We start from the raw sequence: 56228 nt of genomic DNA, 5'->3' as shown, positions 1-56228 counted from the left end.
GTGTGCGCACCGCTTCGGGCAGCCAGTCGCTGGCCGATGGCCGTCCGCCGAGGCGTTCGAGCAGTTGAGCGGGTGTGGGCCGGTCCGCCGGGTCGCGGCGCAGGCAGGCGGCCACCAATTCGCGCAGGCTCTCCGGCAGGTCGGCCAGGTCCGGTTCGTTGTGCAGCGCGCGGTAGAGCAGGGCGCCGGTGTCGCCCTCGCCGAACGGGCCGTGGCCGGTGGCGGCGTAGGTCAGCACGGCGCCGAGCGCGAACACGTCCGCGGCCGGGCTGACGGGCGCCCCGGAGATTTGTTCGGGGGACAGGAAACCCGGGGTTCCCATGAGCATTCCGGTGGCGGTCAGTGCGGTGCCCTCGGCGGCCCGCGCGATGCCGAAGTCGATCACCCGCGGCCCGTCGGCGGCGAGCAACACGTTGCCGGGCTTGAGATCCCGGTGCACCAGACCCGCCGCCCGCACCGCGGCGAGCGCCTCGGCCAGACCCGCCGCCAGTCGGCACACAGCGGGTTCGGGCAGCGGCCCGTGCGCGACGACGGCCTCGCGCAATGTCGGTCCGGGCACGTACTCGGTGGCCAGCCAGGGCGGCGTCGCGTCCGCGTCGGCGTCCACCACCGCGGCCGTCCAGAACCCGCCCACGCGCCGGGCGAGGTCCACCTCGCGGCGGAACCGTTCGCGAAAGCCGGGATCCTCGGCCAGATCGCCGCGAATCACCTTGACCGCCACCAGCCTGCCGCCTCTGGACCGGCCCAGATACACCGTGCCCATCGCCCCGCGGCCGAGGTGGCCGATCAGCTGGTAGTCCCCGGCCGTCCGTGGTTCCTCGGCCTGCAACGTCCGCACCAGTCCTCCAGATGGCTAGGCTGACCGGCCCAGCTTAGCTACTCGATCCTGGAAAACGGTGGGGTCTGGTCTTGACACGAGGGCTGTCGTGCGGGTCGCATTCCACCGAGCTAGCCAGCGCAGCTTGATCACCAGACCGACTGGTCGCCGTGTCAACTGCACTACGCTGACGGTATCCCTCTTCGCCGAGAGTGGAAGGTCGCACCGTGCACAACCAGCCTCAGCTGGAGCCTGCCGAAATCGGGCAGCGCGTCCGCATCATCCGCCGTCGACGCGGCATGAGCCTCGACACCGCGGCAGGACTGGCCGGCATTTCGAAGTCATACCTGTCAATGCTGGAGAACGGCGAACGCCGATTCGAACGCCGCGGACTACTCGAAGACCTTGCCAACGCGCTCGGCTGCTCCATCGTCGATCTCACCGGCCAGCCCTATCTACCCGGCGACCAGGTCAGTGCTGAAGCCCTGTCCACGCTGCCACCGATCTCGGTTGCCCTGTTCGACGCCACCTTGGATGACGTTCCCGACCAGCCCGCCCGATCGGTCGATGACCTGGCGAACCTGGCACGCAAGGCGAACGAGTACTCGGCGAACTCTCGCTATTCGCTCGCCGGACGCGACCTCGGGGCACTGCTCACCGAACTGCATATTCATGCCGTGGCCGGCGATGGCGACACCCGCCGATCGGCCCTCATCGCGCTCGTCGAGGCGTGCTTTGTCGCTGCCGGTAATGCCCGCACCTTGGGCAACTACGACCTCGCCGTCCTCGCCGCGAAGCGTGGGCAGGAAGCCGCACAGCGCCTTGACGGCCTGGCACTGCCTGCTTTCGCCGCGATGACTGTGACAACAGCCCTCAGCCGGATGGGTGCCCGTCACCGCGCCCAACGGGTAGCTGCCGAGGCACTCGCCACCGTTGAGCATGCTGACCCGAACGCGGACGACACGGCACCCGCTGAAGCTGCGGGCATGCTGCACCTGTCCTCGGCGCAGATGGCCGCGAAGGATCACAACGCCGACTTGGCAGCCGATCATCTGGCGATGGCTGCGGAGATCGCCGAGCACACGGGGGAACGAAACGCGCTGCAGTTCACCTTCGGACCGGCGAACGTTCGCGCCTGGTCACTGTCGATCGCGGTGGAGCTTGGCGAGGGTCCTGTCCGTGCCGAGCAGATCACTGCCATCTCCGGCTTCGACGCGGCCTTGACCACAGCCGATCGGCGGGCCGCGTTGCATTTTGACCTTGCTCGCGCTTATGCGCAGGCGGACGGCACACGTGATGGGGACGCGGTGCGTCACCTCGACGTTGCCGATCGGATCGCGCCTCAACGCATCCGCCACGACCCGGTTGCCCGTGAGCTTGTCGCCGAACTTGATACGCGTGTCAAGCGTCGCGCGTGGGAACTCGACAGCCTGAAACGTCGGCTCGCCGTGGGTTCACAGATTGTGAACGACTAGCCACGGGCCACACGTAGCGTCACCACTGCAAAGCGAGAGGTGACGTCGTTGAGGAGCCAACCAGGCGGCCGCTTCCCTGCAGCACGTTGACCTTGAATCCGCGAGAAAGGAAATCGTCTGATGACGACCGTCGAATCCGACCGGTTCGCCGGCGATCCGCTGGTTTCGGACAGTGCGCAGTTCCCGCTGTCGCGCGGCTCCCTTCCCACTGTGGCGGAGGAGCGGCCCTCAAGGACGGGGATTCGTCCATGGGGCCTGCGCAGGATGGCCCCGGTCACTTTCCACGGCAAGCCCCAGCAGGCCGGCACCTACGACCATGGCCGGCAGGTGCAGGTCGACGAGGAGGGCCGTCCGCTGATCGAGATGGGGCCGCCGACCGCGCCGACCACGGGCAGCACGGACGGTTCCGACGGGGATCCGTCCGAGGACTACGTCAACGACTGATCGATATGTCGGTACTCATCTTGGCTGAAGAACGGGACTCGAGCGCTGACGCGATGGTGCCGGCACTCGAAAGCCGCGGAGTCGACGTGCACCGGCTGAGTACCGAGTGGTTTCCCACGGAGCTGAGCCTGTCCGCTCGGCTGTGTGGGGGCCGCTGGACCGGTCACTTGCGTACCGAACATCGGACATTCGATCTTGAGGAGATCCAGTCGGTCTGGTATCGCTCGCCGAAGGCATACCGCTTCCCTGACGGCCTGAACACGGTCGAGCGTGAGCACGCGAAGGTTGAGGCCAAGTACGGGCTGGGTGGGGTGTTGATGTCTCTTCCCGTGCTGTGGGTCAACCATCCGGCCAGGCTGGCTGACTCCGCCTACAAGCCGGCGCAGCTTGTTGCGGCCGCGCGTTGTGGCCTGAACGTGCCAGCCACTCTGATCACGAATGATCCCTGGGCGATGCGTGACTTCGCGTCCGAGGGCAGGTCGGTGACGAAGATGTTGGGCGCAGTCTCGATCGTGGAGGGAGGTGTGCGGAAGTTCGCGTACACGCATCTCCTGGACGACGCCGATCTCGCCGACCTGCGCGGTATCGAGCACACGGCGCACCAGTTTCAGCGGTGGGCCCCCAAGAAACACGAGGCACGCATGATTGTCATCGGTGGCGATGTCACGACTGCGGCCATCCACGCGGGTAGCTCAGCCGCCTACATCGACTGGCGCACCGACTACGACCGGCTCACGTATGAACTGGTAGAACCACCGGCCGAGGTACTCGAAGGTGTGCGCCGGCTGATGGCAGAGATGAGCCTGGTCTATGGCGCACTCGATTTCGTCATCGGCCCCGATGACTCCTGGACGTTCTTGGAGGTCAACGCTGGCGGGCAGTACGGCTGGATCGAGGACGCGACCGGTGCCCCGCTCACCGATCAGCTGGCCGACCTCCTGATGAAAGGCATTCAGTGACTGCCACCGATCTGGACTGGACCAGCCGTGCCCGTGGTCTTGCCGATCTGCTGCGAGACCACGGCGACATCCGCTCACCCCGATGGCATGCGGCGGTTGCCGAGGTTCCGCGGCACGTGTTCGTGCCCTGCGTCTATGAGCAGGACGGCACTGGGGCGTGGGTCGGGTGGGAGACCAGCGGGAAATTGGACCGCGTCTACGCGCCGCAAACTCTGGTCACTGTCTTGGAAGACCGTGGCGGCTATCGGGAACCAGTGTCGTCGAGTACGAATCCAGAGCTCATGGTGCGGATGCTGGAAACCCTCGACATTCGCGACGGTCACCGTGTCCTGGAGATCGGCACGGGCACCGGATACAACGCTGGCTTGCTGTCGCACCGGCTCGGCGACGGCCGGGTGTTCTCCGTCGATGTTGATGCCGGACTCGTCGAACTCGCCCGGGAGCGCCTGGCCAGAGTGGGTTACCGGCCGGCGCTTGCCGCCGTTGACGGGGAGCAGGGGCTGCCTGAACACGCGCCCTACGATCGGATCATCGCGACCTGCTCGGTTCCCGTCATCCCGGACGCCTGGGTGAAACAACTCACCCGTGGTGGCGGTCTTCTCGCCGATCTCAAGCTGGCCATCAGCGCTGGGAACCTCGTCCACCTCCACACCGCCAGCGGCGGCGGGTTGGAGGGCCGATTCGTGGCTCGGCAGGCGTCGTTCATGGCTATGCGGCATCACCGCGACGACCCGATACCCCTCACCGGTAGCGACGTCGAGCCTGAACGGTTCCGTTCCACCGAGGCACCAGTCCCGCCGTGGAGTCAGCCCGTCGTCTGGTTCCTCGCCCAACTCTCGGGCCTTCCCCGTGGCATCGTGTTCGGCACATTGCTCGACCCGGAGACTCGCCAACCCACCACCGCCACGCTGACTGCTCCTGACGGTTCGTGGGCCCGAGCCAGTTTCACCGACCGCAGGGTGGCTGAGAGGGGCGAGGTGGCACTGTGGGAACCGGTCGAACGTGCCCATGCGCGCTGGGTCGAGGCTGGCCGACCCGCCTGGGACCGACTGGGCCTTACCGTCGGGCCCGATGGGGACCAGTGGGTTTGGATTGACGAGCCCGGCGGCCAGTATCGATGGAAGCTCCCGACCGGTAGGGGCTGACAGCGCGTCGAGAGTGCTTCAGCTGCCTTGATGCCGCGCCGCGACCAGGATCGGTCCGCCGGGGACGGTGGGGAAACGCTGGACGTCGGACAGGCCGGCGGAGGTGAGTGTGGCCGCCATCCGGTCGGTGTCGAAGGTGTTGCCGCCGTTGCGCAGGGCCGTCCACCGGCTGACGGCGATCTGCAGCGGGTCGGCCGATGTGGCGTTGGTGCCGATGACCAGCCAACCGCCGGGCACGAGGGCGTCCACCACACGGGGCAGGGCCTTGGTCAGGCTCGTCTCGGACAGGAACGGCGCGGGCAGCCAGACCAGTTCGTACGTGCCGCGCTCGTCCAGGTCCGCGACATCCTGCAGCCGCACGGACACCCGGGACGCCACGTCGGAAGCGGCGGCGATCTCCCGGCGAGCGAGGTCGAGCACGTGCTCGAGGACGTCGATTCCGGTCACTTCGACCTGCGGCAGGTTCCGGGCGAGTGCCACGGCGAGCGCGCCGACGCCGGTGCCGACGTCGAGGATCCGGCTGCCGGGAACGGCCAGGCGGTCGGTCAATCCGGCCAGCTCGGGCACGATCCGGGTGGCCAGCGCGGCGCCGGTGCCCGCCGACGCGCGGCCCTGGTTCAGCACGACCTCGTCGCTGTGACCGGACCACCCGTCCGCCACACCGGCCTCCCCGGCCGCGGCCGCGACGGCCTGCCGCAGTGAACTGAGCTTCGCCGCGGCGGAGTTTTCGGCTTGTGGCCCCGAAAACGCGACGAGTGCCGGATGGGGCACGAGGTCGTCGCCGTCACGCTGGAGCAGTCCCGCGGCTTCCAGCACGGCGGTCCGTTCGGGCGCGGAATTGAGCACATCGGACAGGGGTGTCCTGGCCGCTTCGGTCTGGGTGGCGATCAGCGCGGCCAGTGCCCACGCCGTCTGTTCCAATGCGGTCGCCGGATCCAGTGCGGCGGGCTGCTGCTGTGCCATCGGGCCCCCAAATCGTTGGTGTAGCGCCCAATGTACGCAGCTTATCCGGCCGGGAGCCCCAGGCGGCGTCCTTCGAGGTCTGAGCGCAGGGTGTCGAGGGTCTGGGCGAGGGCCGCCAGCTCATCAGTGGTGACGGCGCCGCCGAGAATTTCCTGGATCGCTGCCTGCCAGGCGGGTTCTGCCCGGGACAGGACCGACTGGCCCGTGCGGGTCAGCGCGAGCAGGGACGAGCGCCGGTTCGCCGGATTCGGGTGGCGCCGCATCCAGCCCTGCTTCTCCAGGCGGTCAACGATCTTACTGGTTGTTCCGACGCCGATCGCGAAGGCGGAGGCGAGGTCCGCGACGCGGGTGTCCGGGTGGTCGCGAACGTAGCGCAGCAGTTCGAAGTGCCCGGCTCCGACGCCGGCCTCCGCCTTCACGCGCTCGGCGACCGCGTTGTAGAGCCGCGTCTCCACGCGGACGAGGTCGGTGAAGACCGTGTCGAAGGCAACAGGACCTTCCATCGAAGTATCTGCCACGGCATATACTGTAATCGCAGCAACCCGGGAACGGAAGGAAAGATGATGTCGACCGTCCAGCGTGAACGCCTTGACGCGCAGCTGCGCGGCACCGGTGCGGAGTCGGAACAGTCCGTCGGCGAGCTACGGGACAACTTCGCGAAGATGATGACCGCGCTGCCCGTACCCGACGGCATCCGCGTGCGGGAGACGTCGCTGGGCGGACGCCCCGCACTGCGGATCGACCCCGCCGCCGCGGCCGGTTCTGGAACCCTGCTCTACCTTCACGGCGGGTCGCATGTGGTCGGCTCACCCCGCACGGCGCTCGGCGTCACCGCGGGCCTGGTGGTCAGAGCCGGGATTCCCGGCATCTCCCTGGACTACCGGCTGGCGCCGGAACACCCGTTCCCGGCCGACGTCGAGGATGTGGTCGCGGCCTACCGGGAGCTCCTCGATCAGGGGCACCCACCCGAGTCCATCGCCTTTGCCGGGGACTCCGCCGGCGGCGGGCTGACGATCGCGGGCGCGCTCGCGGCGCGCGACGCGGGGCTCCCGATGCCGGCGGCGATCGTCGCGTTCTCGCCGGGCGTGGACGCGACGCGAACCGGCGAGAGCATGACGACCAAGGCGGACGCCGATCCCTTGCTCGACCGCGCGTCCCTCGACCGCATGAGCGGCTTCTACATCGTCGATCAAGACCGCCGGGACCCACTGCTCAGCCCGGCGGTGACCGCAGACCTCACCGGCCTGCCGCCCATGCTGGTGCAGGTAGGTACGAACGAGATGCTCCTGGACGACGCCCGCCGGCTCGCTGTGCGCGCGTCGGACGCGGAGGTCGACGTCGTCCTCGACATCACCGCGAAGGTGCCGCACGTGTTCCAGTCCTTCGTCGGCGTACTCGACGAGGCCGGCGAGGCGCTCGACCGGGCCGCGCTCTTCCTGCGCCAGCGCGTCCGCCCCTGACCGGGAGGGTGCTCAGGAGGGAACACTCACGGCATCTCGCGCAGCTGCCTCTCCGGTCCGCTTCGCTCGCCTGCGGCGGAGGACGAGAACCACGACGATCGCGAGTATCACGAGGAGCAGCAGCGCCAAAACCCATGACACGACCCAGGAATGCGTCGTGTCTGCGACGGCGGGCAGCGGTGCGATCGAGCCCGACGCGTCGGTGAGCAGCGGTGTGAGGGTCACGGTCCCGGCCAGTTCCATCGCGGGCACCACGCCGTGCGCGGGCACCGAGACCCGCCACGTCTCGCCCGGCAGGAGCTGGGGCGAGTCGGCGATCGGGTCGGTGGCGACGCGCCAGCTGCCGAACGCGCCGGACACCGTCGCCGACTGACGGGCGGCGACCAAGGCGTTGCCGGAATTGCGGATCGTGTAAGTGAGAGTGGCGTCGCCCGAGCCGAACGGCGAGCCCGAATAGGCCACGTCCATGCCCTCGACCGACAGGCGCGGCGCCAGCTCACCGCCGACGCGCAACTGGATCCGGATGCCGACCCGCCGCTCCACATCGCCCTGCAGCACGGAAGTGACGATGCCGCCCAGATGGTCACCGGGCGCGGCATCGCCGGGCACGGCGACAGTGAACGGCACGGTCGCGGACTGTCCGGGTTGGACGGTCACGCGGTCCTGGCCGGGGCGCACCCAGACACCCACCCCGGTCGGCTTCGCGTCCCTGGCGACGAGGTCGAGCTGGCCCTGGCCGGTGGTGAACGCGTCCGCGCTGTACACGGCCAGGTCGAGCGGTGTCGTGCCGTTGTTCGTGACCACCAGGCCGTCGTCGAGGTGATCGCCGGGATCCACCGTATAGGTGTAGTTGTCGCGATCGGAGCCGAAGTCGTTGGCGGCCGTGCTCACCGTCCACGGCACGTTGTCCTGGGCGCCGGCAACGGCTCCCGTGCTGGCGAAACCGGCAATGGCGAACAGGACGAGCAGAACGGCGCGCATCGGCAGATCCTCGGAAAGTCTGGAATGGACGGTGGGGTGGGCGCCCCGAAGGACGCCCACCCCGGTCGGGAAAACGCGCTCAGCTCAGCGCGGTGGCGGTGGCGTGCCCGCCACCCTTGCCCGGCTGCAGCACCCAGCAGGGCTCACCCGGGAAGGGCCCGTGACCGTGCCCGTGACCGTGGTCGCGGTACGGGTAGATGACCACCTTGTCCACAGTGGACCCGACCGGTTGCGCCGGGGAGGCGCCGCTGTCCGGGCCACACCACGAAACCTTGCCCAGCTCCACCGCGGCGTTCGGCGCGGCGCAGGTGCCGCTGCGGAGGTTCTGCACGACCAGCTTGTCGTCGTGCACCTGGACCTTCACGTAGGTGCGGACATGCTCCTGGTTCTCCACCGAGTTGGCCCAGTGGTTGTCCGGGTTGAGCGGGTCCGGCCCGTAGTTCGGGTCCTGCGTGACGTCCGGGTCCGTCAGGTCGTAGTACTTCGACCCCGACGCGGAGTTCGCCGTCACGTAGATGACCCCGCCCGGACCCTGCGCCACCTGGGTGGCACCGGGCTGCTCGTCCGGGTTCGCCTTCTGCCCGTTCTTGATCTCGTAGCTGCGGGAATAGCTGTGGTCGTGGCCCTGCAGGACCAGGTCCACCCCGAGGTTCGAGAACGCGGTCGGGAAGTCCTGACGGCGCAGCTGGTTGTCGCCGTCGTTCGCGTGGTCGGCCGGCGAGTAGATCGAGTGGTGGTACACGAGGACCGTGTACTTGGCCTTGTCGCCGTGCTTCTTGACGACGTCGCTCACGTAGTCGATGTGCGCCTCGTCCGCGCCGCTGGCGTAGGCGTTGCTGTTCAGGTCGATGAACAGCACATCCTTGTAGGTGAACCAGTAGTCACCGCCGGACCGGGTGGCCGGGTCGCCGTTGTAGAACGGCGCGGACCGGTCGGTGTTCGGGGTCCACAGGTGCTGCTCGTAGGCCTTGCCACCGACGTCGTGGTTGCCGATGGTGGCGGCCCACGGGTACTGGCGCAGCTTGTCGGGAGCCAGGAACGCGTCCCACTGCGTCTCGGTGTTCGCGGTCTCGACCTGGTCGCCACCGGAGACCAGCAGTTCCGCGTCCGGGTTCGCGGCCAGGCTGACGTTCAGCGTGTCCAGCCAGCCCGCGCCGTCCTTCGCCACGTTGCCGGACGAGCCGATCTGCGGGTCGCCGAAGAACAGGAAATCGAAGTCGCCCTTGAAGTCCTGCGTCTTGAAGGTGTACGTCGGGGACCAGCTGCCGCCGGAGCCGACGCGGTAGGAGTAGCTGGTGTTCTGGCGGAGGCCGTCGAGCGTGGTGTGGCCGTTGTAGCCGCCGTTGACGGTGTTCGCGGCAACTGTCGCCGGGAACGTCTGCGCGTTGCGCGGGAACTTGCCGTGGTCGACCTTGGAGGTCGGCGCCAGCTGCACGACCTGGGCCGCGTCGGTCGAGGTGTACCAGCTCACCACACGCTGGGACTCCTTCGCACCGACACCGAGGACGATCCCGGACAGCGTCGCGGATTCGTCGGCGCCCGCGGCGGCCAGCGGGCCGCTGCCGAACGCCACCGCGAGGCCCAGAACCGCCACGGTGGCACCGCGAGCGATGGATCTGGAGTACTTCATCGGATTCATGTCCGTTTCAGGTCAGAAGGGTGGGAAGACCGAATGAGAGCGTTTCGTCTTTTCGTGTGGATCAGGTGAACACGGACGGGCTGTCTGGTTTCGGAGGTACTAAGAACTCGCGGAGTCACAGCGCGAAAACCCGCTCCACGAACCACGTCAGGCCCATCACCGAGACACCGGCCGCGATCGCTCCGCTGGACCAGCGCGGCGCGGCCGGGGAACTGCGCCGCACCAGCATGAGCAGCGGGAACACGACCGCGATGATCGCCAGCTGCACGACCTCGATGCCCACGTTGAACACGAGCAGCGACCACAGGAGCGTCCACGACCACGCTGTGTCGATGCCCAGGGCCGACGCGAAGCCGAGTCCGTGTGCGAGGCCGAAGCAGAACACGACGCCGAGCCGGATCCAGCCCGCGCGGTCCAGGCTGAAATGCCCTTCCGTCTCGAGCTCCATGCCGTGGCCCTTGCCCCGCCACAGTTGCCAGAGCGGCCAGGCCGCGACGATCGCGATCGACAGCGCGATCAGCGGCTCGACGATCGACGCGGGCACGTGCACGAGGCCGAGCGCGGCGAGGATGAACGTCACCGAGTGCGCGAGCGTGAACGTCGTCGCCGCGAGCACGATCTCGCGCAGCCGCCGGGAACCCGCGATGAGCGCGAGCAGGAACAGGATGTGGTCGAGCCCGGTGAGCAGGTGTTCCGCGCCGAGCCGGAAGAACTCCCAGAACCGTTCCGTCCAGGGCTGCTGTGTGGAGAACGACGGTTTCGACGCGTCGAGCGCGGCGCTGCCGGAGGTCAGGTCCAGGTCGTAGGTGACGATCGTCTTGGTGTCGCGGACGTAGCTCTCGGTGTCCGGGAACAGCGCGCTGTGCACCTCGTGCGATTCCGCGGCCGGGCACTGGTAATCCAGCACCAGCCGGGCGTACGGCACGCCCTCGCGCTGTTCGATCCCGAAGCCGCCGTCCTGCGTCGGCGTGCAGGCGGCATCCGGTGTGGTGACGCGGAAGCGCTCGCTCACGTACTTCATGACCGACGCGGCGTGGGCGTCGAGCGCGGCCGCCTGCTTCGCCGGATCCTGGTCCGAGAATGCCGCGGTGCCTTGCCGGAACAGCGGATCGTCCTTCTCGTAGTCCGCGGCCGAGACGACCAGCAGGTCGTATTCGAGGCCCAGTTCGGTGCGCACGTGTCCGGTCTCGGGGGCGGTGACGTTCGCGTAGACGGTGGACGAGAAGCCGTGCGCCAGGGCGGGTGCGGCGCCCAGCAGGACGGCCAGTGCGGCGCCGGTGAGGACCACGAGCGCGCGGGAGACGGACGACATGCACCGCAGACTGCTGGGGTCAGGCGAACGAAGGGAAGATCACAGGCGAACGGTGGGCAACCGGACTCCGACGGAGATAAGCCGCGCATCGGAAACCGCCGACGATCGGGTAGGAAGGAGGCGACCCGCCCGTCACCCCTGGAGGATGATCCGCTTGCGCTCGCGACTTCGAGCCGCCGCCGCGCTGGCCGCGATCGCCCTGCTGGCAGGCGGATGTGGCGGCGCCGACGACTGGTCCGCCCCGCGCGGCGAGCCCCGTGTGATCGGCACGCTCGCCCCCGGGTTCGTCACCGCCGCGCCCACTCCGGAGGCGACGATCACGCCGAGTCCCGGTTCGTGGGACGGCGTCCGCCCGTCACCGGGTTACCGCGTGGTGCTGCTGACCAAGGGTGACGACGCCCAGACCAGGACGCTGGTGAACGCGGTGACGGACTGGGCGGGGCAGGAGCAGGTCAGCCTCAAGACGGTCACGGCCACCGGGCACGACCAGATCATCCCGAGTATCACCCAGGCCATCGACCTGCGACCCGACCTGATCATCAGTGCCGGTAACGACCTCGTCGACGCGCTGGCGCTGGTCACGGCCAACCATCTGGACCGGCAGTTCCTCGTGATCGGCGCCGAACTGGCCGAGCCGACGGTGAACGTGACGGCCGCGGACTGGACCGGTGCGGCCTTCCGCGGCGAGGGATTGGGCATGTCCTCGGCCTACGATCCGGCCTCGTTCACCCCCGAGCGGTCGGCGGCCGCGGTCCGCGCCGGGGTCGCCAGCGTGCTGACCGGGCACACCGGGATCGTGGTCTGGCTGCCCTAGATCGACCGTTTGGGGAGCGTGGCGGCGGCTTGTTACATATGCTCTGGTTCTTGTCACAAGAACTGGGGGGCGATCGACGGTGCTCGCGGGACTGGTGTCGCAGGCGGCGGCTGAGGCTTACGAGCGACTGCGCGCGGCCGGAGAGATCCAGGCCGGTGCCGGGCCGGGACAGTTCGATGTGGACAGTCCCGCCGGACGGGAACTGGAAGAGGCCGGCCTGCTGTCCTTCGCCGGGGCCGGTGACCAGCGGCTCGTACGCGTCGTGCATCCCGCGATCGCCCTGCGGCGGCTACTCGACCGGCAGCATCGGCACCTGTCGGAACTACAGGCGGGCCTGTCCGATTCGTGGGAGCGGTTCGCCGCATTGGTGGCGCCGACCGCCGGGCTGGCCGAGGGCGCATTGGAGGGCGAGGACGTCCGTGCCGTGCGCGATCCGGCCGAGATGGCCCGGCTGGCGGCCGGCCTCTACCGGTCGCCGCGCCGCCTGCTCCGCGCCACCTTCAATGCCCGGTCCGGGCACCGGCCGACCACCGAGGGCCTCCTGCTCCCGCCGCCGGACGCGATCGCGGCGGGCGTGGAGTTCCGGATGCTCTACGACGCCGAACACGTGACCGGCGAATGGGGTTCCTACAGCGTCGAGCAGTCGGTGCTGGCCGGGGAGCAGGCCCGGATCCGCCAGTCCGTCCCGGTGAAGATGATGCACGTCGACGACAGCGTCGCCCTGGTCACCATCGACCGCACGGGCGCCAGGGGCGCGCTGCACATCCAGTCGCCGGCGCTGTTGCGGCTGCTCGCCGACTGGTTCGACGTGCTGTGGCAGGCGCCGGACACGACGGTGATCGGCGAGGCGGCACCGGCCGAGCTCACCGCCACCCGGCACAAGGTGCTCAGCCTGCTCGCGGCCGGGCTCACCGACGAGACGATCGCCCGCCAGACCGGCACCGCCGTCCGGACCATTCGCCGCCACGTCGGCGCGATCATGGAGATCCTGCAGGTGGACAGCCGGTTCGCGGCCGGGGTCGCGGCGGTGAAACGGGGCTGGCTGTAGGTGGCCAGAACCGGACATTGGCCGAAAAAGCACTCGTTCCCGCCCAGTCGGACCTGCAAAGGTGCCCTGACGGACGAAACGGGCGCGAGGGGCACGGGTATGGGCAGCGGCTTCACGGTGGATCTCAGTGGCCTGGCGGCCGCGGGGAAGGCGTTGACCGAGGGGGGAGCCGACGCCGCCGGGAACGCCGGTTCGGTGCACGCGTGCCGGACGAACATCGAGTTCACCGACGGCTGCACCCTCGACGAGCTGCTCCAGGGCGCAGCGGCGCAGCTTCCGTTGCGCAAGCTGGAGACCACCATCGCCACGCTGGCCGATTCGGTGGAGCGCCGTCAGAAGCACCTCGCCGACGAGCTCGACTACGCGGGCACGGCGCTGCTGAACATCAGGACGATGTACGCCCGTGCCGACGGACAGGACGACTGAACGGGCATGGGCAACTACGAGGAGTACCAGCAACAGCTGTTCGCCGAGTTCCTGCGGCTGTGCGACGTCATCGACCAGTGCGCCCGGATCCTCACCCAGCAGTCGCCGCCGCCGGTCATCCCGGGGCTGGGGGGTGCCGCCGCGGAGAACACCGAGGAATACGTCCGGAACCTGTCGATCGACGCGGCGAAGAAGAAGGACGTCGTCTGGGAGACCTACACGCTCCTGGGACAACTCCACGGGTACGGCAGTAACGTGCCCGAGGCGATCGTGCAGGCGCGCGCCAAGCTGGCCACGGTGGTCGTGCACGTGGACGACGTGCTGGGCAAGTTCGACACCGCCGATCAGGGTCTGTCCGATTGGGAGGGTGCGGGCGCGCTCGGCGTCAAGGCGCGGCTGTCGGACCTGAAGACCTTTGTGGGCAACCAAACCACGTATGTCGCTTATCTGGACGGCGTGCTCGAAGAGTACGAAAAGCTCGTGCGCACCGGTGAGGCGAACGCCGAGGAACTGGCGAAGAACATCACCACGGCGTTGACCGACGCCAAGGAGAACAGGCGGACCGCCAAGGTCGAATTCGTGCTCAAGATGTTCGACGGGGTCACCGGCACGGCCGAGGCGGTGCACTCGAAGGACCCGCTCGCGGTGATCAACGGCCTGCGGGCCATCGTCGGCGCCATCCAGGAACGGCAGAAGGTCATGGAGGCCACCGATCCCGAGCGGATCATGGACGTGTTCCGGCCGCTGGTGCGGGAAGCACGGGACAACCTCGCCGCGGCGGGGGACCGGCTCGCGAACCACTTCACCGACCTGCTCGAGGACATGGCGAAGGAGAACACCAAGGCGTTCTTCAAGGACGCGAAGCTGAACCTCGACATCCTGAGCCCCGGCTTCAAATCCGCCGAATTCCGGCTCAAGGACGCGGCCGACTGGGACGACTTCGCCCGCGCCGTCGACAAGCTGCCGAAGACCGGCGGCCCGGAAACCCAGCCGCTCGGCCCGATCGCGAAGCGGCTGGAGGCGGACCGGGCGGCCTGACCGCCGGTCGTCGCGCCGCCTGGGGGTCGGCACGATCCGCGCGTTTCACCGATCGGCGGTGAGATACCCGGTGATCATCGCGACCAGCTCGTTCTCCAGCCGGACGACGTCGATCGAGCCGGGCGCGGCGATGAGCTGGTGCACGCTCAGCTCCACAGTGGACACGACGAGCCGGGCGGCGGTGTCCTTGTCGTGCACCCGGGCGTCCGGATGCCGGTCGAGCAGGTCCCGCAGCTGACCGATCATCGCCCACTCCTGCCGGGTGATCCGCCCGAGTAGCTCGTCGGAGCGGGGCGCCTGCTCGATGAAGATCCGGAGCAGCTCCGGGTCGCCGAGATGGTTGTCGATCACCGTGTGCACGAACAGGCGGATGACGTCTTCGAGCGACTCCGGCAGGTCTTCGCGCCGGCGGAGCGTGTCGGTGGCCTTGTCGGCGTCGAGGTGGCGGGTCAGCAGTTCGGCCAGGATCGCGTCCTTGTTCGGGTAGTACTGGTACAGCGAGCCGATCGAGATCCGGGCCCGTTCGGCGATCCGGTTGGTGGTGCCCGCCGCGTACCCGTGCTCGGCGAAAACGTGAGCAGCGGCGGTGAGGATGCGCTGCCGGGTGAGCTCCGCGCGGACCTGGCGTGGCTGTTTACGTGGCTGAAGCCGGCGGGTCTCCGACGTCATGGCACCCCCTGTGCACCGGCGCGAAAGCGAGTAGCGCGCAAACCGAATGATTGCTCATCTGTGCCGTTCGTTACCAATCCGACGGCAGCCACGGCGGAACAGGGTGTCTACGAGCAGGTCGGCTGCGGACCGTGTCCGCCTACTTTCGGTCGGATTGGTAACTGTGCCATGACCAGCAGCAATGTGGCGATCCGTCCGCGCCGGGTCGCGCCGGGCGAGGTCCGCGCCCGGCTCGGCGAGCCCGACGCCATGATCAAGAAGAAGAAGCTCGGCCACATCGACCGGCACTCCCGCCGGTTCATCGCGCACGCCCCGTTCCTGGCGATGGCCACGTGCGACGCGACCGGGTTCCCCGACTGCACACCGCGCGGCGACTATCCGGGGTTCGTGAAGGTGCTCGACGAGCGCACGCTCGCGATCCCCGACCGGCCCGGCAACAAGCTCGCCGACTCGTTCCGCAACCTCGCCGAGAACGACGGGATCGGCCTGATGTTCATGATCCCCGGCGTGCGGGAAGTGTTGCGTGTCAACGGTCACGCCTATCCGACCGACGAACCCGAGGTGCTCGCCCGGATGCGCACCGAGGCCAAGGAGGCCGAACTGGCGATCGTGGTCGACGTGGTGGAGGCGTTCTTCCACTGTGGACGCGCGCTCATCCGGTCCCGGCTTTGGGATCCCGCGAGCCAGGCGCTGGCCGAAGAGATCCCGTCGGCGGGCGAGGTCGCCGCCGAGCAGATGGGCGTCGACGTCGACCCGAAGGTGCTCGAAAACATGCTCGAAGCCGGCTACCGGCAACTGTACTGAGGTGGTTTCCCTATGCAGCAGACGGTTCTCGACCGGGTGGACCAGGTCGCGGAAGACGTCGTGTCCCTCGTCCTTCGTGGCGCCGACGGCCCGCTGGCACCCTGGGCGCCGGGCGCGCACGTCGATCTGGCGTTGCCCAACTGGCTGACCCGGCAGTACTCGCTGTGCGGCAACCCGGCCGATCACGACAGCTACCGCGTCGCCGTCCGCCACGACAGGCTCAGCCGCGGTGGTTCGGAGTACATCCACCTGTTCCTGCGTACCGGTCACACCCTGGACGTTTCGGTGCCACGGAACAACTTCCCGCTGCTGCCCGCGCCGGAGTACCTGTTCTTGGCGGGCGGGATCGGCATCACCCCCATCGTGCCGATGCTGGCCGCCGCGGTCGAGGCGGGAGCCGTTGTGACGTTGGTGTACACGGGAAAATCGGTCGCCACCATGCCTTTTGCCGACGAACTCCGTTCCCGCTACGGCGATCGCGTGCGGATCTTCGCCACCGGGAAGCAGGGCAGGCCGGACTTTTCGGTGTTGGCGGCAGCGCTGAACCCGCACGCACTCGTCTACTGCTGCGGTCCCGCGTCGATGCTCGACGCGGCCGAGGCGGTCTTTCCGGCCGGGCGGCTGCACGTCGAGCGTTTCCGCCCGACGGTCAAGGAGTTCGCGCCCGCCAAGCCGTTCGAGGTGGACTGTGTCCGATCAGGACAGACGGTGCACGTCGGCCCGGAAGAGTCGATGCTGGACGCATTGAACCACGCCGGACTTCGCGTACCGTTCGGGTGCCGCGAAGGGGTTTGCGGCAGCTGTGAGCTCCTCGTCACCGATGGCGAAGTCGAGCACCGCGACGATCTTGGCGCGGCGCCCGGTCGCATGTATTGTTGTGTTTCCCGAGCCCTGTCCTCCCGCCTCGTCGTGGACCTCTGACCGAAAACGAGGAGCGACATGGTGCCCAAGGTCCGCCTGCCCGACGCGCGGAAGATGATCACACTCGAGGTGGTCGCGAACACGAGGCTGAGCCCCAGTTTCGCGAACATCACCCTCGGTGGCCCCGAACTGGAACACTTCAAACCGGCCGGTGACGACCAGGCCGTGCGGCTGTTCTTCCCTCGCGAGGGGCAGGAGAAGCTGCGCATGCCGAGAGTCAACAGCGAAGCGTGGATCGCCGAACTGCTCGTGATGTCCAAGGCCAGCCGCCCGTGGGTGCGGAACTTCACGATCCGCCGTGCCCGGCCGGAACTGAACGAAGTCGACATCGAGATCGTGCTGCACGCCGACACCCCGGCTTCGGCCTGGGTGCGGCGCGCGCGGCCGGGAGACCCCGCCGGCATCTTCGACATCGGGCTGACCTACCTGCCGCCCGCGCGGGCGGAGTGGCAGATGCTGGTCGGGGACGAGAGCGCGCTGCCGGCGATCCTCGCCATCCTCGACGACGCACCCGAGTCGCTGGCCGCCCAGGTGTACCTGGAAGTGCCGGAGACGGCCGACATCCGACCGGACATCGTTGTGCCGGAAGGAGTTCACGTGCACTGGCTCGCCCGCGACGGTGCGGACGGCCTGCCCGGAACGCTCGCGCTCGACGCGATCCGGCAGGCCACGCTGCCGCCGGGCAGGTTCTACACCTGGGTGGCGGGGGAGTCCCGGATGGCCACCGGTCTCCGCCGCCACCTGGTGAACGACCGCGACGTGCCGAAGCCGGACATCGCGTTCATCGGCTACTGGAAGCACGGTCGCTCGAGCCCCGGCTGAGGTCCGCTCAGTAGCGGACGTCGCTCTCCAGCAACGGTGGGTACACAGTGGACTGTTCACCGTCCACTGTGGTGCCCGCGAACTGGAGCATCGCCCGCGGCGCGCCGTGCATCGGCGCCGGATAGTTCAGGTCCGGCGCGGAGATCTCGTCCAGTGCCCGCAAATGCGCCACGCTGAGCTGTACGTCCAGACCGGCGAGGTTGCTCTCCAGGTGTTCCAGACGCCGGGCGCCGACGATCGGCACCACAGTGCCTTCTCGGACACGCAGCCAGGCCAGTGACACCGCGGCGGAGGTGGTCCCCAGTTCGGCGGCGATCCCCGCGACGGCCTCGATCACGCGGTACTGGTCGTCGTCCGGGCCGCCGACGTGTGCCGTGCGCGCGGAGTCGGTGACCTCGGCGCCGCGGCGGTACTTGCCGGACAGGAAGCCGTTCTTCAACGGGCTCCACGGCGTCAGCGCCATGCCCTGGTCGCGGGCGAGCGGCGCGACCTCCCCCTCGACGGTGCGGGCGAGCAGCGAGTACTCGACCTGCAGCGCGATCAGCGGGGTCCAGCCTCTCAGCAGCGCGAGGGTCTGCGCCTGCGCGGTGACCCACGCGGGCGTGTTGGAGAACCCGAGGTAGCGGATCTTCCCGGCACGCACCAGATCGTCGAGGGTCCGCATGGTTTCCTCGATCGGGGTGGTGCGGTCCCAGTTGTGCATCCAGTAGAGGTCGAGGTAATCGGTCCGCATCCGGCGCAGGGTCTCGTCGAGCTGGTTGATGATCGACGTGCGGCCGGCGCCGCCGCCGTTGGGATCGCCGGGGAAGAGGTTGAAGAAGAACTTCGACGCCAGCACAACGTGTTCGCGGCGGCCGGGGCGTGCGGCGAAGAAGTCGCCGAGGATCTTCTCCGAGTGCGTGTTGGTGTAGAAGTTCGCGGTGTCGATGAAGTTCCCGCCGAGATCCAGATAGGTCGACAGGATCTTCTCGGACTCCTCGACACTGCACCCCGCGCCCGGGGGATCCTCGCCGAAGTTCATCGCGCCGAGTGCGAACGGGCTCACCCGCAGCCCGGACCGGCCGAGGGTGATGTAGTGATCGAGTGGCATGGGAATTCCTTTTCGGAGGTCTGGGAATTGTCCCTTCCATGGAATCGCGCGGCACCCGTCCTGCGGTAGACCGATCCCGCCCAGCTCTTGCACGATCCTGCTCGATCCGGTCCGATCGGGTTTGTCTCGCCGGGGCCGGCGTGCTTTCCTTGAGGCATGCACCCCCTGGCGGAGATCCGGCGCAGTGTGCTCCGGCACGCGCGGCCGGACCTGGGCACCCCGATCCCGGGCCTGTTGCTGTCCAATGTGGACAAGGCCCCGCCGGACTACTCGCTCACCGAGCCGCTGCTGGTCGTGATGGCGCAGGGCGGGAAGAGCCTGCTGCTCGGCGACCAGGTGTACGAGTACCGCGCCGGGCAGTGTCTGGTGGTGACCACGGATCTGCCGGTCACCGGCTATTACCTGGACACGCCTTCGCTGTCGATGGGCCTGGTCCTGCGCCCGGCCGCCATCGCCCCGCTGCTGGTGAAGGCGCCGGCCGAGCGCCCGTCCCGCGACCTGCCCGCGATGGCGACCGGCGACGCGACCCCCGAACTGCTCGACGCGGTGGCCAGGATGCTGCGGCTGCTGGACCGTCCCGAGGATGCCGAGGTGCTCGCGCCGCTGATCGAGCAGGAGATCCTCTGGCGGCTGCTGACCGGTCCGCTCGGGGGCCTGGTGCGGCAGATCGGTCTTGCCGAAAGCAACCTGTCCTACGTCAATCGGGCAATCCACTGGATCCGCGACCACTACGCCGAACCGATGCGCATAGACGAGCTCGCGCGGTTGACCGGAATGAGCCCGTCCGCGTTTCACCGGCATTTCCGGGCGGTCACCCTGATGAGCCCATTACAGTTCCAGAAACGAATCCGGCTGCAGGAAGCGCGGAGCCTGCTGCTCGGGCGCCCCGGCGACATCGCCGGTGTCGGCCATCTCGTCGGCTACGACAGCCCGTCACAGTTCACTCGCGAGTACCGCCGCCTGTTTGGCGCCCCGCCGGGCGAGGACGCCGCGCGCCTCCGCGCCGAGGTGTCGCGAGATCTCCAGCAGCTCCCCTGAAAACTCGGCGGCGCTGAACGGGGGCCGACATCTCCGTGAAGGTTCGTCAATTCCCCACCCAAAATGGGCCGGGACTGTCATCCTCACACCCGTGATCCGAGCCAAGAACCTGCTGCCCTGCGCGGCCGCCGTGCTGCTGACCGTGCTCGCCACGCCCGCTGCCAGGGCCGACACGCCGTTCGCGTCCGCGCTGTTCTCCTCGACGCACAACAGCTACTCCGGAAACGTCGACGGCGCCAAGGGATCCATCACCCAGCAGCTCGACGGCGGGGTCCGGTTCCTCGAGTTCGACATCCACGACAACGACTACGGCACCACCCACGACTACGCCGTGGGCCACGATTCGCCCGGAAACCTGGTCGACCACACGGGAAACCCGGCGTCCAATGCGCTGCGAGACTGGCTGCGCGTCGTCGACACCTGGTCCGACGCGCACCCGTCGCACGCGCCGATCGTGGTCATGCTGGACATCAAGGACAATCTGACGGACAACACGTCTTTCGCGGCCGGCAATCTCGCGGCGCTGAACCAGGAACTCACCGACGTGTTCGGCACCAGCCTCGCCACCGCGGCGAACTACGCGAGCCTGCCGTCGGTCGACAGCCTGCGCGGCCGGATCCTGCCGCTGCTGTCCGGTGACGCCACCACCCGCGCGGCGTACCGGCGCGACACCGGCTCGAACCCCGCCATCGCGATGAACAACCGTGGCCAGATCGTCGAGGTGCACGACTCCGGCAGCGGCACGCTCTGGTACTGGACCGGCACGTACACCGCCGACGGGCACGTCACCTGGAACCGCCACGGCCAGTACGACACCGGCAAGACACCCGCGATCGCGTTGAACGACAACGGCCAGATCGTCGAGGTGCACCAGTCGCAGAGCGCCAGCACGCTCTGGTACCACACCGGTCAGCTGGGCGCGGACGGCGAGATCACCTGGTCGGCGAGCACCAAGTACGACAACGGTGTGCAGCCCACGGTCGCGTTCACGGACTCGTCCGGCACGAAGCTGCGCGAGATCCACCAGAGCCAGAGCAGCAGCCAGAACTGGCAGTGGTCCGGTGTGCTCAACGGTTCGACCGTCGCCTGGAGCGGGAACTCGACGACCTCCGACAGCCGCTACCCGAAGGCCACGGCCACCGCGGGCGGGCACACGGTTTCGGTCTGGACCGGTGCGGACGGCGCGACCCCGGCGCAAACCCTGCGCTACACCACGGGTTCCGTGACCGGCGGCCGGATCGCCTACCAGCAGACGGCGTTCGACGAGTATCAGGACGGCGACAGCACGGAACTCCAGCAGGGCGCGCTGTTCTACGCCGCCCCCGCGACGGACTCGTCGTTCATCACCTCGGCCCGCAACGCCGGCCACGTCGTCCGCGGCTGGGACTTCGACTCGGCGAGCCTCGCGACCAACCCGCTCGCCAACTACCCGGCCACCAATCACCCGTGGGACGCGTGGTATCAGAACCTGGTGAGCCAAGCCGTCGAATGAGTGGACATGACCGCCGCCGCGCCGAACACTGAGTGGTGCATCGCGGCCCACGGATAATCCACTTCGGACGCAACGGAACCGGGCCGCCCGAGCCGGGGACCGACCGTGGACGATTCCGTGCTGGCGCACACGCCGACCGGCCGCAAGCTGCAGCTGGCCGCGCTCGTGCGGTACCTGCGGGAGCGCAAGCAGGTCACCCAGCACGACGCCGGCCACGCGGTGTGGGCGCGGGCCAGCGCGGCGAGCGTCCAGAACAAGATCGCCCGGCTGGAGAGCGCCGACACCGGTATCACGCCGGCGGATCTGGACTCGCTGCTGCGTGCCTACGGCGCCGACGACGGTCACCGTCAGCTCGCCGCCCTGCTCAACAGCGAGCTCTCCCAGCGCGGGCGCTGGCACGGCTATCGGTCGATCTACTCCGAGTCCTACCGGCGCTACGTCGACCTGGAGGAGGACGCCGTCCTGATCCGGTACGTCGCCAGCGAACGCCTTCCCGAGCTGCTGCAATGCGAGGAGTATGTGCGGGCGGGCCTGCTCGACCCGTCCGGCGACGTGGACCTGGCCGTGCGGGCGCAGCAGGCCAGGTAGCACGGCGTGCTGTCCCGCGACCGGCCGCCGAACGTCTACACCGTGCTCAGCGAGTCCGCGGTGCGCGGGGTCCAGGGCGATGAACGCGTGATGATCCGGCAGCTCGAGCACCTGATCACGCTGTCGCGGCGGCCGAACATCATCCTGCAGCTGGTGCCGTTCAAGGCCGCCGCCGGGCCGCGGGTCATCTCGCGCAAGGGGATCCTGGAACGGTTCGCGCTGCTGCGGCTCGCCTCACCCGGCGTGATCGGGGAGTTGCCGCGGCATCTGGACTACGCGTTCACCACGATCGGCGATGAGCTGCAGTGGAGCGACGACGTGCGGCATTATGAGGAGCTGTGGAACAGGGCGAGCAGCGCCGCCTTGTCGCCACACGAGACCAGAGCGTTCCTGTGGCGCGTTCTCGAGGATTTCCGTTGAGCACGAGGAGAGGCATGCAGGATCCGGGGCCCGCGGCCGAGCGCACGACGGCGACCGCGGCGGGGGTGTGGGACTGGCTGCTCGGCGGGCGGCATCACGTGGCCGCCGACCGGGAGGCGGCGATCAACAGCCAGCGGTCGTTCCCGCTGGCGTCGCGGGTCGCGAAGTACAACCGTGAGTTCCTGCACCGCGCCGTCCGGTACCTCACCGGGGTGGGGGTCGACCAGTTCCTCGACATCGGGTCCGGCTATCCGGTCGCGGCGAGCGTGCACGAGGTCGCGCCCGGCAGCCGCGTCGTGTACGTCGATTACGAGCAGGACACCGTCGACGTCAGCCGCCGCATCCTCGCGGGGAACCCGCACGCGACGTCGGTGCACGGCGATCTCCGTGCGCCCGAAGGCATCCTGGCGAACCCCGAGGTGACCGGGATGCTCGACTTCGGCCGGCCGGTCGCGCTGCTGTTGCTGTCGGTGCTGCACTTCATCCCGGACGAGCTGGAGCCCGCGCGGCTCGTCCGGAGCTACCTGGAGCCGCTTGCGCCGGGCAGCCACCTGGTCATCAGCCACGGCGCCGAACCGGCCGACGAGCGCAGCCGCCGCCTGCAGAACGAGTGGACGAGGGTCTACAACCACTCGGTCACAGAGCAGTTCCATCGGCGGACCGCCGCCGAGGTGGGGGAGTTCTTCGCCGGGACCACGCTGGTGCCGCCCGGGCTGGTGCTCGCGCAGGACTGGCATCCGGCCGACCCGGCCTACATCCCGGACGAAGAGGACGAGTCGCGCCAAGTCCTGCTCGGCGGCGTCGGACGGGTCGGCTGAGCGTCGGTTTCCCTGCTCCCGCAAGGGAAAGACCCCGAGTTGCCGCTCTCGAACGCCTGTTCTAAGGTGGGTGGCGAGGGTTGGAGTCGCAGGGGAGACAAGATGGCATACAAGATCACTCATCGTTCGCGCGCGCAGGAGATCCGGTTCCCGACGCAGGCGGCGGCCGAGCGGTACGCCGAGCAACTGGCCGGCGGCCTGGGCAACTGGACCGTGGTGGAAGCGGGCCAGGCCGAGGCAGGCGCCGAGCCACGGGACGAGGAGGTTCGCTGAGCGGTGTTGGTCACCAGCCCGACCGACAGTAGGCGGACACCGTCTGCAGGTGACTGCTCGTGGCTGCCGTCGCTGCCGTCGGATTGGTAGTACGCGGCGCGGGTTGCTTGCCGTGGGCTAGCGACTCGCGCCGCTGCCGGTTCTGGCGTGGTTCCTGGCAAGGCGGTCGGAGCGCCAGGGCCGCGTCAGGTTCCGCCGCCCGCGCCGCCGCGATGGCTTCATGGCACCACCGTCACCGGCCAGAGGCCGGCGCGTACCAGGCGGTTCGCGACCGAGCCGACCAGGCGGTGGCCGGCGCTGTCCGACGCGCCGACCACCACCAGGTCGGCCTGCCGGTCGATCGCGACCCGCTTCAGTTCCGTGTAGGCGTCGCCGCGGCGGATCTCGAACGTGACGTTGATGTTCGACTCCTCGGCCAGGTTCTCGATGGGCCGGCGCAGCTCGGTGATCATGTCGTCGTGCGCCTCCTCCTGCGCGGCGGCGAGCAGGCTGGGCGACATCCCGGTCCACACCGACGGCGCGAGCACGTAGACGATGACGAGCCGCGAGCGCTGGCGCCGGGCGAGTCCTGCCGCGTAGGCGCCCGCCCGCAGCGCGCTGGGCGAACCGTCGACACCGGCCAGGATCAGGTGTGGACCATCGGTACCCCGCTCGAACGGGCCGGGTTGCCAGGCGGGACCGTACTCCTCGACCAGCGGCAGGGACCGGGTGTCATCGGCGCTCACCCGCCCATTATCGCCGCCGCGCGGCCTCCTGCCTACCCGCCACCCGCAGTCCACAATAGACACTTCAGGCCCACTTCACCCCGTACGCGAAACCCGGCGTGAGCTGCTGGAACCGGACGTGGACCTCGCCCGCCCGATCCAACGGAACCCGTGGCCCCGCGGCGACACTCTCGTCCGGGACCTTCTCGATCAGCGCGACGTCACGCGGGCGGTCCGCGCCGAACCGCAGGTGTAGGTCGAACACGTCGCATGGCTGGCGCGGCACGCAGACACATTGCGGCGACGGCAGTTCGGCCCGCAGCCGCAGCGCGATCTCGTGACGCTCGCCACGGCGCAACGTGTCCGGCAGCTCCAGTGCCCGGCCCGCGAGCGTGCCACCGTGGAACACCTCGATGTCCGCGAAATGGTCCGCCGCGATGATGTCCACTTCGGACACTCCATCCACGTCGGCGATGATCCGGCGCAGCATAAAGGTTTCCGGCACCGGTCGGTCCAGGGCGAGGGTGACCCGCAGCTCCTCGGTGTGCCACCGCTGGTCTTCCGCGGCGCCACTGTGCGGGCCGGCGACCGCGAGCTCGGCCAGCCGCGCGATCCCTTCGTCGATGCGACGGCGGATGGTGCGGTCGTGCCGTTCGAGCGCCTGCGCGAGCCAGCGCACCCGCTCCTGGTAGAAGGGATGCTGCGCGTCCTTGTGCAGCGCGAACGCGGCCAGCACGACGGTACACAGATCCCGCGGCAGTTTCCCGGCCAGTTCGCCGAGCCATTCCGAAAGCTTTCGGCGTAATTCCGCCACGTCGTCCTCCGGTGAAATCCGGCACGCCGTCCGTAATGCGGAACCGGTCCGTTCGCCGAGCCGCATCGCGGCGATACCGCGGCCTTTCCGCAGTACCTTCAGCTCACCGGCCAGATCCGCGGCGCTGAGGTCCTCCACACGTTCCCCTTCGTGATGCCCCGGACAGCCCATCATTCTGAACCCTTCGGGCGGGTGTCCAGGCTCCATACCGGTGATCGTGCGAACGGTGCGTGATGTTTCCTGTTCCGGCGCACCAAGGAAACGGGAAACTTCTTGCCGGGCGTTTCCCCGGCTCGTCATTCTGGTTCCGGTAACCCGGATCCCCGCTGAGGAGTACGAAATGAAGATCTTCTGTTCTTTTTCGACCGTCCTGCGATTCGCCTGCTGGGTGGCGGTGCTGTGCCTCGTCGCCGGAGTCGCGTTGGGACACGCCGCGAACCCCGCGCCGGCGAGCCCGGCCGCGGTCACGACGTCCCAGTGAGGAGAGAAACGCTAGGGCTTGCGCCCGACACCCACCCAGATCACGGATTCCTCGGGGCGCTCGAACTCGAGCGCCGGCGAGTTCGGGCTGCTCTCTTCGGGATGCCACAACGGAGTCCACGTCATCCCCGGCGGCAGCAGCTCGAAATCGCCCAGCAGCGCGGCGATCTCGCCCTGCTTGCGCCACACCACGGGGTTCGACGACGCGTCGTAGAGCGCCTTCAGCTCGACGAGTTTCTGGTCGAGCTCCGGGGGCACGCCCTCGTCGGTCAGGTGCGAGATCACCAGGTACGAACCGGACTTCAGCAGTTCGCGATAGCGCGCCACCGCTTGCGGCCCGACGTCGGTGCCGTCCCGGCCGGGCTGCTGGATGTGCAGGACCGCCACCAGGAGCACGGCGACCGGCTGGTCGAAGTCGATCACGCCGGTCTCGGCGACGCGCTCCCACAGGCCGTCCGGGTCGCGCATGTCGCCGTGGATCACCGCGTGCCGCGCGGGATCACCCTGCTTGTCCAGCAGGTAACGCGAATGGGCGACGGCGACCGGTTCGTTGTCGATGTAGACGACCTTCGAGTCCGGCGCGACCTCGTCCGCGATCTGGTGCGTGTTGCCCATCGTCGGGATGCCGGAGCCGATGTCGATGAACTGCCGCACACCCAGGCGCAGCAGCTGCCGCACCGCGCGGTGCAGGTACAGCCGGTTGGCGATCGCGACCGATTTGAGCAGCGGGAACCGGTTCACGACCTGTTCGCCGAAGGCGCGGTCGATCGCCCAGTTGGCTGAACCACCGAGGAGGAAGTCGTACACCCTGGCCACGCTCGGGTGGTCCAGGTCGACGCCCTCGGGCGGGAAGGGATCCGGTCCGCGATCGTTCACCGTGGTGCCTTCCCGTGCTGCTGCCTCACGCAACCAGTATGTCGGATTCTTCCCATCACCCGGCGAGTGGTCCCCGTTCGCCCGAGTTCGTGACAGCGTTCGCGCTGCGTGATCACCGTTCCGCCCGATCGAGAGTGGTCAGCGTCGCGCGTTTTCGGGCGACAAGTGGAAAAATTCCAGATGCATCCGACAAACCCCCGGTCCCCACCGAACCAGTCGTCCCCCGGCGGATGAGGAGAGACCGGCCTTGTGCCCCGACAAGGCCGGCCTCTCCCGTTTCCCACTCGGCCGTTTCAGTGGATCCGCGAAAACGCTTTCACCACGGGTTGTTCTCGTCTTCGTCACTGCTGTCGGCGGACGGGCGCCGCGGCTCGTCGGCCGGGGTTTCCGGGGCGCTGTCCTCGTCGTCCTCGTCGGCTTCCGGGTTGGGGAAGCGGCTGCGCAGGTTGTCGACCATCAGCGACTGGGTCTGCGGGTCCTCGTCGCCGATCTCGTCGGTCATCACCTCGGCGACGCGTTCCGCGATCCCGGACTGCGCCTTGCGCATGGTCGTGAGGATCTGCGCGGACAGCTCCTCCAGCGGCATGCTGCGGGCCCGGCCCGCCAGGTCGAGGTCGGTGACGCTGCCGTCGGCCCGCACGGTGACCCGCACCGAGCCGTCCTTGTTGCCCGCGGTCAGCCGGATCTCCTCGGTCCGCTCCTGGGCGGCCCGGTAGCGCTCGGCCTTCTGCGCGAACCCTTCCGCCCACGCGTCGATCTGCGCGGCGGCCTGGTCCGGGTCGTGCATGAGGCCGCCGAGTCCGTTCGCACTGGTCATTCCGGCACCGCCTGGTCGCGAAGCTCGGCGGGGGTGCTGCCGTGAACCACGGTGCCGAACCGGGGCGTGATCGCGGCGCCGCCGCCGACGGACTCCAGCTGCCGTTCGAACGGCTGGGCGTTGCTCTTGTCCTGCTCGTCGTAGCTCGACGCCGCCGAGCGGACGTTGTCCGCCGTCGTGGTCATGCCCTCGACCGCGGACTTGAGCGCGTCCGTGGCGTCGTCCTGCGTCGTCGCGTTGACGATCGGCGGCAGGAACGAACAGATCAGCCCGTACGCCCCGTTGTCCATGACAACGGTGTGCGCCGCGTCGGCCGCCGTGCTGAGCCGGTCCTTCAGCCCGTCCAGATGGCTCGCGTGCGTGCGGAGCTCGTCCGGCACCACTTCGAAAGACATGACACCCCCTACTTCTTCTTGTCCTCTTTGCTCTTCTTCCAGTCACCGATGACCGGAGGAGCCACGACCTGTTCCGGCTCGAACAGCTCGGGATCGCCTTCGAGGTAGTCGGCGACCTTGTGTTCCTTGTCCTCGCTGCCCTGGCCCCGGCCGCCGTGCGCACCGCCCAGCCCGGAGGAGCCGGACGCGCCCGCCTTGCCGGCTGCGCCCGTGCCACCACGTGCCGCGGCGGCCTCCTCGGCCGCCGCCGCGCCGGACGCGGCACCGGCACCGAGCCTGCTGCCGCTCGCGCCGCTGCCACCGCTGCCGCCGATGCCCTTCAGGCCGGCACCGCCGACACCCTCGCCGGCCGTGCCACCACCGAGCCCGCCGATGCCCTTCAAGCCGCTCGTCCCACCGGAACCGAAACCCGTGGAGCCCTTGATGCTACCGGGCTCTTCGAGTCCGGGGATGCTGCCCTTCAGGCCGCCGATCCCACCGAGCCCGCCGATGCCCTTGATCCCGCTGGAACCACCCGTACCGCCGATACCGGGGATGTTGCCGAGCCCGCTGGACCCGCCGGTCCCGCCGCTGGTGCCGCCGAACCCGTCGATCCCGCCGAGCGGGTTGCCGGTCGGCCCGATACCGCCGAGCCGGGACGTGATGTCGCCGTTGGTGCCGCCGGCCTGGCCGATTCCCGGGATCCCGCCCAGGCCGCCGCCGAAGGAGCTGGGGTCGGTGCTGGAAGACGGGATCGTGGTGTCCGGAATGGACGGGATGGAACCGCCGCCCGGGATGCCGCCACCGGTCTGCGAGCCGCCGGGCAGGCCACCGCCCGGGATACCGCCACCGGGAATGCTCGGGATGTCGCCCGCACCAGGACCGCCGCCACCGGGAATACCGGGGATGTCACCGGCGCCGGGGCCGCCGCCACCGGGAATGCCGGCGATGTCACCCGCACCGGGGCCACTGCCGCCGGGGACGCCGCCACCCGGGATACCGGAACCGCCGCCGCCGGGGATGCCGGAACCAGAACCGCCGCCCGGCAGGCCGGCCGCGCCGGCACCGCCGTCCCGCAAGGCGTTCACGCCGGAGTTGGCGCCGCCGGGGGCGCCGTCGGCCCGCAGCGGCGCGGTCGCGGCCTGCGCGCCGGGCAGCTTCGGCGGCGGCGGGAACGCCGGGGTGCTCGTGGCCGTACCGACCGTCTGGTCGTACTGCGTCATGACCCGGGCGGCCTGCTGACGCGCCGCCTGCTGCTGCGCCATCACGTTCATGTCCACCGACGCCTGCTGCGCGTAGACGGCCGGGTCCCTGATCGTCTGCAGCTGCGCGTTCGCCTGCTGCACGTCGAACTGCACGGGCGGGTTCGCCGCCATCTGCTTCTGCGTCTCGTTGAGCGTCTGCGAGTGGATCTCCTGCTGCCGCCCGGTCAGCGTCGCGCCCTGGGCCGTGGTGCCCAGCCACTTGCCGACGTTCGCCAGGTGCTCGCGCGCCGCGTCGCCGCCGGCGCCCTGCCAGTTCGACATGCTGTCGTTGATCGCGTCGGCGAGGTTCTGCTGGTGGTCGGTCAGCTCGTTGCCCAGGCTGACCCATTCCTCGGAGGTGACGGCAACCGCCGCCGGGTCCGCGTTCTGGCTGATCGCCTCGACCATCTGCGGGTGGGTCGCGTTGTCCCACATGGTCGTCGGCGGGGTGCCGTGGTCGCGCAGCTCCAGGTTGTCGGGCAGGTCGTTGTGCAGGGTGTTGCGCGAGTCGGCGATCTGCTGCTCGTACCGGCGCTGGATCGTCTGGTCCCGGGTCTCCGGCGAGACCACGTCGCCGAGCCAGCCGTTCGCGATCTCGGTGTCGACTTCCCTGGTCACCTCGGCGCGGATCTCGTCGCCGGAGGCGGACTGGGTGCCCTTGGGGCCGATGTAGTACCGCGAGTTCGGGTCCTCGGTGATGTCGTCGAAAGCGCTACCCGGCGCGGACAGGGCCACGATCGTTCTCCTCCGTCGTCTCTTCGCTCGGCCGTCAGGGCTGCGTGCCGTTGACCCGGTGCAGGGTCGTGCCGGTGTCGCGGTCCTGGTTCTGGTAGTTCGACTTGGCGAGGTTGATCGCCTCGATGTACGTGGGCAGTTCGGCCTTCGCCTGCTGCAGCTGGGTGAGCAGTCCCTTGTCGTCGGTCGCGGTGTTGACCATCAGGCTCGACACCCACTGCGCCGTCGCGGTGGTGCTCATCTTCGGCGATTCCTGGAATCCCTGCAGTGCCGACCAGCGCGCCTCGAGCGAGTCGATGATGCCCTGCAGCGCCTGGATCATCCTCTCGCCGGTGGACTCGTCCACGGCGAAGCTGCCGTTCACGGCCATCGTCTTCAGCTCGACACCACTCAGCAGGCGCTTGCTCGCCAACGGGGCGGTCGCCGTCGCCATGCTCCTGGCGGTCGCGGCCGCGGTGTCCTCGTCGCTCATTCTGCTGTGCCTCCCGAACTCAGTAGACGGCGGAGATCATGGTGCGGATGGCTTTCGTGACATCGGCGAACCCGGCCGGAACATACCGGGCCGTCATCGTCCCGGACTCATCGGTCGTGGTATGGACCAGGTAGCGGCCGGCCTCGGTGTCGAGCCAGGTCACCGGCGGCGCCGAGCGGCGGTCACCGTGGCGCCCCCGGCCGGTCCCGGTGAAGTAGCCGCCGCCGAACCGCGGCTCGGCGAAGATCTCTTCGAGGCGTTCGGCGTCGGATTCGGTGCTGTGCGAGGCCGAGTTGCGCCCGCGCACCACGCGGCGCACTTGCAGGCTGCCGAAGGCTTCGGTCTCCTCGTCGTCGAACTCGTGCTCGGCCTGGCGCCGGGCGGCCATCGCCGAGCGCGGCCGGTCCTCGCGCTGCGAGATGCTCAGCGGTCCGGTGGGCGCGGGGTCGGCGTCGGGCAGGGCCTGCGCGACCGACCGGACGAGTTCCTCGTCCGGCAGTAGTGAGAACCAGAGTCTGTCTTCACCGTCGAGCTGGCTGATCGTCAGTGCCTGCGCGCCGTCGCTCGCGGCGAACACCGCGAGATCGCCGTACCGGACGTCGTTGCCGCTGGCGGTGATCGCCACGCGGTGATCGCGGAGCAGTTCGAAGGCCAGTCGCACGTTGCGGTTCAGCTCACCCTGGATCGACAGCCGCCGATCCTCGAGGTCGTAGTAGACCTTTTTGGCCAGCTTCACGAAGCGGACCGGGTCTACCGTGGTGTTGCTGATACGCAACGGGAAGATGCGGGCGTCCACACCGACCGCCCGCCCGACGACGACGGCCTCCACGCTGCCGAGCGTGAAGTCGAACCGAGACACCATCGACGCTTACTTACCTTTCCGGGGCCGATCTGACAGGTCATCCGGTTCGCTGTGAACCGCTGGCATTGAGTCTGGTCTGTTCGCAATCAAGTCTCCGCGCGAGGGTGACGTATGTCGAGCGCCGCTCGGTTCGGAGACGGTGATCACAACGCGGATTCGTGCGTGAACACCGAGGATGGGACGGTGGAGCCGCGGAACCGGTTCACACGTTCTGATGAGTTTGCCCCATCGTGCCTTGCTTCGCTGATCTATCGGGCAGCCGAGCAGATGGTCAATGTATGAACTAAGCTGGCCTCATGGCCGCTGACGAGCTCGACTTCTGGTCCTTCATCGAACTGGCCGGCCGGCGCCTGTCCGGGGAATTCGGTTTTTCCCACCAGCTGGCGACCCGGGTGCTGCTGACGCTCAACCGGGCCTCGAACGTCGTGACCTACGACCTCGAAGCGACGGTGCACCGCCCGCGCGGCCGGTCGTGGTCGGGGTTCCGGCTGCTGTTCGTGACATGGCTGGCCGGTCCGCTCGAAGCGCGGAAAGCCGCTCAGCTGAGCGGAATGAGCCGGGCCGCGGTGTCCAATTTGAGCAAGACCCTGGTGGCGGACGGGCTGCTCGCGCGCACCCCGGGCGAGCACGACGGCCGGTCGGTCCTGCTGTCGCTCACCGAGCGGGGGCAGCGCGAGATGGTCGAGGTGTTCCGCGAACAGAACGAGCGGGAGCACGAGTGGGCGAGCGTACTGACCGAGGCGGAGCAGCGGATTCTGGTGCTGCTGCTGGACAAGCTCATCACCCATCAGCGATTCGACGTGCGCACCAGATAGTACATACATTGACCATATCGGCCGGAGCGAGGAGGCTAGGGCCATGGCGTACTACCGGCAGGCCGGGCGGATACCGCCGAAACGGCACACCCAGCACCGCACGCCCGGAGGTGGTCTGTACTACGAGGAACTGATGGGGGAGGAGGGCTTTTCCAGCGATTCCTCGCTGCTCTACCACCGTCACGTGCCCTCGGCCATCGTGGACTCGACGGTGTGGCAACTGCCGGACCAGGCGACCGCGGCCAACCACCCGCTCAAACCGCGGCATCTGAAGCTTCACGAGCTGTTCCCCGGCGAGGAATGGAAACGACACGACATCGTGACCGGCCGAAGGCTTGTGCTCGGCAACGGTGACGTGCGGCTCTCGTATGTCGCAGCCGGCGAGACATCTCCGTTGTACCGCAACGCGATCGGCGACGAATGCGTGTACGTCGAGTCCGGCGGGGGTGTGGTCGAGACGGTGTTCGGCGCGTTGCCGTTCCGCGCCGGCGACTACGTGATCCTGCCGCGCGCCACCACGCACCGGTGGGTGCCCGAGGGGCTCGTGCGCGCGTACGCGATCGAGGCCGGCTCGCACATCACGCCCGCGCGCCGTTACCTGTCCCGGTTCGGGCAGCTGCTGGAGCACGCTCCGTTCTGTGAGCGCGATCTGCACGGCCCGGCCGGACCGCTGCTCGCCGATGGTGAGGACGTGGAGGTGCTGGTCAAACACCGTGGCAGCACGGGAATCGTGGGCACCAGGTTCGTCTGTCCACGGCATCCGTTCGACGTGATCGGCTGGGACGGTTGCCTGTACCCGTACACGTTCAACATCGCCGACTTCGAGCCGATCACCGGCCGGGTGCACCAGCCGCCACCCGCGCACCAGGTGTTCGAGGGCGAGGGCTTCGTGATCTGCAACTTCGTGCCCCGCAAGGTCGACTACCACCCGCTGGCGATCCCGGTGCCGTACTACCACTCCAATGTGGACTCCGACGAAGTCATGTTCTACTGCGGCGGGGACTACGAGGCACGCAAGGGTTCCGGCATCGGGCCGGGCTCGGTCTCGCTGCATCCTGGCGGGCACGCGCACGGCCCGCAGCCGGGCGCCTACGAGCGCAGCATCGGCGCCGAGTTCTTCGACGAGCTGGCGGTCATGGTCGACACCTTCCGGCCGCTGGAACTCGGCGAAGCCGCCGTGGCGGCCGAAGATCCCGGCTATGCCTGGACGTGGGCGGGGCGGCGATGAGGATCGAGATCCCGGACGGTTCGCTGTTCGGGCCGGCCAACCTGCCTTACGGCGTGTTCTCCACCCCCGGCACCGCGCCGCGGGTCGGCGTGCGCGCCGGGGACTCGGTGGTCGACCTGGCGGCGGCGCTGGGCGACGACGTGTTCGCGGCGCCGGCGCTGAATCCGTTCATGGCACAGGGTTTCGAGCGCTGGGCGCGGGTGCGGCGGCGGGTCACCGAGCTGGTTTCCGGTGAGCTGCCCGGGAACGCCGTGCACCCGGTCGGCGAGGTCACGATGCACCTGCCGATCGAGGTCGCGGACTACGTGGATTTCTACGCGTCGGAGCACCATGCGGCGAACCTCGGGCGGTTGTTCCGGCCGGGCGCCGAGCCGCTGATGCCGAACTGGAAGCACCTGCCGGTCGGCTACCACGGTCGCGCGGGCACCGTCGTCGTGTCGGGCACGGACATCGTCCGCCCGTGCGGCCAGCGGAAGCCGCCGGACGAGCCGGCCCCGGCGTTCGGCCCGTCCCGCAGGCTGGACATCGAAGCCGAGCTGGGTTTCATCGTCGGCAGCGGGTCGGCGAAGCCACTGTCCACTTCGGACTTCGCGGACCGGGTCTTCGGGGCGGTGCTGGTGAACGACTGGTCGGCGCGGGACATCCAGGCGTGGGAGTACGTGCCGCTGGGACCGTTCCTGGGCAAGAGTTTCGCGACGTCCATCTCGCCGTGGGTGGTGCCGCTGGCGGCGCTGGAGGCCGCGCGGGTGCCGGTGCCGGCCCGCGATCTGTTGCCGTATCTGCGCGAACGCGAGCCCTGGGGACTCGACATCGAGCTGGCGGTCGCGTGGAACGGGCAGCAGGTCTCGCGGCCGCCGTACCGGGAGATGTACTGGTCGCCCGCGCAGATGCTGGCGCACCTGACGGTCAACGGGGCGAGCACGCGCACCGGCGACCTGTACGCGTCGGGCACGATCTCGGGCCCGGCGAAGGATCAGCGCGGCGCCTTCATCGAACTCACCTGGGGCGGCGCCGAGCCGATCGAGGTTGCCGGGGAACCGCGGAGTTTCCTCGAAGACGGCGACGAGGTCGCGATCACCGCGACGGCCCCCGCGACCGACGGCGGCCGGCTGGGTTTCGGCGAGGTCCGGGGCCGGATCCTCCCGGCCGTCACGGGTTGACTCAGACTCGCACCGGCATGTGCTCGGGTTCCCGGCGGGAGCCGGGGGCCGGGGCCAGCAGAACGGCGCAGATGGGGATGGCCAGCGCGAACGCGGCCAGCACGAACACGGGGAACAGGAACGAGAAGACCTCGACCCCGGACGGGTCGGGCGCCGACATGTCCAGGTGTACCTCCATCGCCGCCATGCCGGTGTAGTGCATGCCCGTCACGGCGACGCCCGCGATCAGCCCGGCCGCCAGCCGGTGCAGCGGCTTGTCGAGCGCGACGGTGAACCACAGCGCGGCCGTCGCGGCGACGACGGCGATCACGATCGACAGGATCACCAGGCCGGCGTTGTAGCCGATGGTGCCCTTGATCTCCAGCGCCCGCATGCCCGTGTAGTGCATGAGGTTCACCGCGCCGCCCGTGATGAGCCCGGCCACGATCAGCCGCCACCACGCGAACCGCGTCCGCACCCCGAACACCAGCAACCCGCCGAACACCGCGGCCACCGCCAGGACCGCCGACAGCACCGTCCACAGGATGTCGTAGCGCACGGGCATCCCCGGCGTCGCGAAGCCGAGCACCGCGACGAAATGCATGAGCCAGATACCGATCCCGCCCAGCGACAGCGACGCCAGCCCGAGCCAGCCGAGCCGCGTCCGGGTGGTGGTCGCGTAGCGCGCGTGCAGCGTGCACGCGAGGCCGACGGTGCAGCCCGCCACCGAGGTGAGGTAGGCGAGCACCAGCAACCAGCCGCCCAGCGCGAAGTGCTGGACATGGTTCATGTCCACGGGGAGCCTCCTGAGGGATCGTATTGACCTGGCCTTGCCGGCGGTGCGGGTAGCGGAACCTGAGGCGGCCCCTCGCTCCGGGATCGCCCCCTCATGAATGGCCAATTCACCACGTCGGCGCTGTCCTCGCGAGGAACCACCTCAGAACCCGCAGCGGTGCCGGTTGACAGCATGGTGAAAAGCCTCCTTTGAGGGGGTGCCTACTTTGCCGCGGTCAGCTGGGCCATGGCGTGTTCCGTGGCGGCGATGAGCGCGTGCTTGGTCGATTCGGTCGAACGAGCGTCACAGGTGATGACGGGGACATTGGCCGGGATCGCGAGGGCGTTGCGGACGTCCTCGGTCGAGTGCCGCTGCACGTCGTCGAACTTGTTGATCGCGATCAGGAACGGCAGCCCGCGCGACTCGAAGAAGTCGATCGCCGCGAAGCTGTCGGCCAGGCGCCGGGTGTCGACCAGCACGACCGCGCCGATCGCGCCGCGCACCAGGTCGTCCCACATGAACCAGAACCGGTGCTGGCCCGGCGTGCCGAACAGGTACAGCACCAGGTCGTCGGCGAGGGTGATCCGGCCGAAGTCCATCGCGACCGTGGTCGAGGTCTTGTTCGGCACCTCGGTGAGCTCGTCGATCCCGGCGGAGGCCGCCGTCATCACCGCCTCGGTGCGCAGCGGGTTGATCTCCGAGAGCGCGCCGACAAAGGTGGTCTTGCCGACGCCGAAACCGCCCGCGACGATGATCTTCGCCGAGGTGACCCCGTTCGTAGTCTCATAGTGTGCGTAGTCCACCGAGGACCCTTTCCAGCAGATCGTGTCGTTCGTCCCAGGACGCGTTGTCGGAAAGAGTGTCTCGCACGATGACCCACCCCGAACCCAGCAGATCCGCCACGAGCACTCTGGCCACCTGAAGCGGCACCGCCAGATACGCCGCGACCTCGGCTAATGACCGTGGTTGCAGGCACAGCTGGGTCACCATGGACTGCGGGCTCGCCCGGTTGAACGGCACCGAGCGCCCCTCCGCAGTCGTCTCCACGAGTGCCTCGATCGCGAGCTCGACCGCGGGTCGCGTCCGGCCCTCGGTCCAGGCGTAGGGGCGCGCCAGCGACGGCGGCCCCGGATCACTCACGTCCCCGCCCACCCGTCGCCCGACCACCGCCTCCCGCGGAGGCGGCGCGTGCCGCGGCCGCCGCTGCCGGTGCGGCCCTCAGCGGCGTGTCGACCATCTTGCCGACCCGGTCCACCAGCAGCGTCATCTCGTAGCCGACCAGGCCGATGTCGCAGCCGGGGCTGGCGAGCACGACGAGGTTCGAGCCGTCGCCGACACTCATCAGGAGCAGGAAACCCTCCTCCATCTCGATCACCGACTGGACGACCCGGCCCGCGGTGAACAGCTCCGAGGTGCCCAGCGCGAGGCTGGACAGGCCGGAGGCGATCGCGGACAGCTGGTCGGCCCGGTCCCGCGGCAGGCCCTGGGACGCGGCCACGAGCAGGCCGTCGGCCGAGACCAGCGCCGCGTGGGCGACCCCGGCGACCTCCTCGGTGAACGCGGAGACGAGCCAGCTGGGGGACGGTGCGGTCGATGAGTGGGTCACGATCTCTCCTCGTCAGCGGTGCGCTGCCGGGCAGCCCGCATGCCGTTGTAGTGCCTGGACAGGTTGTTTCGGACGGCGACCGGGTCGCGGAAGTCGGTTTGCGCCCGCGTTTTCGTCCGGGGCAGCGCGGCGCCGGGCGCGAGCTGCGCGCCGGGCTCGCGGGTCGGCAGTCCCGCGTCGGTGACGACAGGCGGCGTCGACGGGCGCACCGCGGTCTCCGCGGCGAGGCGGGCCTCGTCGGCGGGGGTGACCCAGTTCCGCGACGGGGCCGGGGACTCGGCCGACTCGTCCGGGGTGTGCTCGGTGAACCAGTTCGACACGACCCGCTCGAAGATCGGCGTGCGGACCTGCGGCTGGGACGGCACCACCACCGGCTGGCGCGGCACGGCGATGTAGGCGGTGCCGTTGACGTGCTGCTCACCGTTCACCGCACCGCCGTCGGCGATGATCAGCTCACCGGGCAGGTGCACGCTCGCGGTGACCCCGGTCCGCCCGGCGCGGGTCATCGTCGGCCGCATCCGGACCGTCACCCCGTGCAGCTGGGCGAGCCGCCCCACCACGAACAAACCCATCCGCCGCGCGGTTTCCGGGCTCACGATGTCGCCGGCGGCGAGCCGGTGGTTGGCCGCGTCGAGGTCTTCGGTGGTCATGCCCAGCCCGTTGTCCACGACCTCGACGAGCAGCCCGCCGTCGCTGCCGCGGTCCGCGGTCAGGTACACCTTCTCCTCCGGTGGGGAGAACCGCGTCGCGTTCTCCAGCAGCTCGGCCAGGATGTGCACGACGTCGGAGGCCGCGTGCGCGCGCACCGACCCGTTGGGCACGTTGACGAGCGAGACGCGCTTGTAGTCCTTGACCTCGGAAGTGGCGCCCCGCAACAGTTCCACCATCGACACCGGCCCGGCGTCCTGGCGGGCGGGGGAGCCGCCGGCGAGCACTTGGAGGTTCTCGCCGTTGCGGCGCAGGCGGGTCGCGAGGTGGTCGAGGCGGAACAGCTCGTCGAGCCGCTGCGGGTCGCGCTCGTTGGACTCGAGCCGCTCCAGCACGGTCAGCTGCAGCTCCACCATCGACTGGCTGCGCCGGGCGAGCGTCATGAACATCTCGCTGACCTGCTTGCGCAACTCCGCCTGCTCACCGGCCAGGCGGACGGCTTGGCGCTGCATGTCGTCGAACGCGTGCGCCAGCTGGCCGATCTCCTCGCCGGTGGTGATGCCGACCGGCACCACCGGCGGCACCTCCTCGCCCCTGCGGACGCGTTCGATCGTGTCGGGCAGCCGCTGGTGCGCGGCTTCGAGCGCCGCGGCGTGCAGCCGGCGCACCGGCAAGACCACCGAACGCGCCATCCACAGCGCGATCGCGAGCGCGCCGAGCAAGGCCCCGATCACCAGCGCAGTGTCGCGCAGGGCGCTGGAGCGGCTGTCGTCGGTCTGCGCGGAGATCGTGTTCGACAGCGACGCGAACGTCTCGGTGACCAGATCGCCCAGCCCCGCGCTTTCGGTGGCGATCGGCAGCAGCAGCCCGCTCAGCTCGGCGCGGCGGTCGGCCGCGAGCGTGGACTGGAGCACGGCGCGGCGGTCGACGGCCGAGGCCGTCGCCGAAGTGAACCGGGCCACGGCATCGGCGCTCAGGCCGCGCTGGACCTGGCCGCTGATCACGGACTCCTCGGCGGCGGCCTGTGCCGCGGCGGCGAGCGCCGCCTGGTCGGCGGTATTGGGCTTGATCGAGCGCAGCAGCGCCTCCTGCACGGCGAGCGTGGTGCGCAGCTGCACGAGTGAGCGCGCGGTGCCCGCCGCCAGGTCGAGGTTGCTGTCGCCCGCGGCGGCGACCAGGACCGGCACGATTTCGGCGAGCGAGTACACGATGTCGCGGTAGCTGGTGGTGGTGCCGACCGGATCGCCGCCCGCGTTCGCGGTGCGCAGCCCGGCGAGCCTGCCGAGCGCGGTGTCGAGCCCGCGGCCGAGGTCGGTCGGCAAATGCGCGAAATCGGCCTCGCGCTGGATCTCGGTCACCTTCGCGTTGACCGCGTCGATCTGCGAGGTCGGGGTGGTGCCGGCGGGCACGGACGCCGCGGCCACCATCTCCTGGTCGACGAGATCGGCCAGCTCCGCCACGCCCTGCACGACCGGCAGCTGGTCGCGGACCGCGGACAGCCGGCTCGCCTGAGCCAGCTCGGTCTGGATGCGCGCGCCGGCCAGTGTCAGTGCGACGATCACCGGCACCAGGAGCACGACGGAGATCTTCGTTCGGAGGCTCCAGCCGCTGGGTGGCCAGGCTGCCTGGCCCGGCCGCCGCGGAGCCGGCGCGGCTTGTTCCATTTTCAAGGCTGCCCGATTCGTGAACTCGCGGAAACCGTCAATTTCGAAATGTCCCCGATGACGCCGAAGCGCGTAGGAGACAACCGCAGATTGCCCGTGCTTGTCAAGTGTTCAATCGGCGTAACGTCGCCAGCCGAAAACGCGATTTCACCGGCCGCTCGCTCCGCTGGGTCACCGGTGATCAACTGGATGTACCAGTGCCTGCCGCCAACTGGGTTGACGTGCACTGTAAGCGCTTTCACGACCACGGACCGTACGCCGCGGAACCCGGCTTATTCGCCGGAAGTTAATTCGAACGATGGGCTGTTCGGCGGCGGCAGTTCCGGCATTCGCGCGGGGCGGCGGTTTCCGGGCCGGCCGGATTGTTGTTTATTTTCCGGGCCGGCCCGCAGGCTGGGGCAGAATCACCCGGTTTTCCGCGAGTCCGGCGAAAAGATCACCGAGGCTTTCCACTCGTTCCAGTGCGTCGGCACTGGTGAACGTCATGTCGCCGACCCGGCGGCAGGCGGCAACCTCGTCCCAGGTGACCGGGGTCGAGACGGTCGGGGTTTCCCGGCCGCGCAACGAGTACGGCGCCACCGTCGTCTTCGACGGGCTGTTCTGGCTCCAGTCGATGAACACCTTGCCCGGTCGCAGCGCCTTCGTCATCCGCGCGACCACCAGGTCCGGGTGCTCGATGGCGAGCCGGCGGGCGAGCGCCTCCGCGTACTCCGACGGTGCCTCGGGCCTTCGGGTGCGGATCGCGCTGTAGAGCTGGAGTCCCTTCGAGCCGCTGGTCTTCGCGAACACCGTCAGCCCGTCGGCGGTCAGCGCCGCCTCGAGCCAGCGCGCGACCCGGCAGCACTCGACGACCGTCGCGGGCTCTCCCGGGTCCAGGTCGAACACCAGCAGGTCCGGGTTGCGGCGCGCGTCCTTCGGCCCGACCGTCCATTGTGGAACGTGCAGCTCCAGTGCCGCGAGGTTCGCCGCCCAGATCAGTGTCGGCACGTCGTCGACCAGCGGGTACCTGTTGGTGCCCTCGCCGCGGTGGTGGCTGACGATCCGCGCGGTCTTGACCCAGTCCGGCGCGTGCCGCCCGGCGTCCTTCTCGTAGAACGGCTCGCGGTCCACGCCTTCGGGGTAGCGACGGAACGTGACCGGCCGTTTGCGCAGGTGCGGCAGCATGACCGGGGCGATCCGCGCGTAGTAGTCGATCACGTCACGCTTGGTGAAACCGGCGACAGGGTAGAGCACCTTGTCCAGATTGGACAGCGTCAGGTGACGCCCGTCCACCCGCACCGTGATCCGTTCCCCGGTCATGCGTCCCACCTTGCCGCAGCGCGGACCGGTTCGCACGGGAAGTCGGGGTGGTCCCCGGCGAGGCAGGGGGGTCTCGCCAGGGACCACACGGCGCCTCGGCGCTCCGAGGGGGAGGTGAGCGCTGGGCTGCCGGTGAGCGGCGGTGGTCCGCCGGCTCACGACTCCAGTGTAGAACCGAATTCCCGTACCGCGCCGCATTCGACCGGATTCGCGGAGTCGTCGGCAGCCGAACAGGCACGATGGCTGCCCGAATTACTCTCTGTCAGCTGTCGACCGCGTTCTGCTAGGCGTCCAGACCGCGTCTAGTGGTCTGGACCTCGTCGTGACTACCGGGATTCCCATTCGGCAAAGGATTCCCACGCCCGCAAGACGAGGCGGCTCTCGAACCGCCGTTGTGCACCGGAAAGCGGATCGGTGAACTCCAGCGTCTTCGCCAGCAGCTGCAACGGCCGGCTGAAGTCGTGCAACGGCGTTTCCTCCACGACGGGATAGAACCGGTCGCCCAGGATCGGGATGCCGAGCCGGCTCATGTGGACGCGCAGCTGGTGCGTGCGCCCCGTCGCGGGCACCAGCCGGTACCGGCCGAGGTTGCCGGAATGCGCCACCAGTTCGACGAACGTCTCCGCGTTCGGCTCGCCCGGAACCTCTTGCGCGGTAACGACTCCGCGTTCCTTCACGATCCGGCTGCGCACTGTGCGCGGCATCGCGAGCGCGGGATCGAACGGCGCGATCGCCTCGTATTCCTTGCGTACCTTGCGATCGGAGAACAACGTCTGGTACGCGCCCCGGTGCTCGCGGCGGATGACGAACATCAGCAGCCCGGCGGTGACCCGGTCGAGCCGGTGCGCGGGGCTCAGCTCGGGCAGCCCGAGGTCCCGCCGCAGCCGCACGAGCGCGGTCTCCACCACGTGCTGACCACGGGGGATCGTCGCCAGGAAGTGCGGTTTGTCCACCACCACGAGGTTTTCGTCCGCGTGCACGACCGTGATCTCGAACGGCACCGGGGTCTCGTCGGGCAGGTCGCGGTGGAACCAGATGTACATGCCGCCCTTGAACGGTGTCCGCGCGGTCACCGGCCCGTCCAGCCCGACGATCCGTTCCTGCGCGAGCATCTCGTCCAGCCGCTGCGGTGACAGCCGGGGGATCCGGTCCACGAGGTGATCACGGATCGTCGCCCAGTGGCCGTCGACGGGCAGCCGCATCCGGGCAGGATCGAGCCCGTTGCGCGGCGGCAACGGGGCGTCCGGACGGCGGCTCATCGTTCCGAGGATAATGGTGACCTGCGGGAATCCCGCGCCACACCGCGAGAGCCACGGACTTGTCGTACGGGTCCGATACTCTGTCCTACCGTGGGTCGCCCTTTCGACGCCACTGCACGCCACGACCTGGGAGAAAGACCCTGTGACCGCTTCTGCTGAGCCCTTGTACGGGGCCGATGACCTCACGCATCTCGAGGGACTGGAAGCCGTTCGGAAGCGACCCGGCATGTACATCGGGTCTACCGACAGTCGCGGGATCAACCATCTCTTCACCGAGATCGTCGACAACTCAACCGATGAAGGTGTCGCGGGTCACGCCACGCGTGTCGTGGTGACCCTGCACGCCGACGGCAGCGTCCAGGTCGACGACGACGGCCGTGGCATCCCCACCGACAAGCACGCGAAGTCCGGGCTTTCCGGTGTCGAGCTGGTGCTGACCAGGCTGCACGCGGGCGGCAAGTTCGGTGGCTCCGGCTACAAGACCTCCGGTGGCCTGCACGGTGTCGGCGCGTCGGCGGTCAACGCGCTGTCCCACCGTTTCGACGTCGCGGTCCGGCAGCTCGGCAAGGTGCACGAGATGTCGTTCGCGCACGGCGTGCCCGGCGTGTTCGACGGACCGGGCCCGAAGGCGAAGTTCACGCCGCAGCCCGGCCTGCGCGTCGCGGGCCGGATGAAGCGCGGCGAGCGCACCGGCACCTCGATCCGGTACTGGTACGACGCCCGCTACTTCGAGACCGGCGCGAAGCTCGATGCCGATGCCGTCCGCGGCAAGCTGCGTAATACCGCGTTCCTCGTGCCCGGTGTCACGTATGTGCTGAGGGACGCGACCGAGGGGTCGATCGGCGAGGAGACCTTCTCCTACCCGCACGGCCTGCGGGACATGGTGGATTTCCTTACCCCGGGCGGGGACAAGCCGGTGTCGGGCACGCTGATGATCAACGGTACGGGCACCTACAAGGAGAACGCCGCCGACGAGAACGGCGTGATGAAGTCCAATGTGGAGCGTCACGCGGAGATCGAGGTCGCGCTGCGCTGGAGCACCGGCTACGAGCGCACGGTGGAGTGCTTCACCAACACCATCCGCAACGTGCACGGCGGCACGCACCGCCGCGGCTTCGACCGGGGCGCGCTGAAAGCCTTGCAGGAGGCCATTTCCAAGACCCGCGGGCTGCTCAAGCCGAAGGAGGACCTGCCCACGGCGGACGATGTCCTCGAGGGCATGACGGCCGTCATCCACGTGCGCATCCCCGAGCCGCAGTTCACGTCGCAGACCAAGGACGAGCTGTCCACGGCGGGGATCACGCGGGTGATCCAGGGCGTCGTCGAGAAGCAGCTCAAGGCCTGGACCGAGGACCGGAAGACCAAGTCCGAAGCCAAGATCGTGCTGCAGAAGGTGGTCGACGCCGCGCGCGTGCGGCTGACCCAGAAGCAGCAGAAGGACGCCGCCCGGCGCAAGACCGCGCTGGAAGGCGCGGCCATGCCGCCGAAGCTGGTCGACTGCCGCACCACGGGTGTTTCGCGCAGCGAGCTCTTTCTCGTGGAGGGCGACTCGGCCCTCGGCTCGGCGCGAATGGCGCGAGTCTCGGAGTACCAAGCACTTCTGCCGTTGCGCGGCAAGATCCTCAACGTGCAGAAGGCTTCACTGGGTGACACGCTGAAGAACGCGGAGATCGCGTCGATCGTGCAGGTGCTCGGCGCGGGCAGCGGGCGCACGTTCGACCTGTCGACGATGCGCTACGGCCGGGTCATCCTGATGGCCGACGCCGATGTCGACGGTTCGCACATCCGGACGCTGCTGATCACGCTGTTCGCCCGGTACATGCGCCCGGTCATCGAGGACGGCCGGCTGTACGCCGCGATGCCGCCGCTGCACAAGATCACCACCAAGGGCCGCAACCCGGAGACGCACTTCACCTTCACCGAGCGCGAGATGGAGGCGAAGGCCGCGGAGCTGGACGCGGCGGGCAAGCAGATCGTCACCCCGGTGCCGCGGTTCAAGGGCCTCGGCGAGATGGACGCGGACGAGTTGTGGGACACCACGATGAACCCGGCCACCCGCTCGGTCCGCCGCATCACCCTCGACGACGTGGAAGCCGCGGACGCGGCGCTCGAACTGCTCATGGGCGAGAAGGTCGAACCCCGGCGCAACTGGCTGGTCGAGTCGTCCGCGCGGGTCGACCAGGCCGCGATCGACATCTAGGAGTTCAGCGAACAATGGCAAGGCGGAAGACCCCTACCACGCGCGTCGATCCGAGCGCCTTCGACAGCGCGGGCGCGAACGTCTTCGACAATCCGGTGAAGACCGAGATGGAGGACTCCTATCTGGAGTACGCCTACTCGGTCATCCATTCCCGCGCGCTGCCCGACGCCCGCGACGGCCTCAAGCCCGTGCACCGCCGGATCCTGTACTCGATGAACGACAGCGGTTACCGGCCCACACACGCGTACGTGAAGTGTTCGCGCGTGGTCGGCGACGTGATGGGCCGCTACCACCCGCACGGCGACACCGCGATCTACGACGCGATGGTCCGGCTGGCACAGGACTTCTCGATGAACGCGCCCTTGGTCGACGGGCACGGAAACTTCGGCAGCCCGGACGACGGCCCGGCGGCGTCGCGATACACCGAAGCCCGGATGTCGCCCGAGGCGATGCTGCTCGTCGGGGAGCTGGGCGAGGAGACGGTCGACTTCCGGCCGAACTACGACGGGTCGCTGCAGGAGCCGTCGGTGCTGCCGGCGGCGTACCCGAACCTGCTCGTCAACGGCACGTCCGGGATCGCGGTCGGGATGGCGACCAACATGATCCCGCACAACATGGGCGAGATCATCGGCGCCACCCGCTGGCTGATCAACCACCCGAACGCGACGCTGGACAAGCTGATGGAGTTCGTGCCGGGCCCGGACCTGCCGACCGGCGGCCTGCTGCTCGGCCTGGACGAGGTCCGCAAGGCTTACGAGACCGGCCGCGGCGTGGTCCGCATGCGCGCGAAGGTCGAGACCGGCCCGCTGGAGGGCAGCCGCGGCCGGCAGGGCATCACGGTCACCGAACTGCCCTACGGTGTCGGGCCGGAGAAGGTGATCGAGAAAATCACCGACGAGGTCAACAAATCCAAGCGCCTCACCGGAATCGCGGACGTCAAGGACCTCACCGACCGCGAGAACGGCACCCGGCTGGTCATCGAGTGCAAGGTCGGGGTGAACCCGCAGCCGCTGCTCGCGGACCTCTACCGGCTCACCCCGCTCGAACAGTCCTTCGGTATCAACAATCTCGTGCTCGTCAACGGGCAGCCGCAGACGCTCGGGCTCAAGCAGCTCCTCGACGTCTTCCTGCAGCACCGCTACGAAGTCGTCACGCGCCGGACCCGCTACCGGCGGCGCAAGCGCGAGGAACGCCTGCACCTGGTCGAGGGTCTGCTGATCGCGCTGCTGGACATCGACAAGGTGATCCGGCTGATCCGCAACAGTGAGAACGCCGCCGAGGCCAAGGACGGCCTGATGAAGCGGTTCAAGCTGTCGGAGATCCAGGCGACGTACATTTTGGACACTCCGCTGCGCCGCCTGACCAAGTACGACAAGCTCGAGCTGGAAGAGGAGCAGGACAGGCTGCGCGAGGAGATCGCGGAGCTGACCAAGATCCTCGACGACGACCGCGAGCTGAAGAAGGTCGTCTCCAACGAGCTCGCCAAGATCGCCAAGGACTTCCGCACCGAGCGGCGCACCGCGCTGATCGACGGTGACCTCAAGGAGGTGCTGGCCGCTTCCCAGCCCGCCGGTCCGCGTGAGGTGGCGGACGATCCGTGCCAGGTCATCCTGTCCGCCACCGGGCTCGTCGCGCGCACCGCGGCGGAATCCGAGGAGGCGCCCGAAGGACGGCGACGCGCCGGGCGGGTCAAGCACGACGCGGTCGCGGCGGTCGCGCATTCGACGGCACGCGGCCAAGTTCTGCTGGTCAGCAACCGTGGCCGCGCGTTCAAGACGGACGTGCTGCCGTTGCCGGTGCTGCCCGAGCAGGACGGCACGGTGTCGCTGCGCGGCGGGATGGCCGCCCGTGAGCTGGTGCCGCTGGAGAAGGGCGAACGGGTCATCGGGATCGCCCCGCTCGGCGAAGAACACGACTCGCCGGGCCTCGCGCTCGGCACGCGGCAGGGCATCGTCAAGATCTGTGCGCCGGAATGGCCGGTGCGGGCGGACGAGTTCGAGATCATCACCCTCAAGGACGGCGACGAAGTGGTCGGCGCCACCTGGCTGACCAACCGGAACGAGACGCTCGCCTTCATCGCCTCGGACGCGTCGCTGCTGCGGCTTTCGGTGTCGCTCGTGCGGCCGCAGGGGCTCAAAAGCGGTGGTATGGCAGGGATCAAGCTCAACCCGGACGCGCACGTGGTGTTCTTCGGCGCGGTCCGCACCGACGATCCCGAGCGCGGCGAGCCGATGGTCGTGACGGCGACCGGGCAGACGGTGAAGGTGACGCCGTTCGCCGAGTACCCGGCGAAGGGCCGGGCGACCGGTGGCGTCCGGGCGCACCGGTTCCTCAAGGGCGAGGACGCGCTCACGGTGGCGTGGATCGGTCCGCGCCCGGCGGGCGCGGCCTCGGGCGGCGATCCGGTGGAGCTGCCGGAGCCGGTCGATCGCCGCGACGGGTCCGGTGCCGCCCATCCGGGGCCGGATGTCGTCGGGCACCTCGTCGAACGCGGCTGAACGCGGAGTGCCCGGCCGGGCACGGAAAGCCACTGTGTGGCGGCACCAGGAAGAGCGGGTTACCTTGACCGGAGTACAGACAGGGGTTTCCCGAGTACCGAGGCTGGTTAATCACCGATCATGGCGACGACGGCGAGCGCGGACGACAGGCTCAGCCGGATCCGATCAGTGAGCGACGGCGCTCTCACCGAGCTGCTCGGCCGCATCCGCGACGCGCTCGACGCGGACAGCACGGCGGTCCTGCTGCTGGAGCCCGGTGGGCGTGAGCTCGTCGCCACCGCGTCCGACGGCATGGACACCGAGATCCGGGTCTCGCTCGGCGAGGGCTTCGTGGGCCGGGTCGCCGCCAGTAAGCAACCCGCGGTGCACGACTGCCGGCTCGGTGTTCCGTTACTGGTCAACGGTGAGCTGCTCGGCGTGCTGCACGTTCGCACGCGCCTGCCGCGCCAGTTCAGCGAGGAGGACGTCGAGTTCCTCCAGATCGCGGCCGAGCGGGTCACGCTGGCGGTGCACGCCCACCAGGTCCAGGCCGCGCGGGCCGCGGCAAAAGCGTTGCAGCGCAGCCTGTTGCCCGCGAAGCTGCCCGATGTCCCGTCGATGGACTTCGCCGCCCGCTACGTGCCCGGTGGCCAGTCGAACTTCGCGGGCGACTGGTACGACGTGTTCCCGTTGCCGAACGGCTGGCTGGGCATCGTGATCGGGGACGTGGTGGGCCACGATCTGCCCGCGGCGGTGGTGATGGGCCGGCTGCGCAGCGCCCTGCGCGCGTATTCGCTGGAGACCACCGATCCCGCGGATGTGCTGACCCGCCTCGATCGCAAGGCCCAGCATTTCGAGCCCGGCATGATGGCGACTGTCCTTTATGGCACGCTCGAACCGAATTTCGACCGGCTGCACCTTGCCTCGGCGGGCCATCTCGCCCCGCTGGTGACCCGGCCCGGCGAGCCGGTCGTGTTCGCCGAGTTGGAGGTCGATCCGCCGATCGGCGCGGTCCGCGATGTGCGGCGGCGGTCGGTGACGATCGATCTGCCGCCCGGCACGCTCGTGTGCGCCTACACCGATGGTCTCGTGGAGCGCCGACGCGCGCCGATCGACGACGGCCTCGATCAACTCCGTGCGACCGTGGTGGCCGGCCCGGCCGAGGACGTGTGTGAGGCGGTGATGACGGCGCTGATCGGCGAATCCGTGCCGGAGGACGACGTCGCGCTACTGGTTTTCCGGCGCAAGGACGAGATCGGCCCGCTGGAGGTGGTGCGGCCTGCCGTTCCCGAGTCCCTCAAGGAGCTCCGCGCGGCGATGCGCCGGTGGCTGGCGTCGGCGGGGATCGGGGGCGAACTGGCCGGGGATCTGGTGCTCGCGGCGGGCGAGGCGTGCACCAACACGGTCGAGCACGCGTACGGACCGGCGGGGGGTGACGTGCAGTTGAGGATCGAGCTGGGCGACGGGGAAGTCGTGGTCACCGTGCGGGATCACGGGCACTGGCGCGCACCTCGCGGGCAGAACCGGGGGCGGGGGCTGACGCTCATGAACCAGTGTGGCGATGTGGAAGTGGACCGCGGTGAGGAGGGCACGACGATCGTCATCCGGCGCCGGCTCGAACCGGAGGTGCGGCCATGACCACGGCGGATCTCAGCACCCGCTTCGACGGCGACGACGTCCTGGTCCGCATCGCCGGCGAGATCGATCTCGCGAACGCCACCGAGGTGCAGGAACAGATCCACGCCGTGGTCGGCAACAGCGCCGTCCGGGTCGTGCTCGATCTGGTGGACCTGGACTACCTCGACAGCGCGGGCCTGCGCGTCCTGTTCACCCTCGCGGAACGGTTGCGGGTACGGCAGATTGGTCTGGACCTCGTGGTGCCCCCGGGCACCGCGGTGCGCCGGGTCGTGGAGATGTCCGGCCTGGCCCCGGTGGCGCGCCTGCTTTCCCGGCGCGCTCTTTAGTGTGGGGCTGTTGAGGAACAAGCTCAACGACCGGTGGCGAGCAGCCAGCGCCCACGGGAAGGCCCTTGACCCCGGATGACCCGGCCTGGAACGTGTACCGACTACCTTGCGCGTCAACGAATTCGACCATCGCGAAGTAGACCGCGCCATGGGTGCCGAACCTGAGGAGCGCGAGTCCGACACTCAAGACACCGAGTTCCACGTTCCGGACGCCGAGTCCGACACCCGCGGCGCGGCTAGTGCGAGTCGCGGGGCACGGTGTCGCCGCGTTTGCCGTGCAGGAAGTCGAAGTCGGCGCCGGTGTCGGCTTGCTGGACGTGCTGGGTGTACAGCCAGGTGTAGCCGCTGGCATATGGATTCTCGGGCGCTTTCCAGGTTTCCAGCCGGGTGGCGAGTTCCTCGTCCTCGACGTGCAACGTCAGGGAGCGGTTCGGCACGTCGAGGGTGATGCTGTCGCCGGTTCGCACCAGCGCGAGCGGCCCGCCCACCGCGGATTCCGGCGTGACGTGCAGAACGACCGTGCCGTAGCCGGTACCGGACATTCGCCCGTCGCAAATCCGCACCATGTCGGTGATTCCCGTTTTGAGTAGTTTCGTGGGGAGCGCGACGTTGGAGACTTCGGGCATACCCGGGTAGCCCTTCGGTCCCGCCCCGCGGATCACCAGCACGGTGTCGGCGGTGACGTCGAGATCCGGGTCGTCGGCGACCGTGTGGTAGTCCTCGACGGTGTCGAACACCAACGCCGGGCCCGTGTGCGTGAGCAGTTCGGGTGAGGCGGCGGATTGTTTGATCACCGCGCCACCCGGGGCGAGGTTCCCGCGCAGGATCGCCGTGCCCGTCCCGGCCGGCTGAAACGGCGCGCCCACGGTGGTGATCACCTCCGGGTTCCAGTTCTCCGCGCTCGCCACCGTGTCGGCGAGCGCCTTGCCGGTGACGGTGATCGGGGCCGGGTGCAGGAGTCCCGCGTCCAGCAACTGTTGCTGGACGACGGGCAGGCCGCCGGCGTAGCAGAAATCCTCCATCAGAAATCGGCCTGAGGGCATCAAATCCACCAGCGTCGGCACCATCCGCGCCTGCTCGTCGAAATCCGCGAGCAGTAACGGGACTTCGGCGCGTCCCGCGATCGCCAGCAAATGGATGATCGCGTTGGTGGAGCCGCCGATCGCGGCGTTGACCCGGATCGCGTTCTCGAACGCCTCCCGCGTCAGAATCGCCGACGGTCGCAGGTCTTCTTCCACCATCGCCACGATCCGGTTCCCGGCGTTCTGCGCGGTCTCGAACCGGCGGGCATCCACCGCCGGCCATGTCGCCGACCCCGGCAACTGCATGCCGAGAGCTTCGGCCATGCACGCCATCGTCGACGCCGTCCCCATCGTCATGCAATGCCCGTTCGAGCGCGCCATGCAGCCCTCGGCGAAGAAGCACTCCTCCTGCGTCATCCGCCCGGCTTTGAGGTCCTCTTCGAACTTCCACACGTGCGTCCCCGACCCGACATCCTGACCGCGGTACTTGCCGTTCAGCATCGGGCCGCCGGTCACCATCACCGCCGGCACATCCACGCTCGCCGCCGCCATCAGCATCGCCGGCGTCGTCTTGTCACACCCCGAGAGCAGCACGACACCATCGAGCGGGTTGGCGCGGATGAGTTCCTCGACCTCCATCGCCATCAAGTTCCGGTACAGCATCGCGGTCGGGCGCATCAACGTCTCACCGGTCGCCATCGTCGGGAACACCAGGGGGAACCCGCCCGCCGCCCACACCCCGCGCCGCACCGCGTCCGCGACGCGGTCCAGGTGTGCGTTGCACGGTGCCAGCTCTGATGCCGAGGTCGCGATCCCGATCACCGGCCGCCCGTCGAACACATCCGGACCGAAACCCTGATTCCGCATCCACGACCGATAGATCATCCCCGCTCGGCCCGTCGCGCCGAACCACGCCGCACTGCGCCTCTCACCGGTCACGAGCTGTTCCTCTCCCTCGAAGACGGCCGCACAAACGTTAAATCATTGGATGATTCCCTGTCCAGGACAGAAAGTTGTATGCTGTTAACTGTTATAGGCACACAACCATCTGGGAGTGCTCTTGCCGGAGCTCAGCCATCGCCGCAAGCTGCTGGTGCTGGCGATCTGCTGTACCGCCCTGTTCCTGGCCTCGATGGACAACACGATCGTCAACCTGGCCCTGCCGTCGATCCAGCGTCAGTTCTCGACCGGGGTGTCGAGCCTGCAGTGGACCATCGACGCCTACTCGCTCGTGCTGGCCAGCCTGCTGATGCTGTCGGGCTCGACCGCCGACCGGCTCGGCCGCCGGCGCACCTTTCAGGCCGGGCTGGCGATTTTCACGATCGGCTCGCTGTTGTGCAGTCTCGCGCCCAGTATCGGGTTGCTGATCGGTTTCCGGATGGTGCAGGCGATCGGCGGTTCGATGCTCAACCCCGTCGCGATGTCCATCATCACCAACACGTTCACCGACCCGAGGGAGCGGGCGCGCGCGATCGGTATCTGGGGTGCGGTGTTCGGGATGAGCATGGCGCTCGGACCCGTGATCGGTGGCGCGCTGGTCGACGCGACCGGGTGGCGGTCGATCTTCTGGATCAACGTACCCATCGGTATCGCCGCTTTCGTGCTGGCCGCGGTCTTCGTGCCCGAGTCGCGCGCCGCGCGCGCCCGCCGGCTCGATCCGGTGGGGCAGTTGCTGGTCATCGTCATCCTGGGCACCCTGACCTACGGCATCATCGAGGCGCCGCGCGTCGGCTGGGGTTCCGCGCAGACGATCGGTTGCTTCGCGGTGGCGGTGCTGGGGCTGCTTGGCCTTGTGCGGTATGAGAAGCGCCGCAAGGAGCCGCTCATCGACCCGCGGTTCTTCGCGAGCGTCCCGTTCTCCGGGGCGACGCTGATCGCGATGTGCAGTTTCGCGTCGCTTGCCGGTTTCCTGTTCCTGAACGCGCTCTACCTGCAGAACGTGCGCGGGTTCTCGCCGCTGCACGCCGGGCTGCTGACGCTGCCGACCGCGGCGATGATTTTGGGGCTGTCGCCGGTGGCGGGTCATCTCGTCGGCACCCGGGGTCCGCGGTTGCCGCTGGTGATCGGCGGGGCCGGGATCCTGGTCGCGGCTCTGTTGCTCACGTCGTTGACGGCCCAGTCTTCGCTGGTCCTGCTGGTGCTGGCGTACCTGGTGTTCGGGATCGGGTTCGGCATGGTCAACCCGCCGATCACGAACACCGCGGTGTCCGGGATGCCGCGGGAGCAGGCGGGCGTCGCGGCCGCGGTCGCGTCCACGAGCCGCGTGGTCGGCGGCGCGCTGGGGGTCGCGGTGCTCGGCGCGGTGGTGACGTCGGGCGTGCGTGGCCCGATCGAGACCGGGTTCGCGCCCGCGAGTCACATCGCATGGTGGATCATGGCCGGATGCGGGATGGCGGTGGTCGTGCTCGGGTTCGCCACGACGGGCCGGTGGGCGCGCCGGACGGCGGAGCAGCTGAGGGAGTCGGAGCTGCTCCCGGTGAGCGGGCCGTGAGCGAGGCGGCGATCCGTGCGTGGCAGCGGATGCACGAGCTGGTGTTCGAACGGTACGACCGGCGCAAGGAGGTCGTCGACACGCTCGGCATGAGTTTCGTGAAGACGAAAGCCTTGCGGCGCCTGGCCAAGCGCCCGATGACGATGCGGGAATTGGCGGACGAGCTGCTCACGGACCGTCCTTATGCGACAGTCCTGGTGGACGATCTCGAGCAGCGCGGCCTCGTGGAGCGCTCGGTGCACCCGGAGGACCGCCGCTCGAAGATCGTCAGCCCCACACCGGCGGGCCGCGAGGTCGCGGCCACGGCTTCGGCGATCCTCGGCCGGCCGCCGGCTTCGCTGCTCGCCCTGCCGGAAGAGGATTTGGCTGTTCTGGAGCGAATCCTTTCGCGCGTGGTGGACGATTAGCGCCATGGCGGAAGTCGAAACCCAGGGGACAGGCGAGATCGAGCGGATCGCGGACCGGGCGGGGCTGGAGGTGCTGTACACCGAAGAGGCCAAGGTCCGGGTCACGGCGGTGTCCGCACTCGCCGAGCGGATCCGCACGGTCGAATCGTTGCTGGAACGCGACGGCGTCGAGGTACGCGCCCGGCGGTTGTTCGTGCATGACAGGTGGGACGCCAAGCGGCGGGCGGGGGCGTCGGCCAACCAGTCGTACTCCGTGCGGGTCACCGATCTCGAGGTGTTGAACGATCTGGTCGCCGACCTCGTGCTGACGGAACCGGCCAACCTGCGCGGCCCGTTCTGGGACCTGGCGGATCATGCCGACGCGGTCCGGGCCGCCCAGTACGAAGCGGTCGCCGACGCCAGGCGCCGGGCCGAAGGCTATGCGGACGCACTCGGCACCCGCCTCGGCCCGCTGGTGCGCCTCTCCGACGGCCGGATCACCCCACAGCCGGCCCGGTTCGCGAGCCTGTCGCACGCACGGGAGAAAGCGACAGCGGCCCGGCCCGACATCGCGGACCTTTCCTTGGAACCACAGCTGGTCACGGTGGTCACAAGCTGCACAACGGTCTGGCAGCTGGCGGACCAAGCGCGGCGGCCGTGATCCGCCTGACGCTCACGGCGGACCTCGTCGCGGACATGTGCGTACCGAGCGAGCTGGCGATGTCCCCCGACGGCCGGTGGCTCGTGTACCTGCTCGAAGACGACCTGATGCTCGTCCCGGTCGACGGCGGTGCCCCTCGTTGCCTGATATCCGGGGCAAGCGAACCGAGGTGGTCGCGGAATTCGGTCTTCTTCCTCGCCGGTCGGCAGCTGCACCGGACCGGCTTGACCAGCGAGCCCGAACAGCTGACGCGATGGCCCGCCGGGATTCGCCACCACCTGCCGCTGGCCGATCCCGCGCTGGTCGCCGTCATCGCGCCCGTGCGGGAGGACCAGCCGGATCGGTTGTGGCTACTCGATCTTCGCGACCGGACCATGACTCCGCTCGGTGACTTCGGCGACCGGCACGTGGTCAACGTCGCGCAAGGGCCGGACGGGCGGCTGGCGGTGCTCACCTGGTCCACTCCGGAGATCGACCCGGGCTCGTACGAACCCGAGCTGCACCTGATCGAAGACGGTGAGGTCCGCAACCTCGGCCCGGCGGCCCCGGAAGCCTCGTCTCTCACCTGGCGGGACGGCGAACCGGCGTACCTGGGCAAGACCCTGCCCGGTCTGGTCGGCGGTCAGGCGGTGTTCGCCGGCGAAGACCAGCGCAACGTCACCGCCGGGATGCTCCGCTGCCCGGCCGAGCTGCTCCCCGACCTGACCGTGTTCGCCAACGGCCTGGACACCGACATCGGCGAGCTTCAAGTGCGTGGCCTCGCGCAGTCCGTGACGGCGAGCGGCGACCAGATCGCCGCCGTGGTCAGCACGGCGTACGAGCCGCCGGAGGTGTACGCGGGCCCGCGGCGCGGGCCGCTCAAAAGGCTTTCCGACACGCACTCCGACCTGCGCGGCGTCGAATGGGGCATCCGAGAACGCTTGTCCTACCAGGCTTCCGACGGCCTCGAACTCGATGGCCTGCTCATCCTGCCCACCGGAAAGTCGCGTGTGGACGGTCCCTTCCCGACGGTGACGCTCGCGCACGGCGGCCCGTACGGGCGGCATGCCGATCGCCTCCAACTCGGCTGGTATCCGACCGGGCAGTGGCTCGCGACCGCCGGGTACGCGGTCTTCCTGCCCAATCCACGCGGCGGGCAGGGGCACGGGCACGAGTTCGCCGCGAGTGTCGCCGGCGCGGTCGGGCTCGGCGAGTGGACCGACATCGTCACCGGCATCGATCTGCTGGTCGCCGAGGGCGTGGCGGATCCCGACCGGCTCGGCATCGGCGGCTGGAGTCACGGCGGTTTCATGGCGGCGTGGGCCGTCGGGCAGACGACCAGGTTTAGGGCGGCGCTGATGGGCGCGGGCATCAGCGACTGGGGGATGCTCGCCGCGACCGGAATGTACGGACGGGCCGAAGCCGCGCTCGGCGGCAGCCACGGCTGGGAGAGCCCGGGACCGCATCCGCATGACAAGCTGAGCCCGATCTCTTACGCCTCAAGGATCCGGACGCCCGTCCTCATCGTGCACGGCGCGGCCGACACGAACGTCCCGGTGTCCCAAGGCGAATATTTCCACCGAGCGCTGACAAACTTCGGCGTCGAGCACGAGTACGTCGTATACCCGCGAGAGAACCACGCGATCCGCGAACGCGCCCATCAGCTCGACCTGCTGAACCGGACGCGCGCGTGGTTCGATCGCTGGCTCTGACCGTAGCTAGGCATTCCGCAGAGCCGCGACCCCTTCGAGCAGCCGATTCACGTCCGACGCCGTCGTATACGGTGCGATGCCTGCGCGGACCGCACCGGTGTTGCCGAGTCCCAGGTGGCGGGCGCACTCGATCGCGTAGAAGGTCCCGGCGGGAGCGTTGACCCCGCGTTCCGCGAGTCCACTGTAGACGTCCGTAGGCGCGACGCCGTCGACGGAGAACAGTACCGTCGGGGTGCGGCGGCGGGTGGGTGAGCCGTACCTGGTGACGCCGGACAGTTCGGCGAGCCCGTTGTCCAGCAGGCGCAGCATGCTCTCCTCGTACTCCTCCAGCGCGCGCATCGAGCCCAGCAGCCGGGCGCGCCTGTCGCCTTCGCCCGGGACGAGCCCGGCGAGGAAGTCGATCGCCGCCGTGGTGCCGGCGAGCAGTTCGTAGGGCAGGGTCCCGAGTTCGAACCGCTCGGGCACCGCGTCGCTCGACGGCGCGAGCTTGTCCGGGTGCAAGGTGTCCAGCAGCGCGGGGGAGGCGGCGACGAAACCGAGGTGTGGGCCGAGGAACTTGTACGGCGAGCAGCCGAAGAAGTCGGCGCCCAGTGCGGCGATGTCGACCGGGGTGTGCGGGGTGAGGTGCACACCGTCCACATAGAACAGTGCGCCTGCCTCGTGCACTTTCGCCGCGATGGCAGGAAGATCGGGCCGGGTGCCGAGCAGGTTCGAGGCGGCGGTGACCGCGACGAGCCGGGTCCGGTCGGTGAGCAGGCTGGTGACGGCCTCGACCGGGAGTTCGCCGGTGACCGGGTCGAAGCCGGCCCACCGCACGGTGGCGCCGGTCTGGACCCACGGCCGGATGTTCGCGTCGTGATCGAGGCGGGTCACTACGACCTCGTCGCCGGGAGCCCAGTTTTTGCCCAGGGCACGGGAAAAGTCGTACATCAGCTGCGTCGTGCTGCGGCCGAACACGATACCGTCCGGGACCCCGCCGACGAGATCCGCCGCGGCCTGGCGCGCACCGCGCACGATCTCGTCGGCGCGCCGCTCGGCGGTGGTCACCGAGCCGCGGTTCGCGATCGCCGAGACCAGCGTCGCCGCGACGGCCTCGGCGACCACGTCGGGCACCTGCGAGCCGCCGGGGCCGTCGAAGTGTGCGGCGCCCTCGTCGAGCGCGGGAAAATGCTTGCGTACCGCTTCCACGTCGTATGCCACGCCCGCCAGCATGCCTTACGCGGGCGCGAAAGTCCGCCGGTAATCATGCGGCGAGACCCCGACCATACGGTGAAAATGGTGCCTGAGCAGGGCCGCGGTGCCGAAGCCGGCCTCCCGGGCGATCTCCTCGATGCCCAGCTGCGTCTCCTCCAGTAGCGCCCGCGCGCGCAGCACGCGCTGCGTCGAGATCCACTTGTGCGGCGTCGTCCCGGTCTCGGCGACGAACCGGCGGGCGAACGTGCGCTCGGACATCTGCGCGCGGCGGGCCAGGGTCGCGACCGTGTGCTCGCCGGCGAGGTTTTCCAGCAGCCAGGCCAAAACCGGCTGCAGGCTGTCGCCGGTGCACTCGGGCATCGGCAGTTCGACGAACTGGCGCTGCCCGCCGTCGCGCTGGGGCGGCACCACCATCCGGCGGGCGATCGCGGTCGCCGCGGCGGACCCGAGCTCGCGGCGCACGAGGTGCAGGCACGCGTCGATCCCGGCGGCCGTGCCCGCGCTGGTGATCAGATCGCCGTCGTCGACGAACAGCACGTCGGGGTCGACCTTGGCTTCGGGGAAGCGGTCCTCGAACTCGGTGACGTGGCGCCAGTGCGTGGTGCAGTGGCGGCCGTCGAGCAGCCCGGTCGCGCCGAGCAGGAAAGCGCCGCTGCACACGGTGAGGATCGTCGCGCCACGGGCGGCGGCCTTGCGGACCGCGTCGAGCACCGCGGGCGGATACTCATCGCGGATCTCGACGGCCGGCACCGCGACGAGGTCGGCGTCGTCCAGCCCGTCGAGCCCATACGACGGCGTCACCTGCACGCCGGGGATCGTGGTGCTGAGGGGTTCGCCGGGGCGCTCGCCGCACACCTTGAACTCGAACTTCGGCA

54 protein-coding genes and 1 pseudogene (2 of these 55 running past the window's edge) are annotated in these 56228 nt (G+C 69.1%); 29 read left to right on the top strand and 26 right to left on the bottom strand.

Annotated elements, in window-relative coordinates; all coding sequences use genetic code 11:
- A protein-coding gene (locus LOZ83_RS30395; RefSeq protein WP_236795170.1) for a serine/threonine-protein kinase crosses the window boundary here: on the bottom strand, positions 1–838 show its 5' portion. It extends 584 nt beyond the left edge of the window; 838 of the gene's 1422 nt are visible here — the first part of the coding sequence; its start codon is at positions 836–838; its stop codon lies off the left edge, out of view.
- A gap of 206 nt (positions 839–1044) precedes the next feature.
- On the opposite strand from LOZ83_RS30395, the gene LOZ83_RS30390 reads away from it, so the two are divergent.
- The 4 genes from LOZ83_RS30390 (at position 1045) to LOZ83_RS30375 (ending at position 4840) form a co-directional block, all read left to right on the top strand.
- Positions 1045–2292 carry a helix-turn-helix transcriptional regulator gene (locus tag LOZ83_RS30390; RefSeq protein WP_236795168.1) on the top strand — a complete coding sequence of 416 codons (1248 nt, stop codon included), beginning with the start codon at positions 1045–1047 and terminating at the stop codon, positions 2290–2292.
- Between the two features lie 120 nt (positions 2293–2412).
- Positions 2413–2736, top strand: a complete 324-nt coding sequence (tgmA, locus tag LOZ83_RS30385) for a putative ATP-grasp-modified RiPP (RefSeq protein ID WP_236795167.1) — start codon at positions 2413–2415, stop codon at positions 2734–2736.
- 5 nt (positions 2737–2741) lie between these two features.
- The gene (gene tgmB, locus LOZ83_RS30380) at positions 2742–3695 is read left to right on the top strand and encodes an ATP-grasp ribosomal peptide maturase (RefSeq protein WP_236795166.1); all 954 of its coding nucleotides are present in this window, start codon (positions 2742–2744) and stop codon (positions 3693–3695) included.
- The gene (locus tag LOZ83_RS30375) at positions 3692–4840 is read left to right on the top strand and encodes a methyltransferase domain-containing protein (RefSeq protein ID WP_236795165.1); all 1149 of its coding nucleotides are present in this window, start codon (positions 3692–3694) and stop codon (positions 4838–4840) included. The genes tgmB and LOZ83_RS30375 overlap by 4 nt, the downstream gene beginning before the upstream one ends.
- An 18-nt stretch (positions 4841–4858) precedes the next feature.
- Here LOZ83_RS30375 and LOZ83_RS30370 read toward each other — a convergent pair whose 3' ends face one another.
- Both LOZ83_RS30370 and LOZ83_RS30365 read right to left on the bottom strand, forming a co-directional pair.
- Complete coding sequence (locus tag LOZ83_RS30370; protein WP_236795164.1) at positions 4859–5803, bottom strand: cyclopropane-fatty-acyl-phospholipid synthase family protein; 945 nt, start codon at positions 5801–5803, stop codon at positions 4859–4861.
- 41 nt (positions 5804–5844) lie between these two features.
- Complete coding sequence (locus LOZ83_RS30365; protein WP_236795163.1) at positions 5845–6321, bottom strand: MarR family winged helix-turn-helix transcriptional regulator; 477 nt, start codon at positions 6319–6321, stop codon at positions 5845–5847.
- Between the two features lie 45 nt (positions 6322–6366).
- Between LOZ83_RS30365 and LOZ83_RS30360 the strand changes: the two genes are divergently transcribed.
- The gene (locus LOZ83_RS30360; protein ID WP_236795162.1) at positions 6367–7263 is read left to right on the top strand and encodes an alpha/beta hydrolase; all 897 of its coding nucleotides are present in this window, start codon (positions 6367–6369) and stop codon (positions 7261–7263) included.
- 12 nt (positions 7264–7275) lie between these two features.
- Here the strand turns inward: LOZ83_RS30360 and LOZ83_RS30355 are convergent, their stop codons facing one another.
- The 3 genes from LOZ83_RS30355 to LOZ83_RS30345 form a co-directional block, all read right to left on the bottom strand.
- Positions 7276–8244, bottom strand: coding sequence for a WxL protein peptidoglycan domain-containing protein (locus tag LOZ83_RS30355; protein ID WP_236795161.1), 969 nt, complete (start codon positions 8242–8244; stop codon positions 7276–7278).
- 79 nt (positions 8245–8323) lie between these two features.
- On the bottom strand, positions 8324–9838 hold the full coding sequence (locus tag LOZ83_RS30350; protein WP_236795160.1) for a metallophosphoesterase family protein: 1515 nt from the start codon (positions 9836–9838) through the stop codon (positions 8324–8326).
- A 160-nt stretch (positions 9839–9998) separates the two neighbouring features.
- A complete protein-coding gene (locus tag LOZ83_RS30345; RefSeq protein WP_236795159.1) occupies positions 9999–11195 on the bottom strand; it encodes a HupE/UreJ family protein in 1197 nt (398 codons plus the stop codon).
- A 154-nt stretch (positions 11196–11349) separates the two neighbouring features.
- Between LOZ83_RS30345 and LOZ83_RS30340 the strand changes: the two genes are divergently transcribed.
- From LOZ83_RS30340 to LOZ83_RS30325, 4 genes are all read left to right on the top strand, one after another.
- A complete protein-coding gene (locus tag LOZ83_RS30340; RefSeq protein WP_236795158.1) occupies positions 11350–12009 on the top strand; it encodes a hypothetical protein in 660 nt (219 codons plus the stop codon).
- 79 nt (positions 12010–12088) lie between these two features.
- Positions 12089–13057 (top strand): helix-turn-helix transcriptional regulator, encoded by a 969-nt coding sequence (locus LOZ83_RS40585; RefSeq protein ID WP_236795157.1) that lies wholly within the window; start codon positions 12089–12091, stop codon positions 13055–13057.
- 99 nt (positions 13058–13156) lie between these two features.
- On the top strand, positions 13157–13483 hold the full coding sequence (locus LOZ83_RS30330) for a hypothetical protein (protein WP_236795156.1): 327 nt from the start codon (positions 13157–13159) through the stop codon (positions 13481–13483).
- A 6-nt stretch (positions 13484–13489) separates the two neighbouring features.
- On the top strand, positions 13490–14521 hold the full coding sequence (locus LOZ83_RS30325) for a hypothetical protein (RefSeq protein WP_236795155.1): 1032 nt from the start codon (positions 13490–13492) through the stop codon (positions 14519–14521).
- 45 nt (positions 14522–14566) lie between these two features.
- Here LOZ83_RS30325 and LOZ83_RS30320 read toward each other — a convergent pair whose 3' ends face one another.
- Positions 14567–15190, bottom strand: coding sequence for a TetR/AcrR family transcriptional regulator (locus LOZ83_RS30320; protein WP_236795154.1), 624 nt, complete (start codon positions 15188–15190; stop codon positions 14567–14569).
- A gap of 168 nt (positions 15191–15358) precedes the next feature.
- Between LOZ83_RS30320 and LOZ83_RS30315 the strand changes: the two genes are divergently transcribed.
- The 3 genes from LOZ83_RS30315 to LOZ83_RS30305 are packed head-to-tail and all read left to right on the top strand — an operon-like array spanning position 15359 to position 17737.
- Positions 15359–15994, top strand: coding sequence for an MSMEG_1061 family FMN-dependent PPOX-type flavoprotein (locus LOZ83_RS30315; protein WP_236795153.1), 636 nt, complete (start codon positions 15359–15361; stop codon positions 15992–15994).
- A 12-nt stretch (positions 15995–16006) separates the two neighbouring features.
- Positions 16007–16915 (top strand): PDR/VanB family oxidoreductase, encoded by a 909-nt coding sequence (locus tag LOZ83_RS30310; protein ID WP_236795152.1) that lies wholly within the window; start codon positions 16007–16009, stop codon positions 16913–16915.
- Positions 16916–16933: 18 nt separating this feature from the next.
- Positions 16934–17737, top strand: coding sequence for a siderophore-interacting protein (locus LOZ83_RS30305; protein ID WP_236795151.1), 804 nt, complete (start codon positions 16934–16936; stop codon positions 17735–17737).
- A 7-nt stretch (positions 17738–17744) separates the two neighbouring features.
- On the opposite strand, the gene LOZ83_RS30300 is transcribed toward LOZ83_RS30305, so the two are convergent.
- Positions 17745–18827, bottom strand: coding sequence for an aldo/keto reductase (locus LOZ83_RS30300; protein ID WP_236795150.1), 1083 nt, complete (start codon positions 18825–18827; stop codon positions 17745–17747).
- A gap of 156 nt (positions 18828–18983) precedes the next feature.
- Between LOZ83_RS30300 and LOZ83_RS30295 the strand changes: the two genes are divergently transcribed.
- The 5 genes and pseudogenes from LOZ83_RS30295 (at position 18984) to LOZ83_RS30275 (ending at position 23456) form a co-directional block, all read left to right on the top strand.
- The gene (locus LOZ83_RS30295) at positions 18984–19865 is read left to right on the top strand and encodes an AraC family transcriptional regulator (protein ID WP_236795149.1); all 882 of its coding nucleotides are present in this window, start codon (positions 18984–18986) and stop codon (positions 19863–19865) included.
- Between the two features lie 91 nt (positions 19866–19956).
- On the top strand, positions 19957–21357 hold the full coding sequence (locus tag LOZ83_RS30290) for a phosphatidylinositol-specific phospholipase C domain-containing protein (RefSeq protein ID WP_236795148.1): 1401 nt from the start codon (positions 19957–19959) through the stop codon (positions 21355–21357).
- A 105-nt stretch (positions 21358–21462) separates the two neighbouring features.
- Positions 21463–22365 (top strand): annotated as a pseudogene (locus LOZ83_RS30285) (DUF5753 domain-containing protein).
- A gap of 14 nt (positions 22366–22379) precedes the next feature.
- Positions 22380–23183 (top strand): SAM-dependent methyltransferase, encoded by an 804-nt coding sequence (locus LOZ83_RS30280; RefSeq protein ID WP_236795147.1) that lies wholly within the window; start codon positions 22380–22382, stop codon positions 23181–23183.
- A gap of 102 nt (positions 23184–23285) precedes the next feature.
- Positions 23286–23456, top strand: a complete 171-nt coding sequence (locus LOZ83_RS30275; protein WP_236795146.1) for a hypothetical protein — start codon at positions 23286–23288, stop codon at positions 23454–23456.
- A 218-nt stretch (positions 23457–23674) separates the two neighbouring features.
- Here the strand turns inward: LOZ83_RS30275 and LOZ83_RS30270 are convergent, their stop codons facing one another.
- Positions 23675–24151 (bottom strand): universal stress protein, encoded by a 477-nt coding sequence (locus LOZ83_RS30270; protein ID WP_374202738.1) that lies wholly within the window; start codon positions 24149–24151, stop codon positions 23675–23677.
- Positions 24152–24245: 94 nt separating this feature from the next.
- Positions 24246–25112: a hypothetical protein gene (locus LOZ83_RS30265; protein ID WP_236795144.1), complete on the bottom strand. Its 867-nt coding sequence runs from the start codon at positions 25110–25112 to the stop codon at positions 24246–24248.
- A 202-nt stretch (positions 25113–25314) separates the two neighbouring features.
- On the opposite strand from LOZ83_RS30265, the gene LOZ83_RS30260 reads away from it, so the two are divergent.
- A complete protein-coding gene (locus tag LOZ83_RS30260; RefSeq protein WP_236795143.1) occupies positions 25315–25455 on the top strand; it encodes a hypothetical protein in 141 nt (46 codons plus the stop codon).
- An 11-nt stretch (positions 25456–25466) separates the two neighbouring features.
- Here LOZ83_RS30260 and LOZ83_RS30255 read toward each other — a convergent pair whose 3' ends face one another.
- The 6 genes from LOZ83_RS30255 to LOZ83_RS30220 all read right to left on the bottom strand — a co-directional run bounded on the left by LOZ83_RS30255 (position 25467) and on the right by LOZ83_RS30220 (position 30834).
- Positions 25467–26330: an SAM-dependent methyltransferase gene (locus tag LOZ83_RS30255; RefSeq protein WP_236795142.1), complete on the bottom strand. Its 864-nt coding sequence runs from the start codon at positions 26328–26330 to the stop codon at positions 25467–25469.
- A gap of 316 nt (positions 26331–26646) precedes the next feature.
- The gene (locus LOZ83_RS30250) at positions 26647–27147 is read right to left on the bottom strand and encodes a YbaB/EbfC family nucleoid-associated protein (protein WP_236795141.1); all 501 of its coding nucleotides are present in this window, start codon (positions 27145–27147) and stop codon (positions 26647–26649) included.
- The gene (locus tag LOZ83_RS30245) at positions 27144–27542 is read right to left on the bottom strand and encodes a type VII secretion target (RefSeq protein ID WP_236795140.1); all 399 of its coding nucleotides are present in this window, start codon (positions 27540–27542) and stop codon (positions 27144–27146) included. The genes LOZ83_RS30250 and LOZ83_RS30245 overlap by 4 nt, the downstream gene beginning before the upstream one ends.
- A gap of 8 nt (positions 27543–27550) precedes the next feature.
- Positions 27551–29500: a PPE domain-containing protein gene (locus LOZ83_RS40290; RefSeq protein ID WP_308190334.1), complete on the bottom strand. Its 1950-nt coding sequence runs from the start codon at positions 29498–29500 to the stop codon at positions 27551–27553.
- A gap of 34 nt (positions 29501–29534) precedes the next feature.
- Entirely contained in the window at positions 29535–29972 is a 438-nt protein-coding gene (locus LOZ83_RS30225; RefSeq protein WP_236795139.1) for a hypothetical protein, read from the bottom strand.
- A gap of 19 nt (positions 29973–29991) precedes the next feature.
- Positions 29992–30834 (bottom strand): ESX secretion-associated protein EspG, encoded by an 843-nt coding sequence (locus LOZ83_RS30220; RefSeq protein WP_236795138.1) that lies wholly within the window; start codon positions 30832–30834, stop codon positions 29992–29994.
- A gap of 296 nt (positions 30835–31130) precedes the next feature.
- On the opposite strand from LOZ83_RS30220, the gene LOZ83_RS30215 reads away from it, so the two are divergent.
- From LOZ83_RS30215 to fahA, 3 genes are read left to right on the top strand one after another with little or no spacing between them, the layout of a single operon-like run.
- Entirely contained in the window at positions 31131–31649 is a 519-nt protein-coding gene (locus LOZ83_RS30215) for a MarR family winged helix-turn-helix transcriptional regulator (protein ID WP_236795137.1), read from the top strand.
- 43 nt (positions 31650–31692) lie between these two features.
- Positions 31693–32877, top strand: coding sequence for a homogentisate 1,2-dioxygenase (locus LOZ83_RS30210; protein ID WP_236795136.1), 1185 nt, complete (start codon positions 31693–31695; stop codon positions 32875–32877).
- Positions 32874–34037 (top strand): fumarylacetoacetase, encoded by a 1164-nt coding sequence (gene fahA, locus LOZ83_RS30205; protein WP_236795135.1) that lies wholly within the window; start codon positions 32874–32876, stop codon positions 34035–34037. Before LOZ83_RS30210 ends, fahA begins: the two co-directional genes overlap by 4 nt.
- A 1-nt stretch (position 34038) precedes the next feature.
- On the opposite strand, the gene LOZ83_RS30200 is transcribed toward fahA, so the two are convergent.
- The 7 genes from LOZ83_RS30200 to LOZ83_RS30170 all read right to left on the bottom strand — a co-directional run bounded on the left by LOZ83_RS30200 (position 34039) and on the right by LOZ83_RS30170 (position 41267).
- Complete coding sequence (locus LOZ83_RS30200) at positions 34039–34806, bottom strand: MHYT domain-containing protein (protein WP_236795340.1); 768 nt, start codon at positions 34804–34806, stop codon at positions 34039–34041.
- A gap of 206 nt (positions 34807–35012) precedes the next feature.
- Positions 35013–35594, bottom strand: coding sequence for an ATP/GTP-binding protein (locus LOZ83_RS30195; protein ID WP_236795134.1), 582 nt, complete (start codon positions 35592–35594; stop codon positions 35013–35015).
- Complete coding sequence (locus LOZ83_RS30190) at positions 35575–35931, bottom strand: DUF742 domain-containing protein (protein WP_236795133.1); 357 nt, start codon at positions 35929–35931, stop codon at positions 35575–35577. The genes LOZ83_RS30195 and LOZ83_RS30190 overlap by 20 nt, the downstream gene beginning before the upstream one ends.
- A complete protein-coding gene (locus LOZ83_RS30185; RefSeq protein ID WP_236795132.1) occupies positions 35924–36397 on the bottom strand; it encodes a roadblock/LC7 domain-containing protein in 474 nt (157 codons plus the stop codon). The genes LOZ83_RS30190 and LOZ83_RS30185 overlap by 8 nt, the downstream gene beginning before the upstream one ends.
- Positions 36394–38622: an ATP-binding protein gene (locus LOZ83_RS30180; protein ID WP_236795131.1), complete on the bottom strand. Its 2229-nt coding sequence runs from the start codon at positions 38620–38622 to the stop codon at positions 36394–36396. Before LOZ83_RS30180 ends, LOZ83_RS30185 begins: the two co-directional genes overlap by 4 nt.
- Before the next feature lie 456 nt (positions 38623–39078).
- Positions 39079–40008 (bottom strand): non-homologous end-joining DNA ligase, encoded by a 930-nt coding sequence (ligD, locus tag LOZ83_RS30175; protein WP_236795130.1) that lies wholly within the window; start codon positions 40006–40008, stop codon positions 39079–39081.
- A 326-nt stretch (positions 40009–40334) separates the two neighbouring features.
- Complete coding sequence (locus LOZ83_RS30170; RefSeq protein WP_236795129.1) at positions 40335–41267, bottom strand: RluA family pseudouridine synthase; 933 nt, start codon at positions 41265–41267, stop codon at positions 40335–40337.
- A gap of 226 nt (positions 41268–41493) precedes the next feature.
- Here LOZ83_RS30170 and LOZ83_RS30165 point away from each other — a divergent pair, with 226 nt between their 5' ends.
- From LOZ83_RS30165 to LOZ83_RS30150, 4 genes are all read left to right on the top strand, one after another.
- Complete coding sequence (locus LOZ83_RS30165; RefSeq protein WP_236795128.1) at positions 41494–43467, top strand: type IIA DNA topoisomerase subunit B; 1974 nt, start codon at positions 41494–41496, stop codon at positions 43465–43467.
- A gap of 14 nt (positions 43468–43481) precedes the next feature.
- Positions 43482–45965, top strand: a complete 2484-nt coding sequence (locus LOZ83_RS30160) for a DNA topoisomerase (ATP-hydrolyzing) subunit A (RefSeq protein WP_236795127.1) — start codon at positions 43482–43484, stop codon at positions 45963–45965.
- Positions 45966–46085: 120 nt separating this feature from the next.
- A complete protein-coding gene (locus LOZ83_RS30155) occupies positions 46086–47582 on the top strand; it encodes a SpoIIE family protein phosphatase (RefSeq protein ID WP_236795126.1) in 1497 nt (498 codons plus the stop codon).
- A complete protein-coding gene (locus tag LOZ83_RS30150; protein WP_236795125.1) occupies positions 47579–47908 on the top strand; it encodes an anti-sigma factor antagonist in 330 nt (109 codons plus the stop codon). Before LOZ83_RS30155 ends, LOZ83_RS30150 begins: the two co-directional genes overlap by 4 nt.
- 236 nt (positions 47909–48144) lie before the next feature.
- Here LOZ83_RS30150 and LOZ83_RS30145 read toward each other — a convergent pair whose 3' ends face one another.
- On the bottom strand, positions 48145–49869 hold the full coding sequence (locus LOZ83_RS30145; RefSeq protein ID WP_308190332.1) for an IlvD/Edd family dehydratase: 1725 nt from the start codon (positions 49867–49869) through the stop codon (positions 48145–48147).
- Between the two features lie 115 nt (positions 49870–49984).
- Between LOZ83_RS30145 and LOZ83_RS30140 the strand changes: the two genes are divergently transcribed.
- Genes LOZ83_RS30140 through LOZ83_RS30125 form a run of 4 tightly spaced genes read left to right on the top strand, consistent with a single transcriptional unit; the run spans position 49985 to position 54159 of the window.
- A complete protein-coding gene (locus LOZ83_RS30140; RefSeq protein ID WP_308190331.1) occupies positions 49985–51421 on the top strand; it encodes an MFS transporter in 1437 nt (478 codons plus the stop codon).
- Entirely contained in the window at positions 51418–51828 is a 411-nt protein-coding gene (locus tag LOZ83_RS30135) for a MarR family winged helix-turn-helix transcriptional regulator (protein ID WP_236795124.1), read from the top strand. The genes LOZ83_RS30140 and LOZ83_RS30135 overlap by 4 nt, the downstream gene beginning before the upstream one ends.
- Positions 51829–51832: 4 nt before the next feature.
- The gene (locus LOZ83_RS30130; RefSeq protein WP_236795123.1) at positions 51833–52468 is read left to right on the top strand and encodes an SIMPL domain-containing protein; all 636 of its coding nucleotides are present in this window, start codon (positions 51833–51835) and stop codon (positions 52466–52468) included.
- Complete coding sequence (locus LOZ83_RS30125) at positions 52465–54159, top strand: S9 family peptidase (protein ID WP_236795121.1); 1695 nt, start codon at positions 52465–52467, stop codon at positions 54157–54159. Before LOZ83_RS30130 ends, LOZ83_RS30125 begins: the two co-directional genes overlap by 4 nt.
- A gap of 6 nt (positions 54160–54165) precedes the next feature.
- Here the strand turns inward: LOZ83_RS30125 and LOZ83_RS30120 are convergent, their stop codons facing one another.
- Both LOZ83_RS30120 and LOZ83_RS30115 read right to left on the bottom strand, forming a co-directional pair.
- The gene (locus tag LOZ83_RS30120) at positions 54166–55359 is read right to left on the bottom strand and encodes a cysteine desulfurase-like protein (protein ID WP_236795119.1); all 1194 of its coding nucleotides are present in this window, start codon (positions 55357–55359) and stop codon (positions 54166–54168) included.
- Positions 55360–55374: 15 nt separating this feature from the next.
- Positions 55375–56228, bottom strand: the 3' portion of a protein-coding gene (locus tag LOZ83_RS30115; protein ID WP_236795118.1) for a helix-turn-helix domain-containing protein. It continues 100 nt past the right edge of the window; 854 of the gene's 954 nt are visible here — the last part of the coding sequence; its start codon lies off the right edge, out of view; the stop codon is at positions 55375–55377.

Origin of the sequence: Amycolatopsis sp. GM8 (genome assembly GCF_021653975.1) — a bacterium.
GTDB lineage: Bacteria > Actinomycetota > Actinomycetes > Mycobacteriales > Pseudonocardiaceae > Amycolatopsis_E.
This window is presented reverse-complemented; position numbering and strand designations above follow the sequence as displayed.

Excerpts from the sequence above, each read along its gene's own strand:
- LOZ83_RS30260 (WP_236795143.1), top strand. The coding sequence starts at position 25,315 with ATGAAGATCTTCTGTTCTTTTTCGACCGTCCTGCGATTCGCCTGCTGG.
- LOZ83_RS30275 (WP_236795146.1), top strand. The coding sequence starts at position 23,286 with ATGGCATACAAGATCACTCATCGTTCGCGCGCGCAGGAGATCCGGTTC.
- LOZ83_RS30225 (WP_236795139.1), bottom strand. The coding sequence starts at position 29,972 with ATGAGCGACGAGGACACCGCGGCCGCGACCGCCAGGAGCATGGCGACG.
- LOZ83_RS30130 (WP_236795123.1), top strand. The coding sequence starts at position 51,833 with ATGGCGGAAGTCGAAACCCAGGGGACAGGCGAGATCGAGCGGATCGCG.
- LOZ83_RS30150 (WP_236795125.1), top strand. The coding sequence starts at position 47,579 with ATGACCACGGCGGATCTCAGCACCCGCTTCGACGGCGACGACGTCCTG.
- tgmA (WP_236795167.1), top strand. The coding sequence starts at position 2,413 with ATGACGACCGTCGAATCCGACCGGTTCGCCGGCGATCCGCTGGTTTCG.
- LOZ83_RS30320 (WP_236795154.1), bottom strand. The coding sequence starts at position 15,190 with ATGACGTCGGAGACCCGCCGGCTTCAGCCACGTAAACAGCCACGCCAG.
- LOZ83_RS30210 (WP_236795136.1), top strand. The coding sequence starts at position 31,693 with ATGGCGTACTACCGGCAGGCCGGGCGGATACCGCCGAAACGGCACACC.
- LOZ83_RS30310 (WP_236795152.1), top strand. The coding sequence starts at position 16,007 with ATGCAGCAGACGGTTCTCGACCGGGTGGACCAGGTCGCGGAAGACGTC.
- LOZ83_RS30165 (WP_236795128.1), top strand. The coding sequence starts at position 41,494 with ATGTACATCGGGTCTACCGACAGTCGCGGGATCAACCATCTCTTCACC.
- LOZ83_RS30325 (WP_236795155.1), top strand. The coding sequence starts at position 13,490 with ATGGGCAACTACGAGGAGTACCAGCAACAGCTGTTCGCCGAGTTCCTG.
- LOZ83_RS30300 (WP_236795150.1), bottom strand. The coding sequence starts at position 18,827 with ATGCCACTCGATCACTACATCACCCTCGGCCGGTCCGGGCTGCGGGTG.
- fahA (WP_236795135.1), top strand. The coding sequence starts at position 32,874 with ATGAGGATCGAGATCCCGGACGGTTCGCTGTTCGGGCCGGCCAACCTG.
- LOZ83_RS30315 (WP_236795153.1), top strand. The coding sequence starts at position 15,359 with ATGACCAGCAGCAATGTGGCGATCCGTCCGCGCCGGGTCGCGCCGGGC.
- LOZ83_RS30250 (WP_236795141.1), bottom strand. The coding sequence starts at position 27,147 with ATGACCAGTGCGAACGGACTCGGCGGCCTCATGCACGACCCGGACCAG.
- LOZ83_RS30355 (WP_236795161.1), bottom strand. The coding sequence starts at position 8,244 with ATGCGCGCCGTTCTGCTCGTCCTGTTCGCCATTGCCGGTTTCGCCAGC.
- LOZ83_RS30200 (WP_236795340.1), bottom strand. The coding sequence starts at position 34,806 with ATGAACCATGTCCAGCACTTCGCGCTGGGCGGCTGGTTGCTGGTGCTC.
- LOZ83_RS30345 (WP_236795159.1), bottom strand. The coding sequence starts at position 11,195 with ATGTCGTCCGTCTCCCGCGCGCTCGTGGTCCTCACCGGCGCCGCACTG.
- ligD (WP_236795130.1), bottom strand. The coding sequence starts at position 40,008 with ATGACCGGGGAACGGATCACGGTGCGGGTGGACGGGCGTCACCTGACG.
- LOZ83_RS30155 (WP_236795126.1), top strand. The coding sequence starts at position 46,086 with ATGGCGACGACGGCGAGCGCGGACGACAGGCTCAGCCGGATCCGATCA.
- LOZ83_RS30245 (WP_236795140.1), bottom strand. The coding sequence starts at position 27,542 with ATGTCTTTCGAAGTGGTGCCGGACGAGCTCCGCACGCACGCGAGCCAT.
- tgmB (WP_236795166.1), top strand. The coding sequence starts at position 2,742 with ATGTCGGTACTCATCTTGGCTGAAGAACGGGACTCGAGCGCTGACGCG.
- LOZ83_RS30280 (WP_236795147.1), top strand. The coding sequence starts at position 22,380 with ATGCAGGATCCGGGGCCCGCGGCCGAGCGCACGACGGCGACCGCGGCG.
- LOZ83_RS30215 (WP_236795137.1), top strand. The coding sequence starts at position 31,131 with ATGGCCGCTGACGAGCTCGACTTCTGGTCCTTCATCGAACTGGCCGGC.
- LOZ83_RS30170 (WP_236795129.1), bottom strand. The coding sequence starts at position 41,267 with ATGAGCCGCCGTCCGGACGCCCCGTTGCCGCCGCGCAACGGGCTCGAT.
- LOZ83_RS30220 (WP_236795138.1), bottom strand. The coding sequence starts at position 30,834 with ATGGTGTCTCGGTTCGACTTCACGCTCGGCAGCGTGGAGGCCGTCGTC.
- LOZ83_RS30305 (WP_236795151.1), top strand. The coding sequence starts at position 16,934 with ATGGTGCCCAAGGTCCGCCTGCCCGACGCGCGGAAGATGATCACACTC.
- LOZ83_RS30370 (WP_236795164.1), bottom strand. The coding sequence starts at position 5,803 with ATGGCACAGCAGCAGCCCGCCGCACTGGATCCGGCGACCGCATTGGAA.
- LOZ83_RS30295 (WP_236795149.1), top strand. The coding sequence starts at position 18,984 with ATGCACCCCCTGGCGGAGATCCGGCGCAGTGTGCTCCGGCACGCGCGG.
- LOZ83_RS30360 (WP_236795162.1), top strand. The coding sequence starts at position 6,367 with ATGTCGACCGTCCAGCGTGAACGCCTTGACGCGCAGCTGCGCGGCACC.
- LOZ83_RS30330 (WP_236795156.1), top strand. The coding sequence starts at position 13,157 with ATGGGCAGCGGCTTCACGGTGGATCTCAGTGGCCTGGCGGCCGCGGGG.
- LOZ83_RS30160 (WP_236795127.1), top strand. The coding sequence starts at position 43,482 with ATGGCAAGGCGGAAGACCCCTACCACGCGCGTCGATCCGAGCGCCTTC.